Annotated in this window: 54 protein-coding genes (1 of these 54 running past the window's edge); 44 read left to right on the forward strand and 10 right to left on the reverse strand. The window is 34.1% G+C overall.

The genetic code is table 11. From position 1 onward, the window contains the following. Positions 1-196 precede the first annotated feature (196 nt). The 5 genes from ACIQ0M_RS03700 (at position 197) to ACIQ0M_RS03720 (ending at position 4,578) form a co-directional block, all read left to right on the forward strand. Positions 197-835 (forward strand): hypothetical protein, encoded by a 639-nt coding sequence (locus ACIQ0M_RS03700; RefSeq protein WP_396149848.1) that lies wholly within the window; start codon positions 197-199, stop codon positions 833-835. A 134-nt stretch (positions 836-969) separates the two neighbouring features. Continuing rightward, entirely contained in the window at positions 970-2,175 is a 1,206-nt protein-coding gene (lysA, locus tag ACIQ0M_RS03705; protein WP_396149850.1) for a diaminopimelate decarboxylase, read from the forward strand. Positions 2,176-2,381: 206 nt separating this feature from the next. Next, the gene (locus ACIQ0M_RS03710; protein ID WP_396149852.1) at positions 2,382-3,800 is read left to right on the forward strand and encodes an alkaline phosphatase; all 1,419 of its coding nucleotides are present in this window, start codon (positions 2,382-2,384) and stop codon (positions 3,798-3,800) included. Between the two features lie 144 nt (positions 3,801-3,944). Then, positions 3,945-4,094, forward strand: coding sequence for a hypothetical protein (locus ACIQ0M_RS03715; protein ID WP_396149854.1), 150 nt, complete (start codon positions 3,945-3,947; stop codon positions 4,092-4,094). Then, entirely contained in the window at positions 4,066-4,578 is a 513-nt protein-coding gene (locus tag ACIQ0M_RS03720) for a DUF6169 family protein (protein WP_396149856.1), read from the forward strand. The genes ACIQ0M_RS03715 and ACIQ0M_RS03720 overlap by 29 nt, the downstream gene beginning before the upstream one ends. 33 nt (positions 4,579-4,611) lie before the next feature. Here the strand turns inward: ACIQ0M_RS03720 and ACIQ0M_RS03725 are convergent, their stop codons facing one another. Beyond that, positions 4,612-5,778 carry a proline dehydrogenase family protein gene (locus ACIQ0M_RS03725; protein ID WP_396149858.1) on the reverse strand — a complete coding sequence of 389 codons (1,167 nt, stop codon included), beginning with the start codon at positions 5,776-5,778 and terminating at the stop codon, positions 4,612-4,614. Between the two features lie 139 nt (positions 5,779-5,917). On the opposite strand from ACIQ0M_RS03725, the gene aroB reads away from it, so the two are divergent. From aroB to ACIQ0M_RS03745, 4 genes are all read left to right on the forward strand, one after another. Beyond that, entirely contained in the window at positions 5,918-6,985 is a 1,068-nt protein-coding gene (aroB, locus tag ACIQ0M_RS03730; protein WP_396149860.1) for a 3-dehydroquinate synthase, read from the forward strand. A gap of 294 nt (positions 6,986-7,279) precedes the next feature. Next, on the forward strand, positions 7,280-8,680 hold the full coding sequence (locus ACIQ0M_RS03735) for an arginine decarboxylase (RefSeq protein ID WP_396149862.1): 1,401 nt from the start codon (positions 7,280-7,282) through the stop codon (positions 8,678-8,680). 88 nt (positions 8,681-8,768) lie between these two features. Beyond that, positions 8,769-9,743, forward strand: a complete 975-nt coding sequence (locus tag ACIQ0M_RS03740) for a deoxyhypusine synthase family protein (protein WP_396149864.1) — start codon at positions 8,769-8,771, stop codon at positions 9,741-9,743. A gap of 11 nt (positions 9,744-9,754) precedes the next feature. Next, positions 9,755-10,201, forward strand: coding sequence for a DNA primase (locus ACIQ0M_RS03745; protein ID WP_396149866.1), 447 nt, complete (start codon positions 9,755-9,757; stop codon positions 10,199-10,201). A gap of 29 nt (positions 10,202-10,230) precedes the next feature. On the opposite strand, the gene ACIQ0M_RS03750 is transcribed toward ACIQ0M_RS03745, so the two are convergent. Beyond that, entirely contained in the window at positions 10,231-10,959 is a 729-nt protein-coding gene (locus ACIQ0M_RS03750; RefSeq protein ID WP_396149868.1) for a biotin--[acetyl-CoA-carboxylase] ligase, read from the reverse strand. Between the two features lie 94 nt (positions 10,960-11,053). Here ACIQ0M_RS03750 and rsfS point away from each other — a divergent pair, with 94 nt between their 5' ends. From rsfS to ACIQ0M_RS03785, 7 genes are all read left to right on the forward strand, one after another. Beyond that, complete coding sequence (rsfS, locus tag ACIQ0M_RS03755) at positions 11,054-11,425, forward strand: ribosome silencing factor (protein WP_129465114.1); 372 nt, start codon at positions 11,054-11,056, stop codon at positions 11,423-11,425. 26 nt (positions 11,426-11,451) lie between these two features. Beyond that, positions 11,452-13,407, forward strand: coding sequence for an ATP-dependent zinc metalloprotease FtsH (gene ftsH / locus ACIQ0M_RS03760; protein WP_396149870.1), 1,956 nt, complete (start codon positions 11,452-11,454; stop codon positions 13,405-13,407). Between the two features lie 116 nt (positions 13,408-13,523). Beyond that, positions 13,524-14,126, forward strand: a complete 603-nt coding sequence (locus ACIQ0M_RS03765; RefSeq protein WP_396149872.1) for a lactate utilization protein B/C — start codon at positions 13,524-13,526, stop codon at positions 14,124-14,126. A gap of 1 nt (position 14,127) precedes the next feature. Continuing rightward, positions 14,128-14,934 carry a phosphatidate cytidylyltransferase gene (locus tag ACIQ0M_RS03770; protein ID WP_396149874.1) on the forward strand — a complete coding sequence of 269 codons (807 nt, stop codon included), beginning with the start codon at positions 14,128-14,130 and terminating at the stop codon, positions 14,932-14,934. Further along, a complete protein-coding gene (locus ACIQ0M_RS03775) occupies positions 14,924-15,574 on the forward strand; it encodes a phosphatidylserine decarboxylase family protein (RefSeq protein ID WP_396149876.1) in 651 nt (216 codons plus the stop codon). Before ACIQ0M_RS03770 ends, ACIQ0M_RS03775 begins: the two co-directional genes overlap by 11 nt. Before the next feature lie 3 nt (positions 15,575-15,577). After that, positions 15,578-15,850, forward strand: a complete 273-nt coding sequence (locus tag ACIQ0M_RS03780; RefSeq protein WP_129465119.1) for an acyl-CoA-binding protein — start codon at positions 15,578-15,580, stop codon at positions 15,848-15,850. 1 nt (position 15,851) lies between these two features. Further along, positions 15,852-16,625: a superoxide dismutase gene (locus ACIQ0M_RS03785; RefSeq protein ID WP_396149878.1), complete on the forward strand. Its 774-nt coding sequence runs from the start codon at positions 15,852-15,854 to the stop codon at positions 16,623-16,625. 55 nt (positions 16,626-16,680) lie between these two features. Here ACIQ0M_RS03785 and ACIQ0M_RS03790 read toward each other — a convergent pair whose 3' ends face one another. Both ACIQ0M_RS03790 and ACIQ0M_RS03795 read right to left on the reverse strand, forming a co-directional pair. Further along, positions 16,681-17,235, reverse strand: coding sequence for a hypothetical protein (locus ACIQ0M_RS03790; RefSeq protein WP_396149880.1), 555 nt, complete (start codon positions 17,233-17,235; stop codon positions 16,681-16,683). Between the two features lie 235 nt (positions 17,236-17,470). After that, a complete protein-coding gene (locus tag ACIQ0M_RS03795) occupies positions 17,471-18,403 on the reverse strand; it encodes a peptidylprolyl isomerase (RefSeq protein ID WP_396149882.1) in 933 nt (310 codons plus the stop codon). 333 nt (positions 18,404-18,736) lie between these two features. On the opposite strand from ACIQ0M_RS03795, the gene trmD reads away from it, so the two are divergent. The 11 genes from trmD to ACIQ0M_RS03850 all read left to right on the forward strand — a co-directional run bounded on the left by trmD (position 18,737) and on the right by ACIQ0M_RS03850 (position 32,187). After that, complete coding sequence (gene trmD, locus ACIQ0M_RS03800) at positions 18,737-19,414, forward strand: tRNA (guanosine(37)-N1)-methyltransferase TrmD (RefSeq protein WP_396149884.1); 678 nt, start codon at positions 18,737-18,739, stop codon at positions 19,412-19,414. Between the two features lie 77 nt (positions 19,415-19,491). Continuing rightward, positions 19,492-20,280, forward strand: coding sequence for a HipA family kinase (locus ACIQ0M_RS03805; protein WP_396149886.1), 789 nt, complete (start codon positions 19,492-19,494; stop codon positions 20,278-20,280). After that, complete coding sequence (locus ACIQ0M_RS03810; protein WP_396149888.1) at positions 20,258-20,641, forward strand: DUF3037 domain-containing protein; 384 nt, start codon at positions 20,258-20,260, stop codon at positions 20,639-20,641. The genes ACIQ0M_RS03805 and ACIQ0M_RS03810 overlap by 23 nt, the downstream gene beginning before the upstream one ends. 41 nt (positions 20,642-20,682) lie before the next feature. Next, positions 20,683-21,696 (forward strand): Gfo/Idh/MocA family oxidoreductase, encoded by a 1,014-nt coding sequence (locus ACIQ0M_RS03815; protein ID WP_396149890.1) that lies wholly within the window; start codon positions 20,683-20,685, stop codon positions 21,694-21,696. 119 nt (positions 21,697-21,815) lie between these two features. Beyond that, positions 21,816-22,166 (forward strand): 50S ribosomal protein L19, encoded by a 351-nt coding sequence (gene rplS, locus ACIQ0M_RS03820; RefSeq protein WP_396149892.1) that lies wholly within the window; start codon positions 21,816-21,818, stop codon positions 22,164-22,166. A gap of 251 nt (positions 22,167-22,417) precedes the next feature. Further along, on the forward strand, positions 22,418-24,640 hold the full coding sequence (locus ACIQ0M_RS03825; protein ID WP_396149988.1) for an NADP-dependent isocitrate dehydrogenase: 2,223 nt from the start codon (positions 22,418-22,420) through the stop codon (positions 24,638-24,640). 190 nt (positions 24,641-24,830) lie between these two features. Continuing rightward, positions 24,831-25,331: an RNA polymerase sigma factor gene (locus ACIQ0M_RS03830; protein ID WP_129464615.1), complete on the forward strand. Its 501-nt coding sequence runs from the start codon at positions 24,831-24,833 to the stop codon at positions 25,329-25,331. 2 nt (positions 25,332-25,333) lie between these two features. Then, positions 25,334-28,078: a von Willebrand factor type A domain-containing protein gene (locus ACIQ0M_RS03835; RefSeq protein ID WP_396149894.1), complete on the forward strand. Its 2,745-nt coding sequence runs from the start codon at positions 25,334-25,336 to the stop codon at positions 28,076-28,078. Between the two features lie 125 nt (positions 28,079-28,203). Continuing rightward, positions 28,204-30,582, forward strand: a complete 2,379-nt coding sequence (locus tag ACIQ0M_RS03840) for a carboxypeptidase-like regulatory domain-containing protein (protein WP_396149896.1) — start codon at positions 28,204-28,206, stop codon at positions 30,580-30,582. A 4-nt stretch (positions 30,583-30,586) separates the two neighbouring features. After that, positions 30,587-31,405: a DUF4249 domain-containing protein gene (locus tag ACIQ0M_RS03845; protein WP_396149898.1), complete on the forward strand. Its 819-nt coding sequence runs from the start codon at positions 30,587-30,589 to the stop codon at positions 31,403-31,405. A 119-nt stretch (positions 31,406-31,524) separates the two neighbouring features. Then, entirely contained in the window at positions 31,525-32,187 is a 663-nt protein-coding gene (locus ACIQ0M_RS03850; RefSeq protein ID WP_396149900.1) for a thiamine diphosphokinase, read from the forward strand. A 53-nt stretch (positions 32,188-32,240) separates the two neighbouring features. Here ACIQ0M_RS03850 and ACIQ0M_RS03855 read toward each other — a convergent pair whose 3' ends face one another. After that, on the reverse strand, positions 32,241-33,686 hold the full coding sequence (locus ACIQ0M_RS03855) for a hypothetical protein (protein ID WP_396149902.1): 1,446 nt from the start codon (positions 33,684-33,686) through the stop codon (positions 32,241-32,243). A 198-nt stretch (positions 33,687-33,884) separates the two neighbouring features. Between ACIQ0M_RS03855 and rlmF the strand changes: the two genes are divergently transcribed. From rlmF to ACIQ0M_RS03910, 11 genes are all read left to right on the forward strand, one after another. Next, positions 33,885-34,838 (forward strand): 23S rRNA (adenine(1618)-N(6))-methyltransferase RlmF, encoded by a 954-nt coding sequence (gene rlmF, locus ACIQ0M_RS03860; protein WP_396149904.1) that lies wholly within the window; start codon positions 33,885-33,887, stop codon positions 34,836-34,838. 199 nt (positions 34,839-35,037) lie between these two features. After that, complete coding sequence (locus ACIQ0M_RS03865) at positions 35,038-35,676, forward strand: DUF3800 domain-containing protein (RefSeq protein ID WP_396149906.1); 639 nt, start codon at positions 35,038-35,040, stop codon at positions 35,674-35,676. Positions 35,677-35,848: 172 nt separating this feature from the next. After that, positions 35,849-37,837: an excinuclease ABC subunit UvrB gene (gene uvrB, locus ACIQ0M_RS03870; protein ID WP_396149908.1), complete on the forward strand. Its 1,989-nt coding sequence runs from the start codon at positions 35,849-35,851 to the stop codon at positions 37,835-37,837. 383 nt (positions 37,838-38,220) lie between these two features. Further along, positions 38,221-39,768, forward strand: coding sequence for an RNA-directed DNA polymerase (locus ACIQ0M_RS03875; RefSeq protein WP_396149910.1), 1,548 nt, complete (start codon positions 38,221-38,223; stop codon positions 39,766-39,768). Positions 39,769-40,137: 369 nt separating this feature from the next. After that, a complete protein-coding gene (locus tag ACIQ0M_RS03880; RefSeq protein ID WP_396149912.1) occupies positions 40,138-40,377 on the forward strand; it encodes a hypothetical protein in 240 nt (79 codons plus the stop codon). 145 nt (positions 40,378-40,522) lie between these two features. Continuing rightward, complete coding sequence (locus tag ACIQ0M_RS03885) at positions 40,523-40,780, forward strand: hypothetical protein (RefSeq protein ID WP_396149990.1); 258 nt, start codon at positions 40,523-40,525, stop codon at positions 40,778-40,780. A gap of 125 nt (positions 40,781-40,905) precedes the next feature. Further along, positions 40,906-41,379: a DUF1572 domain-containing protein gene (locus ACIQ0M_RS03890; RefSeq protein ID WP_396149914.1), complete on the forward strand. Its 474-nt coding sequence runs from the start codon at positions 40,906-40,908 to the stop codon at positions 41,377-41,379. Between the two features lie 182 nt (positions 41,380-41,561). Next, the gene (locus ACIQ0M_RS03895; RefSeq protein ID WP_396149916.1) at positions 41,562-44,456 is read left to right on the forward strand and encodes a response regulator; all 2,895 of its coding nucleotides are present in this window, start codon (positions 41,562-41,564) and stop codon (positions 44,454-44,456) included. 131 nt (positions 44,457-44,587) lie between these two features. Continuing rightward, entirely contained in the window at positions 44,588-44,746 is a 159-nt protein-coding gene (locus ACIQ0M_RS03900) for a hypothetical protein (RefSeq protein WP_396149918.1), read from the forward strand. 1 nt (position 44,747) lies between these two features. Further along, complete coding sequence (locus ACIQ0M_RS03905) at positions 44,748-47,081, forward strand: hypothetical protein (protein ID WP_396149920.1); 2,334 nt, start codon at positions 44,748-44,750, stop codon at positions 47,079-47,081. 35 nt (positions 47,082-47,116) lie between these two features. Further along, positions 47,117-47,614: a hypothetical protein gene (locus ACIQ0M_RS03910; protein WP_396149922.1), complete on the forward strand. Its 498-nt coding sequence runs from the start codon at positions 47,117-47,119 to the stop codon at positions 47,612-47,614. Positions 47,615-47,681: 67 nt separating this feature from the next. Here the strand turns inward: ACIQ0M_RS03910 and ACIQ0M_RS03915 are convergent, their stop codons facing one another. Further along, positions 47,682-48,116, reverse strand: a complete 435-nt coding sequence (locus tag ACIQ0M_RS03915; protein ID WP_396149924.1) for an Hsp20/alpha crystallin family protein — start codon at positions 48,114-48,116, stop codon at positions 47,682-47,684. A 222-nt stretch (positions 48,117-48,338) separates the two neighbouring features. Beyond that, a complete protein-coding gene (locus tag ACIQ0M_RS03920; RefSeq protein ID WP_396149926.1) occupies positions 48,339-49,607 on the reverse strand; it encodes a T9SS type A sorting domain-containing protein in 1,269 nt (422 codons plus the stop codon). Between the two features lie 436 nt (positions 49,608-50,043). Between ACIQ0M_RS03920 and ACIQ0M_RS03925 the strand changes: the two genes are divergently transcribed. The 4 genes from ACIQ0M_RS03925 to ACIQ0M_RS03940 all read left to right on the forward strand — a co-directional run bounded on the left by ACIQ0M_RS03925 (position 50,044) and on the right by ACIQ0M_RS03940 (position 53,712). Next, entirely contained in the window at positions 50,044-51,873 is a 1,830-nt protein-coding gene (locus ACIQ0M_RS03925) for an NACHT domain-containing protein (RefSeq protein WP_396149928.1), read from the forward strand. Between the two features lie 172 nt (positions 51,874-52,045). Next, positions 52,046-52,405 carry an iron chaperone gene (locus ACIQ0M_RS03930; RefSeq protein ID WP_396149930.1) on the forward strand — a complete coding sequence of 120 codons (360 nt, stop codon included), beginning with the start codon at positions 52,046-52,048 and terminating at the stop codon, positions 52,403-52,405. A gap of 545 nt (positions 52,406-52,950) precedes the next feature. After that, entirely contained in the window at positions 52,951-53,505 is a 555-nt protein-coding gene (locus tag ACIQ0M_RS03935; RefSeq protein ID WP_396149932.1) for a DUF2975 domain-containing protein, read from the forward strand. 3 nt (positions 53,506-53,508) lie between these two features. Further along, a complete protein-coding gene (locus ACIQ0M_RS03940) occupies positions 53,509-53,712 on the forward strand; it encodes a helix-turn-helix transcriptional regulator (protein WP_276978530.1) in 204 nt (67 codons plus the stop codon). 17 nt (positions 53,713-53,729) lie between these two features. Here ACIQ0M_RS03940 and ACIQ0M_RS03945 read toward each other — a convergent pair whose 3' ends face one another. Then, a complete protein-coding gene (locus ACIQ0M_RS03945) occupies positions 53,730-54,131 on the reverse strand; it encodes a TerB family tellurite resistance protein (protein WP_396149935.1) in 402 nt (133 codons plus the stop codon). A gap of 49 nt (positions 54,132-54,180) precedes the next feature. Here ACIQ0M_RS03945 and ACIQ0M_RS03950 point away from each other — a divergent pair, with 49 nt between their 5' ends. Together ACIQ0M_RS03950 and ACIQ0M_RS03955 are read left to right on the forward strand one after the other, a co-directional pair. Next, complete coding sequence (locus tag ACIQ0M_RS03950) at positions 54,181-54,972, forward strand: alpha/beta hydrolase (RefSeq protein WP_396149937.1); 792 nt, start codon at positions 54,181-54,183, stop codon at positions 54,970-54,972. Positions 54,973-55,128: 156 nt separating this feature from the next. Then, a complete protein-coding gene (locus tag ACIQ0M_RS03955) occupies positions 55,129-55,566 on the forward strand; it encodes a DUF1456 family protein (protein ID WP_396149938.1) in 438 nt (145 codons plus the stop codon). 3 nt (positions 55,567-55,569) lie between these two features. Here ACIQ0M_RS03955 and ACIQ0M_RS03960 read toward each other — a convergent pair whose 3' ends face one another. Next, entirely contained in the window at positions 55,570-56,085 is a 516-nt protein-coding gene (locus tag ACIQ0M_RS03960) for a DinB family protein (protein ID WP_396149940.1), read from the reverse strand. Positions 56,086-56,097: 12 nt separating this feature from the next. Next, positions 56,098-57,671, reverse strand: partial view of a phosphoenolpyruvate carboxylase gene (locus tag ACIQ0M_RS03965; RefSeq protein WP_396149941.1) — the 3' portion only. The gene runs 1,000 nt beyond the window's last position; only the last 1,574 of its 2,574 coding nucleotides appear in the window; its start codon lies off the right edge, out of view — the gene reads right to left on this strand; the stop codon is at positions 56,098-56,100.

A 57,671-nucleotide genomic window follows, 5' to 3' on the forward strand; every position in this document is an offset into this window, starting at 1 on the left:
CAAGGAGAAGGCAGAGGACTAATGCGGCAGTTAAGTCGTAAGCTTTGCACGAATCATAGTTCACCTCTGCTTTCCTTTGAATAAATTTAATACTTTTTTAGCAAACTCAAAGTAAAGGCACGAATCCTTCGTATGGCAATTTAAATCAAGATCAAAAAAATTATAATTTCAGACCAAAAAACAAATCCGCCAAAATATGAAACAAACATTTTTATATAAAACATTTGATTGGATTTTGGTAGTAGTATCTCTTTATTTTTCAATATTTTCTTTTGAAAATTTAATAAACGGATATGAATATTTCAGCACTTTTTTATTGAAAATCGTTTTTTTTATTATTTCGATAACCGCTTTAATTTCTTTGTTATTTAAACATTTAAATGGAGAACGCTTCTCTCGAATTTTTTTGATTGTCGTTCTAATAATTCCAGCGATTTTAGTTTTAAACCAATATCTTGTCGACTTAATTTTTTATAGTATTAATCGTTTAAATTTAATTCAAAATTACATTTTATTCCTAAAATTAATCGCTGGACTAGTTTTGCTTTATTTGGCAATTAAATTCTCTAAACAACAAAAAGCTGAGCAAATAAAAGATATCGGAATTTTAATTATTGGAATTAGTTTTTTTACAAATTTTTATGTACTAGTTAGAACTATCGAACCAAATTTTAATTCAGAATTAAGTAATTATCCGATTTATAAAACCATAATCAAATTAATAATTGGGATTTTGACTTTAATTATCGGGATTAGAATTAAGAATCAAAAAGTAAAATTTAACAGAGCACTTATAATAACTTTAATTTTATTATTTACTTTCGGGCTGATATAAATACTTTGCCACGGTCTGTTTAAAAACACTCCGATCACTTGTTACAAATATAACAATCTGTGATTTTTTGTTATTTCAATTCAAAAACTTTGAACCGAAAGGATTCTCCGCTTACCTTTGTTGAAAATTGAAGAATGAACGCAACAGATTTACTATACTTAGCAGACCAATTCGGGAGTCCGCTTTATGTTTACAATGCCGAAAAAATTGAATCACAATACAATCGTTTGGTTAACGCTTTTTCAAAAGTGGAGCGATTGCAGATTAATTATGCCGTCAAAGCATTATCCAATATTTCTGTTTTAAAATATTTTCACAAATTGGGTTCCGGTTTAGACACGGTTTCGCTTCAAGAAGTGCAATTGGGTTTAGCCGTCGGTTTTGAACCGAATCGTATCATTTTTACACCCAACGGTGTTTCCATCGATGAAATTGAAGAAGTGGCAACTTTAGGTGTGCAAATCAACATTGATAATCTTTCGATTCTAGAACAATTCGGAACCAAACACCCAACTGTTCCGGTTTGCATCCGAATTAATCCACACGTGATGGCAGGTGGAAACACGAACATTTCCGTGGGTCACATTGATAGCAAATTCGGAATTTCAATTCACCAACTACCGCATTTGTTGCGAATCATCGAAAACACCCACATGCACATCAACGGCATTCACATGCACACCGGTTCTGATATTTTGGATATTGAAGTGTTTTTGTATGCCGCCGAAATTCTATTTGAAACCGCCAAGCATTTCAAAACCTTAGATTTTATCGACTTTGGTAGCGGATTTAAAGTCCCATATAAAAAAGACGACATTGAAACCAATGTAGAAGAGTTAGGTAAAAAATTGTCGAAACGATTTAATCAATTTCAAGCGGAATATGGTCGTCCGTTAACCTTAGCCTTTGAACCGGGGAAATTTTTAGTAAGTGAATCGGGTTATTTCTTAGCCAAAGTAAATGTAGTAAAACAAACAACTTCCACCGTTTTTGCGGGCATCGACAGCGGATTCAATCATTTGATTCGTCCGATGTTATACGGTTCGTATCACCACATCGAAAACATTTCCAACCCAAAAGGAAAAGAACGTTTTTATTCCGTGGTGGGTTACATTTGCGAGACCGATACATTTGCCAACAACCGCAGAATTGCCGAAATCAAAGAAGGCGACATCTTGTGTTTCCGAAATGCCGGAGCGTATTGTTTTTCAATGGCATCTAACTACAATTCACGCTTTCGTCCGGCCGAAGTGCTTTGGTACGAAGGAAAAGGACATTTGATTCGGGAAAGAGAAACGTTTGAAGATATTCTTCGCAATCAGATTGAAGTTACATTTTAGCTATATGTTACACCTGACAGGTTTTTGCAACCTATCAGGTGTAAGAAAATACAAATCTATTTTTGCTTTAAATCATATCCTAACCAAACAACCACAACCCAAAAGAGTCGGAAATCATTTTCCGGCTTTTTTTATGACTGGGAATTAATGATTAATTAACGGTAAACTCAGTACAATTTTTTATATTTGAAAAAATTAAAATCGCAATGAACAGAAGAAAATTTTTTAGGAACGGAACATTATTTACGTTAGGAACAGCTGTTCTAAATCCCTTTGAAAGTGCTGCCACTGTTCTTGATCAGCCTACAGAATTCAAAGGAAAAAAAGCCAAAAACATTATTGTGTTAGTGAGTGACGGAATGAGTTCAGGCACACTAAACATGGCCGATATTCATCTTCAACGAAAAAACGGAAATGGTTCCAATTGGTTGAATTTATATAGAGAAAATAAAGTTACAAGAGCTTTGATGGATATGGCTTCGGCTTCTTCTGTTGTCACCGATTCTGCAGCTGCGAGTTCTTCTTGGGGAAGTGGTTTTCGCCTAAAAAACGGAGCATTAAACGTCGGAATAAATGGTGAAGAATATTTACCGATTTGGCAAAAGTTCAAGAAAGCAGGAAAAATGGCGGGCTGTGTCACCACTGTTCCGATTACCCATGCCACTCCGGCCGGTTTTTGTGTGAACAGCAAAAGCAGAAATAGTCAGGATGACATTGCTGAATCCTATTTAAACCTCCAATTTGATGTGATGATGGGTGGCGGACAAAAACATTTTGATGCCAATTCCCGAAAAGATAAAAAAGATTTGTATTCGGCTTTTCAAGCCAAAGGCTATCAGGTGGTTAAAACGAGAAGTGAAATGCTTTCCACCTCGCATGACAAACCCATTCTAGGCGTGTTTTTTGAGGATGGACTTCCCTACTCGATTGACCGCGAAAATATTAAAGATTTGGGCAATACGATTCCAACTTTAGCAGAAATGACACAAAAAGCCATTGACCGAATGAAAAGTCATAAAAACGGATTCGTGTTGCAAGTGGAAGCAGGAAAAGTAGATTGGGCAGCACACGCCAACGATATTGCCGGTTTGTTATATGATCAAGTGGCTTTTGATGAAGCGGTGAAAGTTGCCATAGATTTTGCAGAAAAAGACAAAGAAACGTTAGTTATCATTACCACCGACCATGGAAATGCGAATCCGGGATTAATTTATGGTAAGAACGTCAACGACCATTTTGACAGTGTTCAACAGCACAAACATACGAATGAGTGGATTTTAAATGGTTTTACACCGGAATCTACGATAGTTCAAATCAAAGAACGCATTGCCTTTGCGAATGGTTTTGATTTAACGGATGACGAAGCCAAAACAATTTTGAGTTATTATTCAAATCTGGAAAAAAAGGACGATGGATTGTATAATTATAAAAACCTTCCTTATAAAACCTTTGCCGAAATGCAAAAAAGCAGAACGTCCGTAGGATGGATTAGCATGGATCACTCGGCAGATTACACTGAGCTAGCCATGTTTGGACCCGGAAGCGACAAACTAAAACCTTTTATTAAAAACACCGATTTACATTATTTTATGTTGGAAGCAGCGGAAGTGGAGAATAAATTTTAGGGTTAAATACATTTTTAATTCACTGTTCTATGAATCTTGATTTTGGGATTTGTGGAGAAGATTTTGCAGTTACTAATTTGAAAAAAAAAATAACGTTTTCCAACTATTTAAAATTGAAAAAATAATTTATTATCTTTGCAAAGTATGAATAAGATTAAAATCAATAAGGACAAAGTAATTAAATCTGTAGCAAAAATGCTTTCAGACAAAGAAATTGTGCGTTCTTATATCAAAGGAAAAACTTCAAAAAATACTCTTTCCAAAAATGGCATTAAACTTGCTAAGCCATTATAATTATTCTTTCGACAATATCTCGAATACATACAACTTTACAACCAAAAACAATATTTTATATCGGGTTGCTTTTGTGATTGATGAAACTTTTAGTGCTATTTCAAATGAAGAAATACCTAATATTTTTCAACTAATCATCGACAAAGCTAGTGATGAAATTGAACCTTATGATGCAAAAGTTTCAAGAACTATTGAAGATATGGTTGAACGATTCTTCAAAAAAGTAGAAAATTCTATGATTTTTGTTTGTTCAGATGAAGATGATAAAGCAAAAACACGCTTCAAAGTTTTTGACAGATGGTATAAGAAATCTGATTATAAAGAGTTTATCGTAAAGATTGACAATATCGTTCAATACAACATTTCGCAAACAGAGAAACAAAAAATGTACACTTCATTTATGTTTCATCAAAATAACCCTCTTCGTCAAAAATTGGTAGAAATCTACAACCAAATTGAAAAAACACTCAACGAAGAAAAATAAAATTAATAGCTTTGGCTTAATATTCTTATTTCACTAATCCTTTCTCCTCTCCCGTTCCTTCTTAATCAACATCAACTCCCGACTCGTTTGTCCGGCCACGGAAGTGTTTTCCTCTGCACGTCGAATTAAGTAAGGCATCACATCACGAACCGGTCCGAAAGGCAAGTATTTGGCCACGTTGTAACCATTAGCAGCTAAATTATAACTGATGTTGTCACTCATGCCGTATAATTGCCCGAACCAGATTCTGTTATCATTGGTAGCCAACCCTTTTTGAGCCATCAATTCCATTAATTTATAGGAACTCAATTCGTTGTGCGTTCCGGCAAAAATGGCCATTTTGTCAATATTTTCAACCATATAGGCCACAGCAGCATCATAATTTTCGTCGGTCGCTAGCTTGGTTTCGCAAATGGGTGATTTATATCCTTTTTCTTCAGCACGTTTGTTTTCTTTTTCCATGTAGGCTCCTCGAACGAGTTTCATCCCAATGTAAAAACCTTCCGATTTGGCTTGCTCGTGCAATTTTTTCAAATAATCCAATCGATCCCAACGGTACATTTGCAAAGTGTTGAATACTATGGCTTTTTCTTTATTGTATTTTTTCATCATTTGTGCAACCAATTCATCGGCGGCATCTTGCATCCAACTTTCTTCCCCATCAATCAAGAGAGCAACGTCTTTTTCATGGGCAAATTTGCAAACAGTTTCAAAGCGAGCTACTACTCTATCCCACTCAGCATGTTCTTCAAAATTTAAAGGATTTTTTTTGCCTATTTTTTTATATAAATCAAATCGTCCAAAACCCGTAGGTTTGAAAACTGCAAACGGAATGGCCTTTTTTTCTTTCGCAAACTCAATGATTTTGAGTGTTTTCTTCATGGCGGCATCAAATTCAATCTCGTCTTCTTTGCCTTCCACGGAATAATCCAACACGGAACAAACGCCTTTGGTAAACATTTTTTCCATTACCGGCATGCAATCATCTTCACTTACACCGCCACAAAAATGGTCAAATACAGAAGCTCTAATTAAACCTTCTACCGGTAAATGGGCTTTCAGAGCAAAATTAGTTACCGCCGTTCCAATCCGAACAAGTGGCTCGCTATCAATCATTTTAAATAAAAAATAGGCTCTATCTAATTCAGTATCACTTTTTAACGAAAAAGCAATTTGTGTGTTATCAAAGATTTTTTCCATGTTTTGTTGAAAATAATGTAGCAAAGATACGGAGTGTTTGAGAATGTTATAATTTTTTTGACTTAATTTGTATCTAAATTTTTAAACCATAAAAAATTCAAATTGTTTTGGATTTAACTTACTTATAAAGACGTTTTTCATGCAATCAATTCAAGCCGGAGATTATTCGATTTATTTTAACGAGGATGCTTATGTTTTTCTCAATGCGTATTTGAAAGAACATCATTATTCTAAGTTATTTATTTTAGTCGATTCTAATACGAATGAAAATTGCCTTCCTCATTTTTTATCGCTTTTAGCGACAGAAAACGAAATTGAAATCATTGAAATTGAGTCAGGAGAAGCTTTTAAAACCATCGAAACGTGTGTGCAACTCTGGGAATCGCTCACCGAATTGGGTGGAGACAGAAAAAGCTTGCTCATCAATGTAGGCGGAGGAGTGATTACAGATATCGGCGGATTTGTGGCTTCTACATTCAAACGTGGGATTGATTTCATCAACGTTCCTACGACCTTATTGGGTATGGTAGATGCGTCGATTGGTGGTAAAAACGGCGTTGATTTAGGCAATTTAAAAAACCAAATCGGGGTAATTAATTCTCCAAAAGCAGTGTTAGTTGATACCATTTTTTTAGAAACTTTACCCCAAAACGAAATGCGTTCCGGTTTAGCAGAAATGTTGAAACACGGCCTCATTTATGATAAAGATTATTGGTATAAATTCAGCGATTTAGGTAGTTTATCCTCGGATGATTTGGATGAATTAATTTACCGTTCCATCGAGATAAAAAATGCTATAGTGAGTCAAGACCCGACGGAAAACGGTATTCGTAAAGCCTTGAATTTCGGACATACATTAGGACATGCCATTGAAAGTTATTTTTTAGAAAATCCTTTCAAAACGACTCTTTTGCACGGCGAAGCCATTGCTGTAGGCATGATTTTGGAAAGTTATCTTTCGCAACAAAAAGAATTAATTACAAAGGAGGAATACCTGGAAATAAAAACCGTTATCCAATCCATCTTTAGCACGACTAATTTTGATGAAAATGACATGGAACCAATCCTAAATTTATTGATACACGACAAGAAAAATGAGTTTGGAAAAGTTCAATTTGCACTTTTAGACGGAATTGGTAAAATTAAAATTAACCAACACGCCGAAAACAACTGGATAATTGATGCATTTGACGATTATAAAAGATAACATTTTTTTTATCATTGTACTTGCATTTAGCTTAGATTATTTTTTACATTTGCCTCAATGAAAAACAATCAAAACAAAAAGACTTTACTTGCTAAGAATAGTAGTACTCATTGGATTTTTCAACGTTTTATGAAAAAATCAGTGAACAAGAAAAGTACCTTGGGTTTTGATATTTCAGAATGCTCGACGATGTTTCACGAAAAACTGCAAATTATTTTTGCTAATATTCGGGTTTGAAAATTTAGATTAATTGATATTTCTATTTAACCTTTAATCTAAATTACTGAAAACTAAATGAATACAAAATATTTCGACTTAATCAATCAAACGTTCTACTTCCCTCAAGAAGAGTTTACCCTAAACAAAGATAATCTTCAATTTCACCAAATCGATTTGATGAAAATTGTTGAACAATATGGTACGCCATTGAAATTTACGTATCTACCGCAAATTTCCAATAACATCAACCGTGCAAAAGGCTGGTTTAGAAAGGCGATGGAAAAGAACAAATACGATGCAAAATACTATTACTGCTATTGTACAAAAAGTTCGCATTTTAGTTTTATTATGAATGAAGCGTTCAAAAACAACATTCATATTGAAACTTCCTCGGCTTTTGATATTAATATTGTTGAAAATTTGATGGCGGAAGGCAAAATCAATAAAAACACCTATGTGGTTTGTAATGGCTTTAAACGCGAACAATACGTTGATAACATTGCAAGGTTAATCAACAATGGTCATAACAAAACCATTCCTGTGATTGATAATTTTGAGGAATTGGATTTGTTGCAAGAAAAAATTGATGGTAAATTCAAAATTGGAATCAGAATTGCCGCTGAAGAAGAACCGAAATTTGAGTTTTATACTTCACGATTAGGAATTGGTTATAAAAATATACTTCCGTTTTACAGAAAACAAATTGAAGAAAATAAAAAAGTAGAGTTGAAAATGCTTCACTTTTTTATTAATACCGGTATTCGCGACACAGCTTATTATTGGAATGAGTTGTTGAAATGTATGAAAGTATATGTTTCCTTGAAAAAAGAATGTCCAACTTTAGACAGTTTGAATATTGGAGGTGGTTTTCCCATCAAAAATTCCCTAGCGTTTGAATACGATTACCAATATATGATTGATGAAATTATCAATCAAATAAAAATATCGTGTGAAGAAGCGGAAGTTGATGTGCCTAATATTTTTACCGAATTCGGTTCGTTTACCGTTGGCGAAAGTGGTGGTGCGATATATCAGGTTTTATATCAAAAACAACAAAATGATCGTGAAAAGTGGAATATGATTGACTCATCTTTCATTACCACTCTTCCTGATACTTGGGCCATTAACAAACGGTTTGTCATGTTGGCCATCAATCGTTGGAACGATACGTATGAGCGGGTTCTATTGGGCGGTTTAACCTGTGACAGTGATGATTATTACAATTCTGAACAAAACATGAATGCGGTTTATTTACCAAAATATAACAAAGAGAAACCCTTATATATTGGTTTTTTCAATACCGGAGCATACCAAGAAACCATAGGAGGTTTTGGTGGTTTGCATCACTGTTTGATTCCACAACCAAAACACATTTTGATTGACCGTGATGAAAACGGTATTTTAGCCACAGAGGTGTTTTCTGAACAACAAAGTGCAGACCAAGTTCTCTCTATTTTGGGTTATGATAAAAAATAACATTTTTTGGTAAAAAAGAATTTTTCTTTTCAGAAAAAAAGATTTTCTTTGAACCTTCATACTACGAATACAATTTAAGAATTATAAAATGAGTAAAGGACCTATCAGTCAATTTATTGAAAAAAATTATCTTCATTTCAATGCCGCTGCTTTAGTAGATGCTGCCAAAGGATATGAACAACATTTGCTTGAAAACGGAAAAATGATGATTACCTTGGCCGGTGCAATGAGCACAGCTGAATTGGGAAAATCATTAGCCGAAATGATCCGTCAAGACAAAGTGCATATCATTTCATGTACCGGTGCAAACTTGGAAGAAGACATTATGAATTTGGTCGCTCATAATTCATACAAAAGAGTTCCTAATTATCGTGATTTGAGTCCGCAAGAAGAATGGGATTTACTTGAAAATCATTACAATAGAGTAACTGACACGTGTATTCCGGAAGAAGAAGCTTTCCGCAGATTACAATCGCATTTATATGACATTTGGCATAATGCTGATTCAAAAGGAGAACGTTATTTTCCGCATGAATTTATGTACCAAATGATTAATTCCGGTGTTTTAAAACAATATTACGAAATAGACCCAAAAGATTCCTGGATGGTTGCTGCGGCAGAGAAAAACTTACCGATTGTTGTTCCCGGTTGGGAAGACAGTACGATGGGTAATATTTTTGCTTCCTATTGCATTAAAGGCACTTTTAAACCCACCACGATGAAAAGTGGAATTGAATATATGATGTGGTTGGCTGATTGGTATCCAAAAAATTCAACCGGAAAAGGAGTTGGATTCTTCCAAATTGGTGGAGGAATTGCAGGAGATTTCCCGATTTGTGTAGTGCCGATGTTATACCAAGACATGGAAATGCACGATATTCCGTTTTGGAGTTATTTTTGCCAAATTTCTGATTCAACCACTAGTTATGGTTCTTATTCAGGAGCGGTGCCGAACGAGAAAATCACGTGGGGAAAATTAGACATCACCACGCCCAAATTTATTATTGAATCCGATGCAACCATTGTTGCCCCATTGATATTTGCTTACTTACTTGATTTATAACAGATTTTTTTATGAGAAGAATTATTGTTGACTATGCTAAATTAACGAATGACATTCTATCGATGTTGGTAGAGAAGTTTCCAGACGGCTATGAGGATACTGACATTATCCGTTTTAGAAATGCTCAAAACGAATTGATCGAAGCGGTAGAAGTTCGTACAGAAGACACCATTTATTTGGTGAAAGTCAGTAAAAAATTAGCCACCCGTATTGAAAACTTCGAAGAGGATGAAGATTTAGATGTAGAAGTGGAAACAATCGCTCCGGTAAAAGGACTCGATTTAGACGATGACATTGATGAAGTGGATGTGGACGAAGAAGACGATGACGCACCTTCTGATGATGATATTGAAATTGATCCTTTAAAAGATTCCGGTGGTTCAGACGATGATGACGATGACGATGATTATGACGACGAACCCTCAGACGAAGAAGATGACGAAGATGAAGAATATTAAATTTAAGAGCCTACACAGGCTCTTTTTTTTTAATACAACATTTTGACTTCTTTAATGCCAAATTGAACTACTGCATCATTCTCTAGTAAAATGTTCAATAAACCTTGTTGAGAAACCTGTTGAATAATTCCCATGAACTTCACCCCATTCTTATCTTCAAAAGCCATGGGAACACCTATTTTAAACAACTTTTGGTGATACAAATTCCAAATTGATTCCGAATCAAAATTCATTTTCAAAACAAACTGTTTGATGGATTGACAAAGTTCTTGTAATAATTCCTCTATAGGATAATCTTGACCCGTTTTCAGCTTTAAGGAAGAGGCATTTGGAAGATTTTCAAAATTTATCTGATTAATATTCAGTCCGATTCCAACAACTGAAAATACTTCTCCATTCGATTTAAAACTGTTTTCAATCAAAATGCCTCCGATTTTATGATTACCTGACATAATGTCGTTTGGCCATTTAATGCGAACTGTCGGTATTTTATATTGTTCTAAAACAGAAATAATCGCTAATGAAATCACAATGTTCAAGGTGTAGAGTTGCTTTACATCAACAATCAAATCTTTTATTAAAATACTAAATGTCAGGTTTTTACCAGTCTCTGAAATCCAAACCGAACCCATTTGCCCTTTGCCTTTAAGTTGACTTTCAGCAACAACTATTGTGAAATTAGTAACCACTTGTTTGGCTACTAACTCCTTTAAATAGTCATTCGTCGAATTTATGGCACTCAGTTTGATGATATGCATAGAGAATAATTATATAAGAATCGTTCTAAAGTTGTGTTAAGCTTCAAAAATAAACACAATTTTTGATAACTTTGCGAAAATATTAAATTAGTAAATGGCGAATAAGAAAGTTAGTAAAGATGAGTTGTTAGTAAATATCATCAAAGGAATTGAGGAAGTTAAAGGAAATGACATCGACATTTTAGATTTACGAGATATCGAAAATACAGTTTGTGATTATTTTATCATTTGCAACGGTAACTCCAATACACAAGTTAACGCCATCGTTAACTCGGTTCAAAAAACAGTTTCAAAAGAATTAAAAGACAAACCTTGGCATGTGGAAGGTACAGACAATGCCGAATGGGTTCTGATGGATTATGTGGACATTGTTGTTCATGTTTTTCAAAAGCACGTGCGTGAATTTTACAACATCGAAGGATTGTGGGGCGATGCCAAAATAACCACCATTCCAAACAAAATATAAAAAATTGCTAAAGAAGAAAATTTATAATGTCAAAAGAAAATAATTCTACACCCAATCCGAATAAATTTAAATTTAATCCTTGGCTCATTTATTTTATTGTGGCCGGAATTTTTATTTTTATAAGCATCATTTCCGGTGGAAGTTCATTCCAAGAACCGGGAAAATTGACTATTTCTAAGTTCAATGAATACCTCGAAAATGGTGAGATTGAAAAAGTTTTGGTTTATAACAAAGGTGAAAATTTAAGTGAAGCCGAAATTTATATTACCAAAGAAGCCCTGAAAGACAAAAAACACAAAGGCGTTGTGAATGACGTTTTAGGTCGAGAAAACAAAGGTGCTCATTATCTTTTACCTAATATTGGTGATGTAAAATTATTCCAAGACAAACTCGAATTAGCCAAAAAAGAAAACAAATTAGCGGATTATAATTATTTAGTAAAAAGTAATTGGACCGGTATTTTAATCAATTTTCTGCCTATCATTTTAATCATTGTGATTTGGATTATCATCATGCGAAGAATGTCCGGTGGTGGTGCCGGCGGTGGCGGCGGACAAATCTTTAACATTGGCAAATCAAGAGCAAAATTGTTTGACGAAAAAACCGATGTAAAAGTTACTTTTAAAGATGTAGCCGGATTAGAAGGTGCAAAAGAAGAAGTACAAGAGATTGTTGAATTTCTTAAAAACCCAGAAAAATATACCAACTTAGGTGGAAAAATCCCTAAGGGTGCTCTGCTTGTTGGACCTCCGGGAACCGGAAAAACATTGTTAGCCAAAGCGGTTGCCGGTGAAGCAAAAGTGCCTTTCTTCTCGTTATCGGGTTCCGATTTCGTAGAAATGTTTGTGGGTGTGGGTGCATCAAGAGTTCGGGATTTATTCAAGCAAGCTAAAGACAAATCACCGGCGATTATTTTTATTGATGAAATTGATGCTGTAGGTCGTGCGAGAGGAAAAAACAATATGTCGGGTTCTAACGATGAAAGGGAAAATACGCTTAATCAATTACTAACCGAAATGGATGGTTTTGGAACTAATACCAACGTAATTGTTCTAGCAGCCACAAACCGTGCCGATGTGTTAGATAAAGCACTGATGAGAGCAGGTCGTTTTGACCGTCAGATTTATGTTGACTTACCGGATATTCGTGAGCGAAAAGAAATTTTTGAGGTACATTTAGCTCCTTTGAAAAAAGTAGAAGGTTTAGATACTGATTTCTTAGCTAAACAAACACCGGGATTTTCAGGTGCAGACATTGCCAATGTATGTAACGAGGCCGCATTAATTGCAGCCCGAAATAATAAAACGGCTGTTGACAAACAAGACTTTTTAGATGCTGTAGATAGAATTGTAGGCGGTTTAGAAAAGAAAAATAAAATTGTTACACCTGCAGAAAAGAGAGCCATTGCTACGCATGAAGCAGGACACGCAACTGTAAGCTGGATGTTGGAACATGCCGCTCCTTTAGTAAAGGTAACAATCGTTCCAAGAGGACAAAGTTTGGGAGCAGCTTGGTATTTACCCGAAGAACGATTGATTGTTCGACCGGACCAAATGCTTGATGAAATGTGTGCCACTATGGGAGGAAGAGCTGCAGAAAAAGTGATTTTTGATACCATTTCTACCGGAGCGTTGAGCGATTTAGAAAAAGTGACCAAACAAGCTCGTGCAATGGTTACGATTTATGGTTTGAATGATAAATTAGGAAACATCACTTATTATGATTCATCCGGACAAAGTGAATACAGCTTCTCAAAACCTTATTCAGAAGAAACGGCGGTAACCATTGATCAAGAAATTTCTGGGTTAATTGAAAGTCAATACCAAAGAGCAATCAAGTTATTGGAAGAAAATAAGGACAAATTAATTCAATTGGCCGATATTTTAATCGAAAAAGAGGTTATTTTTAAAGACGATTTAGAGGCCATTTTCGGAAAAAGACCATTTGGAGAAGAAAGTCATGTTTCCGTTGGAGTTGAATAATTCATCTTATTTTATCAAAAAAACATAAAAAACTCAATTCAATATCATTTTTGAATTGAGTTTTTTTTTATCTTTGAGCGATTTCAATAACAAATTACAGAATTGTTCTAAAAAGTATGAGTCTTTTTAAAAAATTATTTGGTACAGGAAACGATTCTTCTAATGAAAATAAGGAGAAAGAAGCCAGTCCGTTTAATCCTGAAACCAAAATCCCTGTTGATGAAATGTTTACTTTCAATTTTAAGAAAAATGGAGGTAAGTTTTTATATTGTGAAAATTTAGAAGAAGTTAACGAGCAGTTTTTAAATATTTTAGAAGAAAACGATTGGTTTGAATGTGAAGCCGTGTGTTATGAACCAAAACTTTTTCATTTTTTAGATGAAAATAGATTGGTTTATAAAAACACAACCAGTCCAAAATTTCTATTAGCCAGTTGTGAAAATTTAATTGCTGATGAAGGTTCAGTGCTTTTAACATCCAATCAAATTAAGCAAAATAAGCCACACGAATTACCTGCCAATATCGTTGTTTTTGCAACCACCAGCCAAATTTTGGAGAGCAAAAGTGACGGATTAAGAGAAATCAAAAAACGCTACGACAAAGATTATCCAACTAATATTACTACAATCAAATATTTTGAAAAAGCAAAAGAAGAAGATTTTCTTCATTACGGAAGTGCAGCTAAAAACTTGTACCTCTTGCTTTTAGAAGATCTATAAGATGAATGAAACGCTTATAAGAGCTTTATCGGGTGCAGTTTACATTCTATTATTATTGAGCTGCATACTTTATTCAAACATTACTTTCTACATTTTGTTTGGTCTCTTTTTGGCTCTCGCTGTACTTGAATTCTGTAAATTAATCAAGCTGAATTATGTTATCCCTTTAATCATTGCCATAGTTAGCTACATCATTTTTTACAATACGCCTTTTAACCAATTTTATGATGGAAGTATTACTTTAGTTAGTATTTTAGTATCTATTCAATTGGCTCTTTTTCTGTTTTCAAAGAAAGACAAGGCATTTAAAAAATATGAAAAATGGCTGTATTTAATTGGCTATATTATTCTACCGTTTATCATTTTAACTAAAATACCAATTGGCGTTGATGGTTATAACCCAAGAATTTTAATCGGGATTTTTATTTTAATTTGGACGAATGACACGTTTGCCTATGTGGTAGGAAAGTCAATCGGAAAGCATAAACTTTTTGAACGAATTTCACCCAAAAAAACAATCGAAGGTTTTTTAGGAGGTCTAACTTTCAGTGTTTTAGGCAGTATTCTGATAGCTAAATTTTTCATCGGAACTTCCAATATCGGAATTTGGATTGGAATAGCCATATTAGTTAGTATATTTGCAACATTAGGTGATTTAATTCAGTCAAAATTCAAACGCTTAGCCGGAGTGAAAGACAGTGGGAAAATCATGCCGGGACATGGCGGAATTTTAGATCGTTTGGACAGTATCATCTATGTGGCACCATTCATTTTTTTGTTTTATCAAATTTTAAATTATGTTTCATAAAGAAGGAGCGAAAATCATTTTAATGGCTACTGTTATCGTTGCTGCCATGATTTTATTAGCCGATCATTTTATATCATTAACTTGGTTGCGAATGACCATTCAAATTATCGGTTTGATTTTTTTGATTTTAATTTTACAATTTTTCAGAAATCCAAAAAGATATACCCAAAACGATGACAACCATGTGATTGCTCCCGTAGATGGGAAAGTGGTTGTGATTGAAGAAGTTTTTGAACCCGAATATTTTAATGATAAACGACTTCAGGTTTCCATTTTTATGTCACCCATTAATGTGCACGTGACCCGTTATGCCGTGAATGGAAAAATTAATTTCAGCAAATATCATCCCGGAAAATATTTAGTTGCTTGGCACCCGAAAGCAAGTACCGAAAACGAAAGAACTACCGTAGTTATTGAAAACCGAATTTTTGGTGAAATTCTCTACCGCCAAATCGCAGGTGCGTTGGCCCGAAGAATTGTAAACTATGCCAAAGAAGGTACCATGGTGAAGCAAGGAACGGATGCCGGCTTTATTAAATTTGGTTCGAGAGTGGATTTATTCTTACCTTTAGGTACTAAAATCAATGTTAGTTTAAACCAAACCGTAAAAGGAGGAGAAACTGTTGTAGCCGAAAAATAACCAATGGCTGAAAAAGATTTAGATACACGTTTTCAAGAGGCTTTTGAAAAAGCTTCCAATATGACAGAGTTACTTCCTCAGGATGTCATGTTGCGTATTTATGCTTATTACAAACAGGCAACTCATGGCACAGTGGGTTATAAACAACTAAGTAATAACGACTTGAGAAATGCATTCAAAACAAACGCCTGGATGCAAATCAGTCATATTTCACCCGATGAAGCGAAAGAGCTTTATATTGAAACAATTAATTCATTACTAAATAAAAAAAAATAACATGAAAAAATTAATCTTATCTGCATTTTTAGTTTCAACTTTAATCAGTTGCAACAACAACAAAAAATTAGAAGAGGTAGTTGAAGTTCCTTTACCGGAAAAAGAAGAGGTTGTGACGGAAATGGGCAACCCTGCTGATGTAAAAGTAGATGAGGGTGGAGCTTTTGAAATGATAGCTTTGCCTTATGCATACAATGCTTTAGAACCGCATATTGATGCTAAAACAATGGAAATTCACTTTTCAAAACACCATTTAGGATACGCCAACAATTTGAATAAAGCAATTGCAGGTACCGAAATGGCAAATATGTCGATTGAAGATATTTTGAAAAAATTAGATCCTGAAAACAAAGCAGTTCGTAACAATGGTGGTGGCTATTATAACCACAATTTCTTTTGGGAAATAATAGGAGCCAACAAAGGTGGTGAACCAACCGGAGCTGTAGCTGATGCCATCACAAAAGATTTTGGCAGTTTTGCCGATTTTAAAACCCAATTTACAGAAGCTGCTACCAAACAATTTGGTTCAGGTTGGGCTTGGTTAATTGTAGATAAAACAGGAAAGTTAGTCATTACAACAACAGCCAATCAAGACAATCCGTTAATGACTAAATTAGGGAATTCAGGTACCCCGATTTTAGCGGTTGATGTTTGGGAACACGCTTACTATTTAAAACACCAAAACAAAAGAAAAGACTATGTTGAAGGTTTTTTCAACGTAATTAACTGGGATAAAATAACCGAAAAATATACTGCCGCAACCGCCGTGAAATAATATTTTTTTAATTAAAATTTCAAAGGTTCGATGAGTTTGATACATCGAACCTTTTTTATTTATCCTTTTTCCTCTCTAAAAGAACTTCTACCGGACGGTTGGTTCGAGGCCCGAATTGTTGAGCTTGACGTTCATTTTCAGAAGAACATAAAATATACATGTTAAACGGGTAAAGTTGGATAACTTGTGTTTCAAAATGACCTCCATTTTCCTCCCCATCGATATCTTCTATTTTAACACTGAAATTATCTGCTAAAAAAGTATTAACTATTGAAAGGAGGTAATTGTCTTTTGCAAATGGAAAAAACCATTTGCCCTCAGGATCATTTTCACTTACTTTTTCGCCAGATTTATTGAGTTTATAATTGGGTGTAAATAACAAGGGTTTATTATTATTTACCCAACTCCAACGATTGTTTTTATTAATAACTTCATTACCGGAACTGTCTATTATTGTGATGCGTAAATTCTTAATGTTTTCTTTTTTACCTTTTTCATGTACATCAATCACTAAATAGGAAGTAAAATCATAACCACAGTGTTGTGCATTAAAAATCTGTCCTTTTACAGAAAAGTTAACAAAGAGTATAAATAAAAATAAGATTCGCATGGTCATTTGATGATGTTGTAAAGATACGAAAGCAAAAGTTATTCCAAAAAAAGAAGCACTCTTTTCAGAATGCTTTTTTTATTTTTTAATAGAACACGGATTTTGTGGATTTAATGGATTTCCGCTGATTTTAATAGCTTAGCTATAAAAGATTAGAATGGATTCGTTAAGTGAACATTTTCTTTAAGGAAAAAGTCACCAACTTAGAACCCGCAACTCGTAACCCGCAACCTCCCTACTTCACCTCCATCAACTCCACGTCAAAAATCAACGTAGCATCGGGTGGAATTACGCCACCGGCTCCACGAGAACCATAACCTAAATAAGATGGAATGACAAAACGAGCTTTGTCGCCCACTTGTAATAATTGAATTCCTTCGTCCCAGCCTTCGATTACGTGACCTTTTCCGAGTGGGAAATCGATTGGTTGTTTTCTTTTGTAGGACGAATCGAAGACTACTCCGTTTTCTAAAGAACCGGAATAATGAACCGAAACGGTTTTCCCTTTTTCAGCTTGTTTTCCGCTTCCTTTTTGGATGATTTTATAACGTAGACCGCTTTCTGTTTTTTCAAAACCGGCTGCTAATTTTTCTAGTGCTTCTTCTGCTTTTTGTTTTTCCTCTGCTATTCTTTTTTCACGTGAACCTTCAAATGTTCTGAATGCTTCGATGGCATTCCATTTTTGAGCTTCCTCGCCTACTCTAACTATTTCTAGGGTTTCTAGCACATCGCCTTGAGCAATTGCATCCACCACATCTTGTCCTTCTACTACATTTCCAAAAACCGAATGTTTCTTATCTAACCACGGTGTTGCCACGTGTGTGATGAAAAATTGCGAACCGTTTGAACCCGGTCCGGCATTGGCCATAGACAAAACGCCAGGTCCGTCATGACGTAAATCCGGATGAAACTCGTCGTCAAATTGATAACCCGGTCCGCCGGTTCCTTGTCCTTGTGGACAACCACCTTGAATCATAAAATCGGAAATAACTCTGTGGAATTTAAGTCCGTCATAATACGGTTTTCCCATTGGTTTGGCGTCGTTTTCTAATTGTCCTTCGGCTAAGCCAACAAAATTTCCAACTGTTCCAGGTGTTTTATCGTGTGTTAATTTTACTAAAATGGTACCTTTTGTGGTATTGAATTTAGCGTATATTCCGTTTTCCATCGTTTGATTTATTTTAATTGAGGTGCAAATTTAAGATATTATTGTTGATTAACCTTATTTTTATGAAAGCTGATTGTTGAAAATGAATTTCCTTTGAAAGCAGAATCCCCTAGCCCGGATTACTTCACTTAACTTTTATTTTAAGCGGAGTTCAGTGAACTTCGTTTGCAACGGAAAGCTTTTTTTGAAAAAACAAATTAGTTTTGTTGACTTGGCAAAGCGACCTTAGGAGCTCTTGCCGAGGCTTACAAAACTTTTGTTTTGAAAAAAAACTTGTAGAGAAAAGCCGGAATAGCTTCTGAAAAATAAGTATTTTTGCCAAAAATTAGTTGTATGCGAATTGATATTATCACGGTTTTGCCTGAGCTTTTACGAAGTCCTTTTGAGGCATCGATTTTGAAACGTGCCATTGATAAGGGTTTGGTGGAAGTACACGTGCATAATTTGCGTGATTATACGACCAACAAGCAGAAAAGTGTGGACGATTATCAGTTTGGTGGTGGTGCCGGAATGGTGATGTCGATTCAGCCGATTGACGATTGTATTGCGAAATTGAAGAGTGAACGCGACTATGACGAGGTGATTTATATGTCGCCCGATGGGGAAACGCTGAATCAGAAAATGGCGAACTCGATGTCGATGCTGCACAATATTATAATTCTTTGCGGACATTATAAAGGAGTTGACCAACGGGTTCGCGATCATTTTATTACGAAAGAAATCTCGATTGGTGATTATGTGCTTTCGGGTGGCGAATTGGGTGCGGCGGTGTTGAGTGATGCGATTATTCGTTTAATTCCGGGTGTTTTGAGTAATGAAACGTCGGCTTTGACGGATAGTTTTCAGGATAATTTGTTGTCGGGACCGATTTATACTCGTCCGGCAGAATACAAAGGTTGGAAAGTACCTGCTGTGTTGTTGAGCGGAAATTTTGCAGAAATTGATAAATGGCGTGAGAATCAAGCGTATGAACATACGAAAAATAGACGACCGGATTTGTTGGAGGAATAAGTTAACTGTTCTCGGTTGTCTGTTATCCGTTGAGGCGGTTTTGTTTTCACTATCTTTGTTATTGAAATTCCAATTTTATGCACACAAATTTACGAACGGTAAATGTTACTCGCTACATCACGCCTTTGCGAGAAGGTGGTTCTTTGCCTGCATTGGCCGAAGCCGATGATGATTTTAAGTATGTTTTAAAATTTCGTGGTGCCGGTCACGGTGTGAAAGCGTTAATTGCCGAATTTTTGGGTGGTCAAATTGCTAGATTTTTAGGTTTGCCTGTTCCTGAATTGGTTTTTGCCCATCTCGATGAAGCTTTTGGAAGAACCGAAGGCGATGAGGAAATTCAGGATTTATTGCAAGGCAGTCAAGGTCTAAATTTAGGTTTACATTTTCTTTCGGGAGCTTTGACTTATGATGCAGCTGTGAATGATTGTGATGCTCTTTTGGCATCCAAAATTGTTTGGTTAGACGCATATATTACGAATGTCGACCGTACTTTTAAGAACACCAACTTATTAATTTGGAAAAAAGAACTTTGGTTAATTGACCACGGTGCGGCTTTTTATTTTCATCATTCATGGGATAATTGGAAAGCCAATGCGTTGACTCCGTTTTCCTTGATTAAAGACCACGTTTTGTTACCGAAAGCCACTCGTTTAGAGGAAGTAAACACCGATTTTACTTCAAAATTAAACGATACTGTTTTACGTGAAATCGTCAATCAAATTCCGGAAGAATGGTTACTTTGGGAAGATCAAGCAATAACGCCAACTGAAATAAAAGAAGTTTATTTTCAATTTTTGTCCATTCGATTGGCCAATGCATCCTTATTTTTAAAACAAGCACAAGATGTCCGCTCCACACTTATATGAGTACGCCGTAATTCGCGTTGTACCAAGGGTGGAACGTGAAGAATTCATTAATATTGGTTTGATGGTTTTTTGTAAACATCAAAAATATTTGCGGATTCAATATGAAATTTCGGATGAAAAAATTCGTTTTTTGGATGCTGAATTCGATTTATCTCAATTAAAAATAAATTTAGAAGCGTTTTCAAAAATCTGCTCTGGCAAAAAAGACGGTGGGCCAATTGCTGCTTTTGATATGGCAGAGCGATTCAGATGGTTAACCGCCGTGAAGAGTTCGAGCATTCAAACATCAAGACCTCATACAGGTTTGAGTGTTGATTTAGATGGTACTTTTGAACGATTGTATTTGGAGTTGGTGTTGTGATTGAATATGAGTTCTTCCTTTAAAAAATTAGAAAAAACAATATGACTCCAATCAAAACAGCCCTTCTAGCCTACGGACTTTCCGGTAAAATTTTTCACGCTCCTTTTTTGGCGACTAATGAAGGATTTGAATTGTATGCTGTTTTAGAAAGAAATACGCAAAAAGCAAAGAATGATTTTCCGGATGTAAAAAGTTATGTTTCGTTAGAAGAACTTTTGGTTGATGATACGATTGAATTGGTAGTTGTGAATACGCCAAACAACACGCATTTTGAATTGGCTAAACAATGTTTGCAAGCAAAAAAACATGTTTTGTTAGAAAAACCGGCAACAGCTACTCCAGAGGAATTTTTGGAATTAATGGAATTAGCCAAATCGGTAAAAAAACACCTTTTAATTTATCAAAATCGACGTTGGAGCAGTGATATTTGTGCTGCGAAAGAAATTATAAAATTAGGTAAATTAGGCGATATTGTTGAAGTTCATTTACGATTTGATCGTTTTCGTCCCGCTATTAGTGCGAAAGGATTTAAAGAAAATGAATTGCCCGGAAGCGGAATTTTGTATGATTTAGGTTCGCATTTAATTGACCAAGCGATTTCAATTTTTGGTAAACCGAAAAAGCATTATGTCCAAAAAGGAATGTATCGCAATGGCACTTTGGTGGATGATTACGCGTTTGTGCATCTTTTGTTTGAGAATCAGGTGAATGCTTTTATAACTGTGAGTATGCATGTATTGGATATTCAACCCGGCATTGTGATTCACGGCACAAAAGGAAGTTTCATCAAAGATTTTTGCGACGAACAAGAAAATCAATTGATGGCAGGAATGGCTCCCAATCATCCTGATTTCGGATTGGAATTGGAAAACAAAGAAGGGAAATTGACTTATGTTGATGAAAATAACAATGTAATTACTGAACTAGTTCCATCTCAAAAAGGCAATTTTAATGGTTTATTTGATGAAGTGTATGAATGTATTCGGAATGAAAAACCGTTTTCTGTTAGGAATGAGGAGATTTTGGAGCAGATAACCTTACTCAACACAAAATAAAAATCAACCAATTTAATTGTAATTTCAAAATAAATTGTAAATTTGCACCCACATTTGGACCAACCTCTGACGATAATCGTGTATGTTGCTCTGATAATCACTATTTTAACTTAATTGTTATGGCAGATTTAATGAAATTCGTTCAAGACGAATTTGTTACAAAAAAAGACTTTCCGGAATTCGGAGCAGGTGATACTATCACTGTTTATTATGAAATTAAAGAGGGTGAAAAAACAAGAACACAGTTCTTCAAAGGAGTAGTAATCCAAAGAAGAGGAACTGGAGCAACTGAAACATTCACTATCCGTAAAATGTCTGGAGCTGTTGGTGTGGAAAGAATTTTCCCGGTTAACATGCCCGCTTTACAGAAAATTGAATTGAACCAAAGAGGTAAAGTGAGAAGAGCTCGTATTTTCTACTTCAGAGACCTTACCGGTAAAAAAGCAAAAATCAAAGAAAGAAGAAGATAATCAACTTTCTACTCATAAAAAGTCCCGTTTTGAAATTCAGAACGGGATTTTTTATTCTCATCAATTTTAACAACTCACTCAATTTTTAATTCGTTTTTTATCAAATTCTTAATTTTTAAAGTTCAGATTATCATATCCATAATTCAATCGTTTTCGTTGGAAGAATCTGCCTAAATTCCGCTTCGTTTTTCTTATCTTTGTATTCCTGATTTTTCAGGAATCGTTACAAACAAACACAAACAACTAATACCATCATGTCAAAATCCAAAATTATTTATACAATTACGGATGAAGCTCCCATGCTTGCTACTCATTCGTTTTTACCTATTGTAAAAGCTTTTACTTCTCCTGCAGCTATATCCGTTGAAACCCGTGACATTTCATTAGCCGGACGAATTATTGCTAATTTTTCTGAGTATTTAAAAGAAGATCAACGAATCAACAACGATTTAGCCGAATTAGGTCAGCTAGCCACAACTCCGGAAGCCAATATCATTAAACTCCCAAATATTTCCGCATCTGTTCCACAGTTAAAAGAAGCGATTGCTGAACTACAAAAATTAGGCTACGCTATTCCTGATTTTGTTGAAAATCCACAAACCGAAGAAGAGAAAACCATCAAAGCTAAATTTGCTAAAGTATTAGGTTCGGCTGTGAATCCGGTTCTACGTGAAGGAAATTCCGATCGTCGTGCTCCGAAAGCTGTTAAAAATTATGCTCGTAAACATCCGCACAGTATGGGTGCTTGGAGTGCCGATTCAAAAACGCACGTTGCTCATATGACCGGTGGCGATTTTTATGGAAGTGAGCAATCGGTTTCAATACCGGAAGCAACTACTTTCAAAATAGTTTTTGAAGCAAAAGATGGTACATCAAAAGTTTTAAAAGACACTACGCCTTTAAAAGCAGGCGAAATTATTGATAGTTCGGTAATGAATTTGAATAGTTTAAAAAAATTCATTGCCAATGAAATTGAAGATGCAAAAGCGAAAAATGTTTTGTTTTCTGTCCATTTAAAAGCAACCATGATGAAGGTTTCCGACCCTATTATTTTTGGAGCTATTGTAGATGTTTTCTTTGCCGATGTATTTGAAAAATATGCCGAATTGTTCAACGAATTAGGCGTAAATACTAAAAACGGTTTGGGTGATGTGTATGCTAAAATTTCCGGTCATCCCAAACAAGCAGAGGTTGAAATTGCATTAACGGAAGTAATGGCAAAAGGCCCGGCAATCGCAATGGTGAATTCGGATAAAGGAATTACTAATCTTCATGTTCCATCTGATGTGATTGTAGATGCTTCGATGCCGGCGATGATTCGAACTTCCGGTCAAATGTGGAATGCTGGAGGAAAACCTCAAGATACGAAAGCGATTATTCCGGATAGATGTTATGCCGGAATTTATACTGCTACGATTAACTTTTGTAAAAAACACGGAGCATTCGACCCAAAAACAATGGGAAGCGTTCCCAACGTTGGTTTGATGGCACAAGCTGCGGAAGAATATGGTTCACACGATAAAACATTCCAAATAGATGACTTTGGTACAGTTAAAGTAATTAATGGTGAAGGTGCTGTGTTGATGCAACAAGCAGTGGAAAAAGGCGATATTTTCAGAATGTGTCAAGTAAAAGATGCTCCTATTCAAGATTGGGTAAAATTAGCCGTAAACCGTGCGAGATTATCCAACACACCAGCTGTTTTTTGGTTGGATGAAAACCGTGCTCACGATAGACAAATTATTGAAAGAGTCAATTTATATTTAAAAAATCACGATACAAGCGGATTAGATATCCGAATTTTAAATCCGGTTGAGGCGACTACTTTCACGTTAGAAAGAATTATCAAAGGATTAGACACGATTTCTGTAACCGGAAACGTGTTACGTGATTACTTAACTGATTTATTTCCGATTTTGGAAGTTGGAACTTCGGCTAAAATGTTATCAATTGTTCCGTTAATGAATGGCGGCGGATTGTTTGAAACCGGTGCCGGTGGTTCTGCTCCAAAACACGTAGAACAATTTATTGAAGAAGGCTATTTGCGTTGGGATTCATTAGGCGAATTTTTAGCTCTTGGCGTTTCGTTAGAACATTTAGGTCAGTCGTTGAATAATGCAAAAGCGTTGGTTCTATCAGAAACGTTAGATTTAGCGACAGAAAAATTCTTAGAAACCGATAAATCGCCTGCTAGAAAAGTAGGTCAGATTGACAACAGAGGTTCACATTTTTACTTGGCTTTCTATTGGGCTCAGGCGTTGGCAGAACAAAATAAAGATGAAGAATTAAAAAACCTCTTCACTCCTATTGCCAAAGAATTAACTGAAAATGAAGCCAAAATCAATGAAGAATTAATTGGTTCGCAAGGCAAAAAACAAGAAATAGGTGGTTATTACAAACCTGATTTTAAATTGTTAGAAAAAGCGATGCGTCCGAGTTCGACATTAAACGCTGTCTTAGCGAAGTTGAGTTAGAAAATATATTTTCTCATTACAAAAAAGACAATCCTAACCGATTGTCTTTTTTTATTCCCTACTAAACCCTAAATTTATAAAATCGAAAAAAAGTTTTAGGTTCTTCCCAACCTTTTGCCAACTATTGTGCTCTTTATAAGAAAGCAAACCAATTGTGATGGAAAAAAATATCATTCAAGCCTGCAGAAAAATGCACCGAGACGCCCAGCGGAAGGTGTATGAGCACATGGGACCCAAATTGTATCACCTATGCAAACGGTATCTCAAAAAGGAGGAAGAAATAGAAGAAGCTTTGGCCGATGCATTCTACACTATTTTCACCAAAATTGATCAATTAAAAGAAGACCATGCGTTTGAAGCTTGGGCTAGAAAAATCACAGTCAATCAGTGTTTACTCACGTTGCGGAAAAATGTGAATTTTAATTTGTATTTAGATGATGTCAAATTAGCGTCGCAACCTACAACGGACGAAATTACTGATTTGGAGGAGGAAGATTTACTGAATCTGCTTCAACTGATTCCCGATGGCTGCAAAACTATTTTTAATCTGTTTGTCATCGAAGGGTATTCACACAAGGAAATTGCATTGCAATTAGGCATCTCAGAAGGTACTTCAAAATCACAATTGAACGCTTCCAAAACCAAATTGAAAGAGTTAGTGAACAATTTTTATTATCAAAAGGCAAAATAGTTATGAAAAATCAAGATAAATTATACGATAAAATGAAACAAGCGGCAAACAATGCCGAAGCAAATTCATTTCCCGGAATGGAAAAAGTCTGGGCACGAGTAGAAGAAAAATTAGACAAAAAAGAAGACAAAAAAGTAATCGCTCTTTGGAAAAAAATAGCCGTTGCTGCCTCTCTCCTATTGTTTGTTTTCATTGGATATCAGTTTTTAAAATCAGATAAAGAAATTATTACAATTGAAAATCCGATTGTGATTGAAAATAAGGATACAATTCAAAATGTTGCTCCTTTACAAATTGAAAAAACAGAAGAAGAAGTGGTTGTTTCTACTGATGTTGAAACGGAGAAGAATTCAAATGCTGAACCAATTTCAAAAGAATCAATCCTAAAAAATTCTATTAAAAAAGAACAACAAGTGGTTTCTGTTTTTAACGACAGTTTGATGAAATTAAATGATTTAATTGCTTTAGATGAAGAAAAAAGTAAATTGATTTCCAAAGAAATTCCAACGGTAAAAATTTCAAGCGAAGAATTAAATAAACTCACAGGAGAACGATTGATTACGGGAGTTGTAGTAGACAATTCAAATCTACCTTTACCAGCTGTTAGTGTAATTATTAAAGGAACTTCAAAAGGAACACAAACAGACTTCGATGGTAAATTCTCTATCAAAGCCAAAAAAGGCGAAACATTGGAGTTCAGTTTTGTGGGGATGGAAAAACAAACCGTTAAGATTGAAAATTCATCTAATTACAACATAGCTTTAGTTGATAATAGTCAATCGCTTGAAGAAGTTGTTGTTGTAGCTTATGGTACTCAAAAAAAACAATCTGTAACCAATTCAGTTACATCTGTAAGTTCTAACGAAATTAAAAAAGATAGAAAAAGAAATAAAGAGAAAGGTTCAAATACGGTTTCTGTTGAAACAGCAAAAACGAATCAAAATACTAAAATTGCTAAATTAGACCAGATTTTGCAAGGCCAAACAACTGGTCTTACAATTTCAACTGGTTCTGGCCAGCCAGGTACAACTGCAACAGTAAGAATAAGAGGAACATCTTCAATTACTAATTCAAAACATCCTCTTTACATTTTAGATGGTAAGCCCATTTCTGCAGATGATTTTGCATCGATAAATCCTAATGATATTGAAAGCTTATCCGTTTTAAAAGATGCTTCAGCAGCAACTTTATATGGTAGTCGCGGCAACAAAGGCGTAATCGTCATTACATCCAAAAGCGGAAAAGTTGAAAAATTGTCCAAAAGACAACTCAAAAAGAAACTAAAAGAATTAGAAGAAGCTCAAAAACAAGCACCCATTCATTGGCCGGTTAATGATCCAACGCAAGATGAATCGTATGAATCCTTTGAAGAAAACGCCTTTGAGAGTCCGAGTACAGCACCGCTTTCTACGTTTTCGATTGATGTGGATAATGCATCGTATACCAACATTCGTCGATTTATCAACAACGGGCAAATCGTTCCGAAAGATGCAGTTCGGGTGGAAGAAATGGTGAACTTTTTCAAATATAAGTATGCTGAACCAACCAATGAACATCCGTTTTCCATTCACACCGAATACAGCGATTGTGCCTGGAATAACAATCATAAAGTGTTGAAAGTTGGTTTGCAAGGCAAAAATATTCCAACAGATAATTTACCGGCTTCCAACTTAGTTTTTCTGGTTGATGTTTCCGGTTCGATGAACGATCAAAATAAGTTGCCATTGCTCAAACAATCGATGAAAATTTTGGTGGAACAACTCCGTAAAAAAGATAAAGTTTCCATTGTGGTTTATGCCGGAGCAGCCGGATTGGTTTTGCCACCCACTTCAGGCGACGATAAAAAGACCATCATCGATGCATTAGAAAATTTGCAAGCCGGCGGAAGCACAGCTGGTGGTGCAGGAATTGAATTAGCCTATAAAATTGCTCAGGAAAATTTTGTCAAAAACGGAAATAACAGAGTGATTTTAGCTACTGATGGCGATTTTAACGTAGGTGCATCATCTGATACTGATATGCAAACGTTAATTGAAGAAAAAAGAAAAAGTGGTGTTTTCCTCACTTGTTTGGGCTACGGAATGGGCAATTACAAAGACAACAAAATGGAAACCATTGCCAACAAAGGAAACGGAAATTATGCTTACATTGACAACTTTCAAGAAGCCAATCGCTTTTTAGGAAAAGAGTTCAAAGGCTCAATGTTTGCCATTGCGAAAGATGTAAAAATTCAAATTGAATTTAATCCGCAACACGTTCAGGCTTATCGATTGATTGGTTATGAAAACCGAAAATTGAAAGACGAAGATTTTGTGAATGATGCCATTGATGCCGGTGAATTAGGAAGTGGTCACACCGTTACAGCTTTGTATGAAATTATTCCGACCAATGTGAAAAGCGACTATTTTAAAGAACCGATTGACTTGAAATATTCTAAAACAGAAAATTCTTCAACCGTTTTTGGGAATGAATTGGCGACTATCAAATTCCGATATAAAAAACCGGATGGTGAAAAAAGTATCGAAATGGTTCAAGTGATTGAAAACAAATCAATGCACATTGAAAATTCATCCGATGATTTTAAATTTTCATCCGCCGTAGCTTGGTTTGGATTGAAATTGAGAGATTCAAAATTGGTTCAAAACAAAGACAGTGAAGCTATCAAGACCTTAGCAAAAAAAGGACTTTCCAACGATGACGATGGTTATAAAGCAGAATTTATCCGATTAGTTGAAACCGTAAAATAAAAAATTGGTTATACTGAAAACCTGACAATTAGCCCAAATTGTCAGGTTTTTTATTAACCGTACTTTAACAACTGATGTATAAAATTTCTGAAAAAAAATCATCAATTTTGTTAAAAAAATTACTCATGTCGTTAAACAAAATTTTATTGACAACTTTGATGACTTTTGGGCTATTATTTTCATCAACAGCCCAAGAGAAATACACAATCAGCGGAACCATTTCCGACCAAAACAGTAACGAAACACTTTATGGTGTGAATATCATTTCTACCGAAACAAAAACAGGTGCAACTACCAATGAATATGGCTTTTATTCGATTTCTTTGCCCAAAGGAACTTATTTAATTCAAATTAGTTATGTTGGTTTTCAAACCATTGAGGAAACAATTGTTTTAGACAAAAATATCCGAAAAAACTTTTCCTTATTCGAATCGAGTCAGCAATTAAGCGAAGTCGTTTTAACCGAACGAAAAGCCAAAGCAGAAATTCGCAAACCAGAAATGAGTGTGAACAAACTTTCTATCCAAGAAATCAAAGAAATGCCGGTTTTATTGGGAGAAGTGGATATTATAAAATCGTTACTCACTTTACCAGGTGTCACCAGTGCCGGTGAAGGTCAGTCCGGATTCAACGTTCGTGGTGGTGGTGCCGATCAAAATCTGATTTTGTTAGACGAAGCAACCATATACAACTCTTCCCATTTATTTGGATTATTCTCCGTTTTTAACCCAGATGCCATTAAAGATTTAAAATTGTATAAAGGCGGAATTCCTGCTCGTTATGGCGGAAGATTATCGTCTGTTTTGGATATATATCAAAAAGAAGGTAACAGCAAAGAATATCATGTTAATGGTGGAATCGGCATCATTTCCAGTCGATTAATGGCGGAAGGTCCGATTGTAAAAGACCGTGGCTCATTTTTGGTTGCAGGAAGAGGTTCGTATGCTCACTTATTTCTAAAACTAACTGACAATGACAATTCGGCCTATTTTTATGATTTGAATACAAAATTGAGCTACAAAATAAATGAAAACAACAACGTGTATTTTTCAGGTTATTTTGGTCGTGATGTATTTAGTTTGAATAATGCTTTTTTGAATACGTATGGAAATGCGGTGTTGAATTTACGTTGGAATCATTTGTTTTCGGATAAATTATTCAGCAATATGTCATTCATTTATTCTGATTATTACTATGGTTTGGAACTGGATTTTGTTGGATTTGAATGGAATAGCGGAATCAAAAATTATAACTTCAAATACGATTTCAAACATTATTTAAGTGATAAATTGAAATTAACCTATGGTTTGAATACGATTTATTATGATTTTAACCCCGGTAAAATTGAACCTAGCCGTCCTGATTCAGGTATCAACGAAGATCAATTGGATAAAAAATATGCATTAGAATCGGCAGTTTATGTGGATGCAGAACATCAATTATCTGAAAAAATAACTGTTTCCTATGGTTTTCGATTCAGTAACTTTTTACGTTTAGGTAATCAGACATTGAATGTGTATGAAAACAATCAAGCTGTGAATTTTAATGCCGATTTTCAAGTCTATGAAAGTGCCACTCCGATTGGAACCGTTTCCTATGGAAAAAATGAAACGATTGCCAGTTTCAACAATATCGAACCACGTTTTTCTGTTTCGTATGCGTTGAATGACAATCAATCCATCAAAGCAAGTTATAATCGAATGAGTCAGTATTTGCATTTGATTTCAAACACACAATCTCCTACTCCACTGGATGTTTGGGCTCCAAGCGATAACTTTTTGAAACCGCAACTATTAGATCAATATGCGATTGGTTACTTTCAAAATTTTAAAAATGATGAATATTCCATTGAAGTAGAAACTTATTATAAAAACATCAAAGACCGCGTAGATTATATTGACGGAGCCAATTTAATTGCAAATGAAGCGATTGAACGAGTAGTTTTAAACGGACGAGGAAGAGCGTACGGTTTAGAAGTTTTATTTAGAAAAAATGCCGGTCGATTCAACGGATGGTTGTCTTACACTTTAGCCAGAACAGAACAGCAAGTGGTAGGAAGAACGCCGGAAGAAACCGGTATAAACAATGGAAACTGGTACAAAACAGGTTTCGATAAACTGAATGATATTTCGATTGTTGGAAATTACAAATTAAATGAAAAATGGCGTTTTGGGGCTAATTTTTCCTTACAAACCGGTCAGCCTGTCACCTATCCAAACGGTCAGTATGAATATTTAGGAATCACCGTTCCAAGTTTTGATAACCGTAACGAAGACCGTTTACCAACCTATCATCGTTTGGACGTATCAGCCACTTTGACACCTTCTAAAAACAAAGGCAGAAAGTGGCAAGCCGAATGGGTATTCGGATTTTATAATCTCTATAACCGACAAAATGCGGCTTCTATTACTTTTCGACAAAACGATGAAACGGCTAGAAATGAGGCGGTTCGTTTATCCATTTTCGGAATTGTTCCGAGTGTAACGTATAATTTTAAATTCTAAAAAAATGAAACATTTTAAATATAGTTTATTCATGCTGCTTGCGTTTTTAACCTTTGGATGTGAGGAAGTTGTAGATGTTGATTTGAATACAGCTCCACCTCGTTTGGTTATTGAAGCTTCCATTAATTGGTTGAGAGATACTCCCGGAAATATCCAAGCTGTAAAATTATCAACCACTACCAATTATTTTTCGGAGGAAATTCCGCCTGTCACGGATGCGTTGGTTACCATTACCAATAGTGAAGGGACAACATTTACATTTACTCAAATTGAAGAGCCTGGATTGTATATCTGTACAGACTTTGTTCCGGTTCTAAATGAAAACTACACATTGACCGTGGTTTATGACGGTGAAACGTATACGTCAACCGAACGATTATTAGTTACTCCGGCAGTTACACGCGTTGAACAACGCAATGATGGTGGTGTCTTGGGTGATGAAGTAGAAGTAAAATTCTTTTTTGATGATATTCCAAATGAAACAAATTTTTACTTTTTAGGAATTTTTGATCCTTACAAAGTTATACCGGAATATGGTGTTTTAGAAGACCGCTTTTTTGAAAACAATGAAATGTTTGGTTTGTATTTTAGTGAAGATTTAAAAACCGGCGATACGTTGACATTCACGATGAACGGTGTTTCACAAAATTATTTCAATTACCTTAATATTCTTTTATCACAAGCCGGAAATAATGCGGGTCCGTTTAGCACACCTACTTCTACGGTTCGAGGTAATATTATCAATCAAACCAATTTTGATAATTTTGCATTGGGTTATTTTAGGTTGAGTCAGACGGAAGTGAATGAGTATATTATTGAGTGATTTTTTTAAAAAAATTTCCTCCTGAAAGCACTGAAAAAAACTGAAAAGATTCTATAATTTTTATACCTGACAGGTTTTAAAAACCTGTCAGGTATAATTCAAAAACCATAGAAAAAACCATGTCATCACACCACATTGTAAAAGACGATCAAGAACCCGCACTTATTATTGCCAATGGTGCTTCTTGTAGCGAAGAATTGCTAGGTCAATTATTAGAATGGTCGCCTATTGTTATTGTCTTAGATTCAGCGGTTAGTCGTGTGATGGAGTTAGGTATCAAAATTGATATTTTATTAGGAGATTTTGACCGCGATTTTGATGCCGATTATTATAAAGAAAAACAATATCCGCTTGAAATTATTCATACACCCGACCAAAATAAAACCGACTTAGAAAAAGCTTTTGATTATTTGGTTGAACGGAATATTCTCGCTGTCAACGTGGTTTGGGCAACCGGAAAAAGAGCCGATCATACGATTACCAATATCACATCCATAGTAAAGTTCAGGGATAAACTAAAAATAGTTCTATTTGATGACCATTCCAAAATATTTCTACTTCCCAAAAAATATGAAAAATGGTATCCCAAAAACACTGTCATTTCTTTGATTCCGATTGGAGCGGTTCATGGCATTCATTCTCAAAATTTATTTTATCCCTTAGAAAATGATTCACTTAGAATTGGTTACAGAACCGGAAGCAGTAATCATGTAGCAGAAGATGGAATCGTTCGTATTGATCACGAGGAAGGCGATTTAATTCTAATGGAATGTTGGGATTAAAAAAAATGCCCGTCCTAGAACGAGCATTTTACTTATAATTTTATGATTTTTTATTACTTGCATTCGTTAAATTCCTTTACAATCGTAATCAAATTGTCTTGAATTTTCAAATCAAAAGCTCCACTTGTAATTTCATCTGACAAATGTTTACAAGAACTTAAGTACTCGGCTAATTCTTTTGAAAGGTTTTTATTATTTCGCTTGTCAATCATTTGACCAACCGTTTGACTTTTTAACTTTATAACAAAAACCTCATCCTCTACCGGGTCAATGTAAACAGAATTTCCGTTTTCTGTAAACACTTCTTTGTAAAAATAAGCATTGTTAAAGCCCAAAGACATGGCATTTGATAATTTTTTGGCCGCATCACCTTTCACTTTCATTCCTTTATAACCGGTTTCTGTACCGTCACTATTTTTTACAAAAAATGTAACATTATCTTTGGCAGAAAGTGTAATAATACGTTCTTTACCTTTTTCGTTTAAATATTTTATGGTCACATTTTTACCATAATTATCAATCGCATCCACTACTTCAGTATTTCCGGTTTGATGAACATCTAATTTTTCAAATTGAGCTGTTAAGGTTCCTTCATATTTAACCCCTTTTTCATCAACCGCATAGCCTGGAACATTGTAAACATTTACACTTCTTTCTTTGGCTAATTTTATTTTTTCATTCAATAAATCTTGCTTGTATTGTTTCGCCTGACGGCCTAATGTAATATCACGATAAACCAACTCACCCATTAATTCCACAAAAAAACTGGTATTATCAGGCCCACTGTATCTTTTTTCTGCGGAATAAGTAAATTTACTATCGTTAAACAAGGTTACTTCTACATCATTATTCACATTTCCTGTGATTTTTGCGGAAGCCACTTTTATATTATCTAAGTCAAATACATCGGCAAAATTGTTATTTCCAAATGCAGTGTAGGGACTTCCGATTACTTTTCCAACAATATTAGTTCCGGCTGTTCCACCAAACATTACCGTTCCGTCTGTTTTTACAAAAGGACGGTATTTTGCAATCTTAGCTTCTTTTTCTTTTTTAGAAGCAATCACATCAATTTTTGCTTGTAAAGATTTATCGCCAATGCTTTCGCGTTCAACAGCAAAAAATGCATCGATTTTTGCTTGGTTAAAGCCGTTAGCATCAAATAATTCATATTTAGCCGACAATAAATGCATGATAATTCGCGATGAATTAAACGATGTAATTAAGACCTCATAAGGAATTTCTGTCTTCTTCGTTCCGTCTGCATTGGTAATCACCAACCATTGATTGATAATGGTCTGACCTTCCATTAAGGATTTGTATTCGGCTGTAAACTGTTTGGTATTGTTTAAATCAAAAAATACGCATTGGTCACGTACTTTATCATTAAAAATAGCAACCTCTTTTTCGTCAATTAAAATTCTGTCTTTCTTCGTCTTTATTTTTTGTGCAAATGAAAAAAACGGAACGAGTAGAAATAAGTAAAAAATGGTTTTCATAGTATATTTTTTTAAAGTGCAAATATACAATTTCTTGTTCTATACCAATTAAAAATCAATCATTTTCACTTTGCTTTCAGTTAGTTATAGGCAAAAAGGAAAGATGCTGTTTTTAGCCTATCAAAATCATTGCAAAATGAATTTATATCATTTTAAAAAAGTAAATTTGTTTTAATTGAATTTCAGAAATCATTTCCATTGAAAAATAATCCAAACAAAGAAAAATCAACGCTACATCCGCGAAATAAACACCGTTCTCGCTATGATTTTGACGTTTTATTCATCAAAACCCCTGAATTAAAATCGTTTGTTTTTAAAAACGAACACGGAATTGAAACCATCGATTTCAGCAATCCTTTGGCAGTAAAAATGTTGAATAAAACTTTGCTTAAAACCTATTATGGTATTTTGGATTGGGATTTACCCGAAGATTATCTTTGTCCACCCATTCCCGGAAGAGCAGATTACATTCATCATATAGCGGATTTATTGGCAGAAGTCAATCAGAATAGCATTCCAACCGGAAATAACATTATGGGTTTAGATATTGGTGTGGGTGCCAATTGCATCTACCCCATTTTAGGAAATGCCGAATATGATTGGAGTTTTGTGGCAACCGATATCGATGCAACTGCACTTGAAAATTGTGTCACGATTATTGAAAAAAATCCACATTTAAGCGATGTAATTAGTTTACAACAACAAGTTAATGCCCGCTTTATTTTTAAAGATATTATTCAGCCCGAAGATAAATTTGCGTTTACCATTTGTAATCCGCCTTTTCATGATTCAAAAGAAGAGGCTGCCAAAAGTGCTGCTCGAAAAGTATCTAATTTAACGCAACAAAAAGCAGTTAATCCGACACTAAATTTCGGCGGACAAAACAACGAACTTTGGTGTGAAGGTGGTGAACTGGCTTTTATCACCCAAATGATTTTTGAAAGTGTCAAATATCCAAAACAATGTTTTTGGTTTACTACGTTAGTTTCTAAAAAAGATCATCTTAAAAGTATTTACAAAACCCTCAACAAAGTGGAAGCTGCGACCATCAAAACCATTGAAATGAACCAAGGTCAAAAAATTAGCCGTTTGGTTGCGTGGACGTTTTTAAGTGAAAAACAACAGAAAGACTGGAAGTTTACTATTGAATAAATGATAAAAAAAAACAATCTAATTTGTTAATTTTTAACAAAATACTTGACTTTTATAAATTGTTTCGTAAATTTGTACTCGATGAGTAATTCCTAATAATCGTGGCGGTGAAACATCTACCATAAATGTATTCTAAATACATCGTAGTTAGGGTTCATCTTTTTTAAAAGAAATTCAAAGGGCTTTTGCCCTTTTTTTTATGAAAGTATTTATAGATGAGAGTGGCGATTTAGGATGGACACTTGACAAACCAAATAGAAACGGTGGGTCAAGCAGATTTATAACCCTAACCGGCATATTAATTTCTGATGAAGAAGAAAAATACATCAATCGATTTATATCAGATATTTACAGAAAATACAACCTGACTCCAAACATAGAGAAAAAAGGAGCGAACTTCACACCTGAACATGCTAGTTATATCACAAGTCAACTAAATAAACTATTTACAAAAAGCAACTCATTTAAGATCATAACAATTACTGTCAACAAATCTAAAGTCTTTGATTCTCTAAGAAAAGATAAAAATATTTTCTACAATTACGTACTTGGGCTATTACTTGAAAGTGAAATTATTCAACATAATCAAATTTCTATATTTCTTGATAAAAGAACAATAAAAGTCAGTCATGGAGAAAGCTTTCCTGATTATATAAAAACAAAAATTTGGGGACAAGGCTTAGATATTGAAATTTCATGTAACTTTATTGAAAGTACAAAAAACAAAATGATTTGGATCGCAGATTGGTATGCAAATTTTGTTTGGAGAAATCATGAAGATAATGAAACTAGTTCCTACAATCAATTATCCGAATTTCCAAAAATATCGATTTTTTGAAAAGAAGTTGTTTTTCTAATTATTCCAATTTAAATAAAATCAATCAAGCGTTTGGACTTTTAATTCCAAATAAAACAAAACCTTTTTTTTGTAACTTTGTAAAAAGCATTAAATTAAATTCTCTCTTTAAAATCTCAGCAACTCAGAACCTCAGCCTCTCAGCCCCTCTCAAATGAAATTCCAAGTCATATCCGAATACCAACCCACAGGCGACCAACCGCAAGCCATTGAAAAATTAGCAAATGGTATCTTGAACGGCGAAAAATACCAAACCCTTCTGGGCGTTACCGGTTCCGGAAAGACATTTACCGTAGCAAACGTCATTGAAAAAGTGGAAAAACCAACGTTAGTGTTGGCTCACAACAAAACCCTTGCCGCTCAATTATACTCCGAATTCAAGCAATTTTTCCCGAATAATTCCGTGCAGTATTTTGTGTCGTATTATGATTATTATCAACCCGAAGCGTATATTCCGGTAACGGGAACCTATATTGAAAAAGATTTATCCATTAATGATGAATTGGAAAAACTGCGTCTTAGCACCACTTCTGCCCTACTTTCCGGTCGCAGAGATGTGTTGGTCGTTGCTTCTGTTTCGTGTTTGTATGGTATTGGAAACCCAGTCGAATTTCAAAAAAATGTCATTTCCATTGACCGTGGACAAATCATTTCTAGAACCAAATTATTACATCGTTTAGTGCAAAGTTTGTATTCCAGAACGGAAGCAGAATTTACTCCCGGAACGTTCCGCATCAAAGGCGATACGGTGGAAATTTTCCCAAGTTATGCCGATGAACCGTTTCGCATTCATTTCTTTGGCGATGAAATAGAAGAAATTGAAGCCTTTGATGTCAAAACCACAAAAGTAATTGAACGCTATTCCAAACTGAATATTTATCCCGCGAATATGTTTGTGACTTCGCCTGATGTCTTGCAAAATGCCATTTGGGAAATTCAACAAGACTTGGTCAAACAAGTGGATTATTTCAAAGAAATCGGTAAACATTTAGAAGCCAAGCGTTTGGAAGAACGAACGAATTTCGATTTAGAAATGATTCGCGAGTTGGGCTATTGTTCCGGCATCGAAAACTATTCTCGTTATTTAGATGGTCGTCAACCCGGCACACGACCGTTCTGTTTGTTGGATTATTTTCCGGATGATTTTTTAATGGTGGTCGATGAAAGTCACGTGACCATTTCGCAAGTGCATGCCATGTACGGTGGTGACCGAAGCCGAAAAGAAAACCTCGTTGAATTCGGATTCCGACTTCCGGCGGCGATGGACAACCGTCCGTTAAAGTTTGAAGAATTTGAAGCCTTGCAAAACCAAGTGGTTTATGTTTCCGCCACTCCGGCCGATTACGAATTACAAAAAAGCGAAGGTATTTATGTTGAACAAGTTATTCGCCCTACAGGATTATTAGACCCAATTATCGAAGTCCGACCCAGTTTAAACCAAATCGACGATTTAATCGAAGAAATTCAAGTCCGTTGCGAAGCCGACGAACGCGTTTTAGTCACCACGTTAACCAAACGCATGGCGGAAGAATTGACCAAATACTTAACCAAAGTTTCCATCCGTTGTCGCTATATTCACTCCGATGTGGATACGTTGGAACGCGTAGAAATCATGCAAGATTTACGCAAAGGTTTATTTGATGTGTTGATTGGGGTAAACTTACTCCGAGAAGGATTGGATTTACCCGAAGTTTCGCTCGTTGCCATTCTCGATGCCGACAAAGAAGGTTTCCTTCGCAGTCATCGTTCGTTGACCCAAACGGTAGGTCGAGCCGCCCGAAACGTGAACGGAAAAGCCATTTTGTATGCCGATAAAATCACCAACAGCATGCAAAAAACGATGGACGAAACCACGTACCGTCGTGAAAAACAAATTGCCTACAACACGTTGCACGGATTATCGCCAAAAGCCCTGAACAAAAGTCTCGGCAATGCGTTGAGCAACAATTCCGTTTCAACACAATACTACGAAGACAAAATCCTAAAAGCTGCCGAACCCGAAAGTTTGTACCTCACCAAACCCGAAATAGAAAAGAAAATCCGCGACCTCCGAAAAATGATGGAAAAAGCCGCCAAAGAACTCAATTTTATCGATGCCGCCAAATTGCGTGATGAAATAAAAAGTTTGCAGGAGAAGATGTGATTTTTTTAGAAGCTATTCCCGCTTTACGCTACAAGCTTGTTTGCAAAAACCGTTTTTTCTAAGCCGCCCCAAGAGCTTCCGTTGGTCGCTTTGGTTCAGCAAGAAAAAATCAGCTTTTGCGGCACAAGGCTTTTCGCTGCAATCGGGGCTAAGAAATTGTGCTAGAAAAGTGATTATTTTGAAAATGTACTATTTTAAGAAATTTATTAGGAATTTATTGAGGTGTGGAAGTTTTTTGTATTTTAGTAGAATGATACAATTGAGCATATAACTATCAATTTGGTTAGATTTACTCAATAAAATATATAAAAACTGAGTATATATACAAGTTGGCGGTCATTTTAGGACGACACACCAAACAGACAAACCTAACATAAGAAATAGTGAGTTTACCGAAAGAACATACAGCAGAGACTAAACGACTTCTTAAAAAAGTTTCCAAAGACAAAATTGCAAAATGGCTTTTGGAAGAAGGTTATTATCCCGAACAGTATATCGTGCCACCAAGTTTTAAGGTTAAAAAATTTGACTTACAAGCGAACCCATACTTTGCTATTGACAATAGCGTTGCTGGACAACCAAAATTTGAACCTGAAAAAGACGAACTTCTAAACATTTCTTATCCAAAGACAGAACTAACTGACAGAACATTTGGAATTATTGCACCAAAAATTTACCACGACATTGTTTGGTATCTAATAAATGATTGGGATACGATTTTAAAAACATTATTTAGACCACAAAACAAAATTCATTCATATAGTTTCCCTATCCCAATAACCTCTAAAAGTGAAGGAGAATTGGGAAATTTAAGAGCAGGAAGAATGATATATGAGTTTTTGGAAATGGCAGAAAAAGATTTGGTAGCAGAAGCATATAACTACAAATACATTTTACAGACTGATATTAAAAACTTTTATCCTTCAATATATACTCATAGCATAGCTTGGGCAATTCACACAAAAGAACTAATCAGAAAAAAAGGAAACAGAAATAAATTCAACGATTATGTTGGATTATTATTAGACAAACTTTTTCAAAACTCAAATGACGGTTGTACAAATGGAATTGCAATCGGACCAGCAATTTCTGACCTAATTGCAGAAATAATTTTAAGTGCTGTTGACACCGAGTGTTCAAAACTAATTGACGCAAAAGGCATTGATTTTATAGGTGTTCGATTTAAAGACGACTATCGTTTTTTGTGTAATTCAAAACAAGACGCAAATTTCATAATAAAGACTTTGCAAAAACAAATGGCATTATTCAATCTGACATTAAATGAAAATAAATCGCAGGTTTCCGAACTTCCAGAAGGTTTATTTAGAGAATGGACAGCCGAATATCAACCATTTTCATTACGATACAAAAAGAAAATTAGTTACAAACGATTTGAAAATTCGTTTCGTGGAACTTTAAAAGTTGATAAAAAATATGAAGGAACAGGAGTTGTTGACCGCTTCTTATCTGAACTTTACTCTAAAAATTATAATCTAAAATTCAACTTTGAAGACAAAAATTTGCTTAAAGCAATCAGTCTATTATTAATGTTGAAGGAACGCAGAAATAAATCGTTTCCGCAAATACTTGGAATAATTGAACAAATAATTAATCAGAACGGAAGCAAAACAAAGACCGTTTCAAAAATTAGTTCTATAATTGAAAATTTACTAACCGAAAAACTAAAAAATATTGACGATAACCAATATGACTTATTATGGCTAATTTACTTGGTAAAATCACTCAACTTGTCAGCAATTACGTTTCCGAAAAAGATCAAATCTGAATTGATAAAAAGTTTGAAAACAAATAGTGTAGAATTTTTTAAACCAATTCCAGCTGACATAAAACTATTTGACACAATAAAGAAACCGACAAAGAATGGTTTGCTTTTGGAGCACTTGTCAATATTCAAAAATGAAGAAGAATAAAAACGAACCCTGCTCTCATTAGTCTTCTTTGGTAGCACACTGCTCTGCGAACGTCTGTGACTTCGTAGCTAAAAATTCCTATTTTTTAGAATCAAATCCAAAAAAAAGTGGAAAATTTGCGATTACATTCTAATTTTAAAGGTTAATATTTTATAATTAACGAATGAATCTTGCTCTCAAAACAGAATAAATTCCTTTATTTTTATCTCAAAAAAACTAATAAACTGTACAATTTCATTTCAAAAAGCAATATCAACTAGCTAAGAATTTAAAAAAAATTGCGTACTTACAATTCATCATCATTTACAGAATTCTTATTACAAAATTTTAAAGAAAAAAATATTTCTTATATTTGATAAAAAATAGAAAATGACTTTTACTGAAAAAAATATCATCGAAAATTATCTTGGCCTTTTCGAAAATTTAAATGCAATAAGTAAACTTGAACTCATAGAAAAGTTAACCAAGTCTTTAAAATCTGAAAGCAAAAGTAAAGAAAGAAATTTTTACAAGTCATTTGGTGCTTTTTCAACAGAAAAAAGTTCTGATGAAATTATTGCAGAACTAAAATCCAATAGAAAATTTAAAAGTAAAGAAATTAAACTCTAATGAGCTATTTACTTGATACAAATATTTGTGTTCATTTTCTTCGTGGAAAATTTGAAATTGACAAAATAATAAAAATAAAGGTTTACAAAATTGCTACATTTCTGAAATAACGGTATTAGAATTAAGATATGGGGCAGAAAATAGTATTGACAAAGCAAAATCGCACAAAGCCGTAGACAATTTTCTCAAAGGAATTGTTGTCATTCCAATATTCGGTTCCATAAAAAAATATGCTGAAGAGAAAGTTAGATTAAAAAAACTTGGAAAACCTCAAAATGATGAGTTTGATTTATTGATTGGAGCTACTGCCATTGAAAATAAATTGATTTTAGTAACTGAAAACACTAAAGACTTTGAGCGATTAGAGGGTATCTTCATTGAGAACTGGATTTCACGTAAATAATACATTTGTTAATAATAGCAAGTATTTCTTTGAATTTGAAAACCAAAAATTTTAAACCTTCCCTTTGCGTCTCCGCGTCTTTGCGAGAAAAAGAAAAAAATTGCGTGCCATTAACCACACAAACTATGAAAACCCCTCACCAACTCGCCACCCGCTTTCGAGAAGTCATCCTAAACGGCACTTGGATTGCCAATACCAATTTCAAAGCCCAATTGGAAAATTCACATTGGGAAATAGTAACTCAAAAAGTAGGCAACCTCAACACCATTGCCGTTTTGGCTCAACACATTCATTATTACATCAACGGCATCAATCAAGTGTTTGCCGGTGGAACGTTGGATATTAAAGACAAATACAGTTTCGATTTTCCGCCCATTACTTCACAAGCACAATGGGAAACCTTTTTACACCAATTTTGGGAAGATGCAGAAACCTTTGCCAAGCACGTCGAACAACTTTCAGACGAACAACTAAATGCCGATTTTACGAATCCGAATTATGGAAGTTACTATCGCAATATCGATGGCATGATTGAGCACAGTTATTACCATTTGGGGCAAATTTCGTTGATAAAAAAGATGCTTTTAACTGAAGAATAATTCTTTTTTAAAAAATCAATTATAAAATTTACCAATCAGTCAGCTAAAATAAAACGTTGTTAGTGAGCAATAAAGCAGAAAGCAACTGTTATTTTTGTAACATAAAAATGTTACATATTTACGATATTTAATGATTTTTATTAAGTAAAATTGTATAGATTTACTTAATAATTCATCATTTTATGAAAAAAGCCTATCTACTTCTACTTTTAATTTGCAGTTTTTCTTATGGACAATATGAAAGAGAAATTGATTCTTTAAATACAATTATTAGTAAAACCAAAGATGTTCAAATCAAAGTTGATAGCTACAGAGAATTAACCCAAATATATATTACAACCGATTTAGCAAAAGCTCAAAGCAAGATAAATGAGCTTAAAAATCTCAATAAAAATAATTCATGTGAAAAGTGTGAAGCAATGTCTGATTTCTTACAAGCACGATATTATTCAATGTCAATTGAAAGTTCAGATAAAATAATAAAGTGCTACAAAAAAAGTATAGACCGATCTTTTAAAAATAAGGACTATGATTTTTACTCAATCGTCATGATGCACCTAATAAATCATTACGTGAATAAAAATAAAATGGACGAAGCGGAAGTGGAATTAAAAAAGTATTTAGCCCTTACCAAAAAAATCAACTTTACCGATTATTACAATAGTATTTATTATCTGTATGGAAAGCTTTATAAAAGAAAAGGATATAACAATTTGGCTCTGAAAAATTTAATACTTGCAGACAAATATTTCAAGTATAAATTTAAAGATGATATTTCTGTGAGAATTGGAGATTTATTAGAGATTGCCTCGTTTTATACTGATTTAAAAAATAAAGAAAAAGCAAACCTCTACATCAAAAAAGCACTTAAATTATTTGAAAAAACAAATCATCCAATAACCGTAGTGAATACAAACTTCAAATTGGGTGAAATAGAATACAAGAATAAAAACTATTCCAAGTCATTGAATTATCTAACACAGATTTTAAATCCAAAAGATACTGCTAAAACTGTACCCTATAAATACGACATCGCTTTATTAATGGGACAAAATTATCAAGAAACTAATGATTTAAACAAAGCAAGTCTTTATACTGAAATGGCTGTAAGAGAATTTACTAAATTACAAGATTCTCTATATTTGATTATCGCATTAACAAATAATTCAAAAATAAATATCAAGAAGAAAAATTTTCCTTCAGCCAAAAAAGACATTGATTATGCAAAAAGATTATTGCAGAAACAAGAGATAACTTTAGATTATTTAGAGGTTTACAACACCGAAATTGAATACTTAAAAAAAACTAAAAACTTTGAAGCGGCCCTGGAATCAATAAATCAAAAAGATTTTTATCTCAAAAAATACAATGAAAAAACAAATTTAGCTAATCTAAATGAGCAAGATATCATCTACCAAACCGAAAAAAAAGAACAACAAATTGAACTACTTTCGACACAAAATGAACTAGCACAAAAACAAAAATACATTTACATTGCTTTATTAGGATTATTGGTTTTGATTGGAGGAAGTTTATTCTACGGTTACCGCAACAAAATCAAAACAGCTCAAAAACTAAATGAATTAAACGAATTAAAATCACGGTTTTTTGCGAATATTTCGCATGAATTTAGAACACCGCTAACGTTGATAAAAAGTCCGGTGCAAAGTTTGCAAGCAGATATTTCTGATGAAAATCAAAAAAGTAAATTGGATTTGATTGATAAAAATTCCAATCGAATGTTGGAATTGGTGGATCAACTTTTAGAACTTTCAAAATTGGATAGCGGAAAATTAAAACTCATTTTAAAAGAGGGAAATATTGGTTTGTTTTTACATTCGATAGTTGAATCTTTTACTTTTCAAGCCAAAGAAAATAAACTGTTGTTTACTTCCACTATTGAAAAAAATAAAGAAAATCACCATTTTGACAAAGATGTAATTGAAAAAATTGTAACTAACTTGCTTTCAAATGCCATCAAATACACTTCGGAGAATGAGAAAATTGACTTTAGTTCAACTATTGTTGACAATCAGCTACGATTAGTTGTATCAAATTCCGGTTCTACTATAAAAAAGGAAGAAGTTTCCAAACTATTTGAACGCTTTTATCAGAAAAATGAAACCCAACAAGGCGTTGGTATCGGGTTGGCATTGGTGAAAGAATTGGTCGATTTATATAAAGGAACCATTGCAACTACACTTGAAAATGGCCAATTATCATTTATGGTGAATGTACCGTTAACTGAAGCCCATGAAAATGCAGTATCAATGCCTATTAAAGAAACAACTCCCAAATCTGAGAATATTATCATTGATACCGAATTACCTGTTTTGTTGATTGTGGATGATAATGCTGAAATCCGTTCCATAATAAAAGACATTTTCAAAGAAAACTATCAAATTTTGGAAGCCGAAGATGGAGTACAAGCCTTAAAAATAGCCAATAAAGAAATACCGGATTGCATTATTTCTGATGTCATGATGCCCAAAATGGATGGTTTTGAATTTACTAAACAAATTAAAACCAACGAATTAACATCTTTCATTCCGGTTATTTTATTAACCGCTAAAACTTCGGATGAAGCCCATTTAGAAGGTTTAAAAAGCACAGCCGATGCTTTTCTGACTAAACCGTTTAACAACGAAATAGTAAAAGAGACTGTAAACCAATTGACTGCTGAACGCAAAAAACTACACACTCGTTACAGTCAGGAATTGGTTTTACGTCCGGTGGATATTGTCATCAATTCTGTTGATGAAAAATTTATAGAAAAATTACAGCTTATCTTAAGCAAAGAGTTAGCCAATGCAGACTTTAGTGCTGATGACTTTGCCAATTCAATTGGCATGAGCAGAATGCAGTTACATCGTAAATTAAAATCCCTTTTAGGTGTTTCTGCTACTGAATTTTTACGAAACGAACGCTTAAAAGCCAGCACCGAATTACTAAAAAAAGGCAAAGCAAACATATCAGAAATTGCTTATTCTGTAGGATTTAATGATGTGTCTTATTTTTCAAAATGTTTCAAAGAAATGTATCATTGCACGCCAACTGAATACATGGAAAAAAGCTAAAAAAAACTGCTCAATCCCTAATTTTATTGAGATGTAACACCATGTTACATATATCATAATCCCTGTTACAATAGTCATAGGGATTTTTTTTTGCTTCCAATACTTTTACATCGCCACAAAATGATAATGAGATGCCAAAAAAAGAAGCCGTTAAGTATGACGCTACAATTGATCAGTTTTTTGACAAAAAAATAATCATCAATGTGAACCATTTGGAAAATGGAAATTATGAATTGAATATTATCAATAAAAATAAGCTCATTATAAAAACAAGATTTAAAAAGAAATAGTATGAAAAAAATTCTAACCATATTACTATTACTGCCTTTCCTATCAATTGGTCAAGTTGGAGTGAACACCACAACGCCCGGTGCAGCTCTGGATGTAGAATCTTCAAATAATGGTGTTTTAATACCAAGAGTACAATTGACCTCTACTTTAGATGTTTCAACAGTTGTTAATCCTCAAGGCGGTGCTTTACAAACATCAACACTGGTATATAATATAGCACCGGCTGGAGTTGTACCAAACAATGTAGTAGCAGGTTTTTATTATTGGAATGGTTCACAGTGGACTGCTATTGCAGGAAATGCTCCTTCCGACCATGATTGGTATGAAGTGGGAACAACAACAGCACCTAATGCAATCACTGATGATATTTTTCATACCGGAAATGTTGCCATTGGCAAAAACACAGCCGATTATCCTTTGGAAGTCAATACCACCAATTTTCAGTTTGGTTTTAATAATATTTTTAATAATCCTACGGCAACAAACGTACAAAAAGCAACTATCAATAATACCATTACAGACAATACGAATGATTCCAAATATGGTGTAATTAATAACGTAACAAATAATAGTACAACATCTGGAGCGGTTGGTGTTCGCAATAATATTAATGGAGATGGAAATGTTTTTTATGGTAATTCAAACTATTTAAGTATAGGAACAAATAGTAATGGTGCTGATATCATAGGAGTTCGAAATAATATTGATTATAATTCGAATAATTCTAATGTAAAAGGAATGTATAATATTTTTAACGGTACATATGGTAACCTAAACTTATTTAACGGGTTAGAAAATGACTTTCGTGTATCAGCCTTACGAAAAACCGGGGTTAATAATATTTTTAATGCAAATACGGATGGATTTAATGTGGGAATGTATAATTCATTATCGTGTAACTTACCTTTAAATGATCAATATGGCGTGTGGAATAATGTAGTTACCGGTGCAGCAACAAATGGAGATAATTATGGATTGTATAATTACTTTTCAGGTAGTGGTAATAGTAGGAAATTTGGCATTTATACTAGAATTGACAGTAATGGTGATGGACAACATTTTGGAACATTCCAGGAAATAAATGGCTCTGCCGCTGGAACAGGAACAAAATATGGAACGCGAACTACTATTAACAGTAATGCCGGAGGTGTACATTATGGTATTCATTCAACAGTATTAAAACCTGGTGCTACGAATTTTGCAGGATATTTTTTAGGTAATGTTGGCATCGGAACCACTGTCTCAAACATTTATACTTTTCCACCATCACGCGGTACTAATGGTCAAATCATGCAAACAGATGGAGCTGGAAATTTATCATGGACAAATCCACTCAGTTTAGGTACAGGTTGGTCTTTATTTGGTAATTCAGCCATTATAACTCCTGCAAATCCTGCAATCTACGGAACATCACCTATTGGAGGTACCGAAAATTATATTGGTACTACAAATGCACAAGCTTTTGTAGTAGGTACTAATAATATAGAACGTATGCGAGTACTATCATCAGGAAATGTTGGAATTGGTTTAGCAACTGCACCAGCCAAATTATCTGTTTTTGGTAGTTTTTTATCTCCAACAATTCCAAATGCTACAACAAATGCAATGTTGCGAATTGGAAATAATATTGAAGGTCTAGATATAGGAAAAGCAGGAGTAGCGGGTAATTATTCAGCTTGGTTACAATCCGGTTTTAACGGTTTTTCCGATCCTTTAAGTTTACAACCACTTGGTGGAAATGTAGGAATTGCCACTACAAACCCAACTCATTTATTACATGTGAATAGTCCATCACCCGGAGCCGTAAGAATTGTTGATGGAACCCAAGCGGAAGGAAGAGTATTAACATCTGATGCAACTGGTGTAGCTACTTGGAGAATTCCGGGTATAAATGCAGTATTAGGAAACATATCACCTACTGGGGTGAGTATTGCTTTTAACGAAGGAGATTATTTGCAAACAGGTACAACAATTACTTTGCCACCGGGTACTTATGCTGTTCAAGTTACAATGCTTTTGGCTCGAAATAGTTTGTTACCATCACCAAATGATTCTTCCTTTTGGGTCCGATCAACTTTTTCAGATTTAACTATCACTAATCCACCTATATCACCGGATATAGTCGGTTCAAATTTGATAAGTGGTAATTTTCCTGGAACAAATTTATATGCAATGCTAGCTGGAACAGTAATCATAAATAATTCTTCCGGTGCAAATAAAACTTATTATTACGTTGCAGGACGTTGTGTTTCGTTTAATACAACAGAGACATTGACTGGTTTTGCCAGTACTGCTTGGTTAGAAAATACAATTTTTGCAATTCGATTAAATTAAAAAATTATTTAATTATAACCTTTAAATCAAAAACAATGAAAACAAAAATTTTAAAATCAGTGTCCATTGTACTTTTTATGAGTACTAGCCTATTTTCTTGTAGTAGCGACAGTATTGTTACTAATGAAAATGAAACCAACAGCAGTAATTCAAGTCTTTTAAAACCGCCACCTCCTGGATTACCCGAATTTTATTACCGTTACAATGGTGTTCTGCCTTACACCAGTGTTCCCGAAGCATTTGTAGTCATTTCTAACAATGTAATCTACGCAATGGACGGTTCATTTAATGTGATAAAAATACCGCTAAGCTCAATTGAGGTTGGTACTTATTTTATTGGCGGTTCAAACATTTTTACTTATAATTTGCCTTCGAATCCCGATACTTGGTTTGCTTATGACGGTTATATAATAATTACTCAAAATAATGCTGCTGAAATTTCCGGAATTTTTAAAGTTGAAGGAGAAGGTAATGGATACAAAGGCATCACTTCAATAAATGGTTATTTTAATGATTTACCGATTGTTCCATAATTTAAACATTTTACCATAGTACAAAAAAAGCACCCCGAAAGGTGCTTTTTATCATTTTACTTTAAGATTACCCAATCTCAATCATTCGTTTTGGTTTAGGTAACGCTTCTTCGCGTTTGGGAAGTGTGATGTGCAACACCCCATTTTCATACGAAGCATTAATATCGGATTCATTTACAATTTCCGGAAGTGTAAACGCTCTTTTAAAGGAAGAATAACTGAATTCTTTGCGAGTATATTTTCCATCGCTGTCTTTTTCTTCTTTTTCGTGTTTAGATTCAGAGGAAATGGTCAACACGTTGTCATCCAATTCTATGTTAAAATCTTCTTTTCGTTTGCCTGGAGCGGCCAATTCTACCACAAAAGTGGTTTCGGTTTCTTTAATGTTTACAGGTGGAACGGTGTTGTTCATACGTTCCATACCTCCCATCCAATCCGGTTTGAAAAATTCATCAAATACAGCAGGAAATGGGAAACGGTTGGTTGTTTTTACAAGTGTCATAACTTTTTATTTTATAGGTTAAACATTTACTTTTGACTTGTAAAAGACAAAGTTTATACCATTTGAAAATAAAAGTCAAATTGACATTTTTTCAACACAAAAACAGTCAAAATTTCAGATTTAAATTCTGATTAACAAGGTTTTAACAGACATTTTTTCATGTAAATCGCTTTTTGAGAAACAAAATTGAATACATCAAAATTTGAATCTCTATCAACCTTTCTACAATTTTACAAACTTTCTATTCTCCACCAAATTTCCTGAAATAAGTTTCAAGAAATAAACACCCGCTTGCAAGTCTTGCACGTCGAGATTATTGCTTGGATTATAACTGCTTTTCACTGTTTTTCCATGTATATCAATCACTTCCAATGCATCAATAGCCAATGATGAAGTAATCATGAGCATACTTGATGCCGGATTAGGATAAAGCGTAATATTGGCTTCCAAACTTGATTGAGGTAAATTCAATGTTGAATCAGGACGTGTAGCTACTGCTCCTAGACAATTGTTGTAATTTGTCATCATATTGATAACCGAACCTTCTTCATTATTGATCGCCGTTGTGCTTGTAACAAGTCCGGTTTCAAGCGAAATCCCATACACATTTGAACCATTACTAAAATAATATGTTCCGGTTATTGGGTCAATGGTAGAACCGGCATTTACAGAATAAGCGGCGGTTGGCAACGGAACTTCAGAAATGTTTGTTACTTCACCGGTGGTAGGATTAATTTTTCCGAAACGCATTAAATAAATCGAGAAAGGAAAAGAAACCTGAGGATCTTGAACTTGGGTGTTTTCTACCACCAAACCGTAAACCGTTTTATCGGCACAATTATAGCTGAAATTCGTAAAATTAAACTCATTTGGATTACTAAAAACAATGTCCGGATTGCTGTAAACTGCACCGTTATATAAATCGATACCCATAAATTTTGAACCGGTCGAATAATAATAGACCATTTCTTCAGGGTCGATTGCTGTTCCAGCCAATTGATACCCTTCACCAACAGAAGTTTGAGAGAGCTGGGTTAAATCGCCATTTTCGCTATTCAATTCCGACAAATACATTCCAATTAATTGGTTGTTTTCAGTAAATGTACTGGCTAAACCATAGAGTTTGTTGTTTGAATTGTTATAACGAACGTTGGCAAAATAAGTAGTTCCTTCATAAAAACTGGTGATGGGTAATTCGTTGATGATGTTTCCGGTAAAAATATCAAACGACATCATAAAATTGGTAGAAACCAAATTAAACCGATTAGTAGTTTGGTTAAGCGAACCACCGGTAACACTAAAAATATTGGGACTGGTTTCCTCCCCCACATTTGTAACTATACCATCCGTGGGATTTAATTTGCCCATTCGGGTAGTTGATCCGGTTTGAGCATTATACTTCGAAACAACCGTGTACAATTCATCTGTGGATTGAGCATTAACTTGGAATGCGGTTGCCAAAATTCCGATTAATAGTAGTGTTTTTTTCATAGCTTAGAATTGTTTTAATGCGTTATTTGAAATTGCAAATAAGTGGATAACAATTAATTTTTACTAAAGTTAATTGATAAATTAACGCAACTGTTAAAATTACATATATTTAACTATTGTTGAAGTAGTTATGACAGCTGTAAAACTGTTTTTGTAGGCATTTTTATGGCTATACTTCTCAACTAAAACTTGAAACTTTTCTTAACCTCAAAGAATGCGAAGGATTTCGTAAAGGGCACATTTTAAACTCAATATATTATTTATGCTATTTAGGATAAAATTAGTGAGGTGTGGAAGTTTTTTGTATTTTAGTGAAAAAATATAAAACGCAACTAATTGCGGCAATCTACCCGATTTTGGGTGTGTGGTTGCTACTTTGTTGCGGATATAAACGAGTTAGCCACAATTTTATAAAAAACTATAAATCCAATTGAAAATGGAAGAAAAAATATTAGAAACAATTGTAACTTCATTTATTGGAGAGCTTGTCAAAGAAAGCAAAAATATATTCAATGACCTTGCAGATGAAGGTAGTCAATTGCTAAAAACTGGACTTAATAAGTATTTACTAAAACAGAAAGAGAAATATTCTCATTTAAAAACTTTACTAAAAGGAAATACACCAGTTTATCTTTACGATATCTATTATCCTTTGAAATTAACAAATCGAGAGGAAACAATTAATACAAATTTAATTTCAAATGTTTTTGAAAAAACTAATTATGTGACAATTATTGGTGATGCTGGAAGCGGAAAAAGTACTGTTGTAAAACATTTATTTTTAAATTCAATTTATACACAGTTTGCAATTCCAATATTAATAGAATTTAGATACTTAAATGAATATGAAAATGATTTAGAGAGTTATATTATTGATAAAGTACTTGAAAATAAAATTGCAGAAAATCCAAAAATATTGGATAGACTTTTAGAAAAAGGAAAGTTTGTTTTCTTTTTAGATGGATATGATGAATTAAATGCAGATATCAAAATTAAAATAATTGAAAATCTAAATTCATTCATTAATCAATTCCCAGAAAATAAATTTTTGCTCACTACAAGACCATTCTCTGATATTGAACACTTGCAAATTTTTCACAACTATAACGTTAAAAAATTATCGTTTGAGGAAGGTGAAATTGAAGGATTTATTCATAAACAACTATCAAATGAAAACGAACTAGCTAATAAAATATTTGACTCTATTAGTACGAACAAAAGTGAGTATATTCAAAGCTTTTTGTCTAATCCATTATTATTATCTCTTTACATTCTGACTTTCCAAAGTAACGCTGGAGTACCTTCAAAAAAATATATTTTTTACAGAAGGGTAATTCAAGCTCTTTTTTCAGAACACGATAGTAAAACTAAATTAGGTTTTGTTAGAGAACAATTAAGTGGATTAAAACAAGAAGAATTCGAAGATATTTTAAAGATATTTTGCTTTTTATCTTATTTTGAAAGTAAATTTAATTGGGATTTAGATTATATTCTTGATAAATTTAATAGAATAAAAAAAACTAAAAATATTGATTTCAACAATAATAAAGTAATTCGAGATTTAAAATCAGCTGTTGCTCTTTGGGTTGAAGATAACGGTGATTATTCCTTTGCACATAGATCATTGCAAGAATATTTTGCAGCATTATTTGTTAAAAATCTAAATCCTGTTGAAAATGAAAGAATTTATTCAAAAATAATTGACCGTTTCTCTAAAATATCAAGTTTAAATGAAGTAAGAAATTTTTTGTCTTTACTTGAGGAAATGGATACATTAAACTTTAGAAGACATTATTATTTACCTCTTCTTAAAGAATTAAGAGAAATCATTTCTACAGAAAATGATGAAGCGTTGTTTATATCATTTATACAATTTTTTGCACAAGGAGTGAAATTCTTACCTGAAAATAATAATAGACGCTTTTTGGATATTGATATCAATAATTCTAATATTTATAAAAGTATCTATATACATTTACCTTACACACAAAAATTATATTATATTTTAAGAGATGTCAATAATGAAAATAGACAGATTATGAGCGGTAATGATACTATAAAAATCAAAAGAGGAAACAAAGAAGAAGATATACAATATATTAATTTTAATAAAAATCTACCCGCAGAATATAAAAATATTTGTTATGAAAATGTTCTTGCATTAGGAAAAGAGTTTAGTGCATTTATTGATAATGAAATTGAAAAAACTGAAAATTTTATTGAAAAATCGATTGAAATAGATAAAGACTTTGTAGATTTAATATAAAAACTGTGCTAACAGCAGTTTGCAAAAATGGCGGCTTGTAGGCTTAATTTAAAGTTAGTTTTGTACTTGCAAAGTCAGTGTTTAACCGAAAGTTTCGGTTTCTTAAGTCCGCAACCTCGCCAAGCCCGAAACCGTTACCCTCCAATATTTTCAACACTAACTCCAAAATAAAATGAATACAAACATCAAATCTGTAGACGAATATATTGATTCTTTTCCAAAATCAATTCAGTTGACTTTGAGTACAATTCGCAAAGTAATTATTGAAAACGCACCAAACGCTGTGGAAAGTATTTCTTATGGAATGCCGGCTTATAAAACGAACGGAAAGCCATTGGTGTATTTCGCTGCGTTTAAAAAACATATTGGATTTTATGCCAAACCTTCCGGTCATGCTGAATTTAGTAAAGAGCTTGCAAAGTACAAACAAGGAAAAGGTTCGGTACAATTTCCATTGGATCAAGTTCCGTATGAATTGATAGCAAAGATGGTTGCCTTTCGAGTGAAAGAAAATGAAGAAAAGTTTAAATAATTGCTACAGACTTCTCTAAGACTTCTCTTCAAAATTGGTAACTTGCAAATATGTATCTGAATTAGTTGCTACTAATCCAATCCATTCAAAATATTTTAATAAAATAAGCAGAAGTAATCCGAATGAAATATATCAACTTTACTCTACTATTAGCTATTAGTTGTATAGTTATTTTTTTGAGTGGATTTTTTTGGATAGGTTCAAAAGAAAATGCCGAACAACTTCTAGAAAATCCTATACAATCTTTTGTATTAAGATTTATCGGTTTTGTTAGTATCGGAATAATAATGTTTTTATTGGTCGTTGTTGTGAATTTGTTGTTGATGAAATTCACAAAATACAATATTAATTTAAAAAAATTAATTTGGTTAAGCTTTATAATTATTATAATTAGCAGTTTAATTGGAACTTCTATATTCTTCGTTTTTATGTAAAATAGGTTAATAACAGGTTTTGAGTCCAATTAATTATTTTTTGAAAAAAACTATTTATTTATTGTTTATCAATAAATTTTTATTATTTTTGCTTCATTAAATTACTTTATTATGGAAATCAAAATTGGAACATCTCAAATTTTAAAGGCATTGTATATCCTTTCCTGGATCATTTTCATAGGATTATGCATTGATGCCGGTGGGTTTATCTTTAATACTCTTTATAGCTTGTTCATCAGCGACAAAAATGTGGGTCATTTTTGGAATTATTTAGACTTTTCAGCTCTTTATGCTTTCAGTACAAGTAGTTATATTACGCAAGTGGTGTTGATTTGTATTGTAGCGGTACTAAAAGCTATCTTATTTTATTGCATTGTAAAAATACTTTATGATAAAAAAGTAAATGTCGAGCAACCCTTCACCGAAAGCGTACAAAAATTTCTTATGAGTGTTGTCTATCTTTCCTTTGGTATTGGATTATTTTCCGCGTGGGGAGCAAGTCAAAGCGGAAAATTATCTCTAAACGGAGTTTCATTACCTACGTTAGAAATGATGAAATTAGACGGTGCCGGCGTTTGGTTCTTTATGGGTGCTACCTTATTAGTAATTGCCATTTTATTTAAACGTGGAATTGAAATGCAACACGAAAACGAATTAACCATCTAAGCTATGCCAATTATTATAAACCTTGACGTGATGATGGCCAAACGAAAAATGTCATTAAACGAACTATCCGAAAAAGTGGATTTGACCCTTTCCAATTTGTCTATTCTAAAAACAGGAAAAGCCAAAGCCATTCGGTTTAGTACCTTAGAAGCGATTTGTAAAGTATTAGACTGCCAGCCCGGTGATATTTTGGAATATAGAGAATGAGGCAATTATTCAATTTGCTAATTATGCTGTTCTTGAAAAATGCTTAACAGAACATCACCTTCCAACATTCGAGTGGGTGATTTTTCCATTTCCGCCAAAACCCTTTTGATGGAAAACGGATTGAGGCCTAATTTCAAGCCCAACTGATACATGAATTCATGCTCGCGGTCATGGTGATGATTGTCACAGTGCGAAAGCAAAGCCAGACGATAGAAATGCTCGATGCGTTTAAACTCCGATTTAAAAACTAAGAGTTCGTTGGGTAGCGAAAACAATTCTTCAAAATCGGTATCGCGAACGTTTAACTCTTCCGCCACCATTTTGATAAATTCATATTCGCGTTCATGCACTTTACCGTCTACTTTTGACAGTTCAATCATATCACCCAATAAACTTAATTTTTCTTTGTAAGTAATCATAAAACCATATTTTTGGCTAATTTAGTTTTTCCGTTTAATTTATCAAAAAATGAAGTTAATTTTCTCGTTACTTATACTTTTCGGTATACTTTTTTTCGTGAGTCAGAAGGTTTGGAGTCAAAAACGATATTCTACTTTTGAAATAGAAGCTCCACAACTGAAAACCAGTAAGAAAATCTGGGTGTATTTGCCAAAAGACTATGCTAAACAAACTCGGAATTATCCGGTAATTTACATGCATGACGCCCAAAATCTTTTCGATGCGAAAACTTCTTATGCCGGCGAATGGAAAGTGGATGAAACCTTAGACAGTTTGAAAATGAACGTAATTGTCATCGGCATCGAACACGGTAACGAAAAACGTCTGGAGGAACTAACACCTTTTAAACACGATAAACACGGCGGAGGAAATGCCGATGCGTATTTGGATTTTATTGTAACTACGTTAAAACCCCACGTTGACAAAACCTATCGAACCAAAACAAAAGCCAAACACACCACTATTTTTGGGAGTTCGTTAGGCGGATTGGTTTCGTATTATGCGGTTTTAATGTATCCGGAAATATTTGGAAAAGCAGGTGTCTTCTCCCCTTCTTTTTGGTACACGAATGACATTTATGCCTTAACTGAAAAGACAGAAAAAATAAACGCTAAACTCTATTTCCTTTGCGGAGACAGAGAAAGCGAAGACATGGTAAGCGATTTTACAAAAATGACTACTTTGGTTGAAAAACGAATCTGCAAAAAATCAAATTTGAAACAAATCATTATCCGTGGCGGAAAACATAATGAAAAGTTATGGCGGGAGAATTTTGGGAATGCGGTTCGGTGGATGTTTTAGTTGCGAGTTTGAAGGTTGCGGGTTGCGAGTTGCGGGTTGCGGGTTGCTGTAAAAAATAAATCATTTGTATATGTTTAACTTCTTATCTTTACAACATTATTTCGGCAGTATGTTAACTCGAAACCCGAAACCTTCAAACCCGAAACCAATATAAACATGAACAACAACGACATCTTCAAAAAACTCCGTGTAGCCCTTCAACTTCGTGATGATCAAATTGTAGAAATCATGGAATTGGTTAATTTTCGTATTTCGAAAGCGGAATTAGGAGCTTTTTTTAGAAATGCAGATCATCCGAATTATATGGAATGTGGTGATCAGGTTTTACGTAATTTTTTGAACGGATTGGTGATTCATTTAAGAGGAACTAAAGAAAATCCAAAAAACCCGATGGAGGTGATTAAAAGTCATAAACCAACTTCTACTTCCGCAGAAAAACCAAAAAGTAAAGCATTTGGTGATAAAAAAGCTTTGCAAAAATCAGCTCCTAGACCTGTCGGAAAACCAACAGGAAAGCCTGGATTTAAAAAGAAACCGGATGCAAAGCCTGAAATTGTTGAGAAAGTAAAGTTTAATAACGGTAAGAAAAAATAGTTTCTACAAATACCTTTCTGCTATAATCCGTTGATGATGCTTTTGATGTCCGGCAATAATAAAACCAATAGCTCGAACGGTGAAAGAATTGTTTGAGGCGATTCCTGTGTAAATCAATTCTTCATTACTAAACGATTTAAACAAATACAGCGTTGATAAACGCACTGCTATGTATTCTTGAAGTAAATCCGTTAGCATTCTTTTATTAGCAACTGTTGCATCAACATACTCATTTTCATCAAAACTATGGAGTGGCGTTTGGTCTTTTCGGGCAAAACGTAAGGAACGGTAGGCTAAAACACGTTCGGTATCAATTAAATGTTGCACAATGTCTTTGATGGTCCATTTTCCTTCCGCATAACGAAATTCATGCTTTTCGGATGGAATTTGAGTTAGAAAGTCTTCAAAATTGTGGATTGAATTTTCTAATTCTTCAATCAAATTTACATTGCCTAATGCGTTGATGTAAGGGGAATAATACGATGCGTATTCTGTTGGTTGTAAAGTGGATGAGTTCATTTTTTTATTTTTTTAAGCTGAATTTCTACTCGCATTAATATTTCCAAACAACGAACGAGTTACAATTTTTTCATAAACGGCAATTTGCTTTTCGTCCGGACTTTTTTGTTTTTTTAATTGGCTGATTTTCAATAAAGCATATTGCTGAATCGTCAATAATGGCAATACAATTTGTTCGCGAATTTCAATAGAAGCTTTTCCGTCAGGATAATTCTCCATCAATTCGGTGAAACCGGATATTTTGAGCAATAATCGTTTGGTTTCCAAGTATTCATCATAAATAATCTGCCAAAACTCGCCAAATTCTTCATCCTTTTGAATATAAGCCGTAAGCGGAAAAAATGATTTTGACAACGACATCATGCTATTTTCAATCAGCGTTTTGAAGAACAATGAATTTTGATACAACTGCGTTACTTTTTCCCACTGATTGGTTTCTTCAAATTGTTTCAAAGCGGTTCCTACTCCGAAGAATCCGGGCACATTTTGCTTCAGTTGACTCCATGATCCCACAAAAGGAATGGCTCGCAAATCATTGAAATTCAATTGATCTCCTTTATTTCGTTTAGACGGACGACTGCCGATATTCGTTTTGGCATAATAATTCAACGTGCTCATTTTTTCCAAATAAGGGATGAATTTCGGATGTTGCTTAAACTTCAAATATTTATCATAACTCAATTGTGACAATTCATCTAACACATTGTTGTCCGTTTCAGAAAGTACATCTTCACCTTTACTGAAAAGCTGATTGGTTGCACCTGCACTCAACAAATTCTCTAAATTATAACGACACGAATCCAATGTCCCAAAATTAGAACTGATGGTTTGTCCCTGAACTGTCACTTGAATCTGCTGATTTTCGATAGTTGACCCCATCGAAGCATAAAATTTATGTGTTTTTCCTCCACCTCTTGCCGGCGGACCACCTCTACCGTCAAAAAAGAGCACTTTTACGCCATATTTTCGAGAAATAGCTGTCAATGTTTGTTTTGCTTTATAAATGCTCCAATTCGCCATTAAATAGCCTCCATCTTTTGTACCGTCGGAAAAACCAAGCATAACTGTTTGGATATTATTTCTATTTTCAAGATGTTTTTTGTAAGCTGAATTGGTATACAACTGCTCCATAATTTTATCAGCCGCTTGCAAATCATCTACCGATTCAAAAAGCGGAATAATATCGACGGAAGGATTTTTCCATCCGCAAAGGCTAAACATAGCAAATGTTTCCATCACATTCAATGCACTTTCGTTGTTGCTGATAATGTAGCGGTTACAGCCCAATTCACCATTTTTTTCCTGAATGGTTTTCATGGCATGAATGGAACTTACAGTTGATTTTGTAATTTCACTTTCAAAATCTGCTTCGGTTAATGAACTAGTGACTTTAGATAAAATTTCAATTTTTTCCTTTTCGCTTAAGGCGTCATAATCCAAAGGAAATAATGACTTTTCTTTATTAACAATCTCCTGAAAAACCTCTTTGTGAATGCGGCTATTTTGACGAATATCCAACGTGGCGAAGTGGAAACCAAACAGATTGAGTTTATTTAATAATAAGTCGATTTCATCCAAATAAAGTG

This window comes from Flavobacterium sp. (assembly GCF_044339515.1).
Classification (GTDB): Bacteria; Bacteroidota; Bacteroidia; order Flavobacteriales; family Flavobacteriaceae; genus Flavobacterium.

What these genes read in the sequence shown, in the direction of transcription:
- ACIQ0M_RS03950 (WP_396149937.1), top strand. Translation starts at nt 54,181, where the DNA reads ATGAAGTTAATTTTCTCGTTACTTATACTTTTCGGTATACTTTTTTTC.
- ACIQ0M_RS03845 (WP_396149898.1), top strand. Translation starts at nt 30,587, where the DNA reads ATGAAACATTTTAAATATAGTTTATTCATGCTGCTTGCGTTTTTAACC.
- ACIQ0M_RS03945 (WP_396149935.1), bottom strand. Translation starts at nt 54,131, where the DNA reads ATGATTACTTACAAAGAAAAATTAAGTTTATTGGGTGATATGATTGAA.
- ACIQ0M_RS03720 (WP_396149856.1), top strand. Translation starts at nt 4,066, where the DNA reads ATGGCATTAAACTTGCTAAGCCATTATAATTATTCTTTCGACAATATC.
- uvrB (WP_396149908.1), top strand. Translation starts at nt 35,849, where the DNA reads ATGAAATTCCAAGTCATATCCGAATACCAACCCACAGGCGACCAACCG.
- ACIQ0M_RS03955 (WP_396149938.1), top strand. Translation starts at nt 55,129, where the DNA reads ATGAACAACAACGACATCTTCAAAAAACTCCGTGTAGCCCTTCAACTT.
- rsfS (WP_129465114.1), top strand. Translation starts at nt 11,054, where the DNA reads ATGGCGAATAAGAAAGTTAGTAAAGATGAGTTGTTAGTAAATATCATC.
- ACIQ0M_RS03775 (WP_396149876.1), top strand. Translation starts at nt 14,924, where the DNA reads ATGTTTCATAAAGAAGGAGCGAAAATCATTTTAATGGCTACTGTTATC.
- ACIQ0M_RS03930 (WP_396149930.1), top strand. Translation starts at nt 52,046, where the DNA reads ATGAATACAAACATCAAATCTGTAGACGAATATATTGATTCTTTTCCA.
- ACIQ0M_RS03835 (WP_396149894.1), top strand. Translation starts at nt 25,334, where the DNA reads ATGAAAAATCAAGATAAATTATACGATAAAATGAAACAAGCGGCAAAC.
- ACIQ0M_RS03850 (WP_396149900.1), top strand. Translation starts at nt 31,525, where the DNA reads ATGTCATCACACCACATTGTAAAAGACGATCAAGAACCCGCACTTATT.
- aroB (WP_396149860.1), top strand. Translation starts at nt 5,918, where the DNA reads ATGCAATCAATTCAAGCCGGAGATTATTCGATTTATTTTAACGAGGAT.
- ACIQ0M_RS03815 (WP_396149890.1), top strand. Translation starts at nt 20,683, where the DNA reads ATGACTCCAATCAAAACAGCCCTTCTAGCCTACGGACTTTCCGGTAAA.
- ACIQ0M_RS03740 (WP_396149864.1), top strand. Translation starts at nt 8,769, where the DNA reads ATGAGTAAAGGACCTATCAGTCAATTTATTGAAAAAAATTATCTTCAT.
- ACIQ0M_RS03770 (WP_396149874.1), top strand. Translation starts at nt 14,128, where the DNA reads ATGAATGAAACGCTTATAAGAGCTTTATCGGGTGCAGTTTACATTCTA.
- ACIQ0M_RS03915 (WP_396149924.1), bottom strand. Translation starts at nt 48,116, where the DNA reads ATGACACTTGTAAAAACAACCAACCGTTTCCCATTTCCTGCTGTATTT.
- ACIQ0M_RS03920 (WP_396149926.1), bottom strand. Translation starts at nt 49,607, where the DNA reads ATGAAAAAAACACTACTATTAATCGGAATTTTGGCAACCGCATTCCAA.
- ACIQ0M_RS03785 (WP_396149878.1), top strand. Translation starts at nt 15,852, where the DNA reads ATGAAAAAATTAATCTTATCTGCATTTTTAGTTTCAACTTTAATCAGT.
- ACIQ0M_RS03745 (WP_396149866.1), top strand. Translation starts at nt 9,755, where the DNA reads ATGAGAAGAATTATTGTTGACTATGCTAAATTAACGAATGACATTCTA.
- ACIQ0M_RS03855 (WP_396149902.1), bottom strand. Translation starts at nt 33,686, where the DNA reads ATGAAAACCATTTTTTACTTATTTCTACTCGTTCCGTTTTTTTCATTT.
- ACIQ0M_RS03840 (WP_396149896.1), top strand. Translation starts at nt 28,204, where the DNA reads ATGTCGTTAAACAAAATTTTATTGACAACTTTGATGACTTTTGGGCTA.
- ACIQ0M_RS03710 (WP_396149852.1), top strand. Translation starts at nt 2,382, where the DNA reads ATGAACAGAAGAAAATTTTTTAGGAACGGAACATTATTTACGTTAGGA.
- ACIQ0M_RS03750 (WP_396149868.1), bottom strand. Translation starts at nt 10,959, where the DNA reads ATGCATATCATCAAACTGAGTGCCATAAATTCGACGAATGACTATTTA.
- ACIQ0M_RS03890 (WP_396149914.1), top strand. Translation starts at nt 40,906, where the DNA reads ATGAAAACCCCTCACCAACTCGCCACCCGCTTTCGAGAAGTCATCCTA.
- ACIQ0M_RS03910 (WP_396149922.1), top strand. Translation starts at nt 47,117, where the DNA reads ATGAAAACAAAAATTTTAAAATCAGTGTCCATTGTACTTTTTATGAGT.
- rplS (WP_396149892.1), top strand. Translation starts at nt 21,816, where the DNA reads ATGGCAGATTTAATGAAATTCGTTCAAGACGAATTTGTTACAAAAAAA.
- ACIQ0M_RS03960 (WP_396149940.1), bottom strand. Translation starts at nt 56,085, where the DNA reads ATGAACTCATCCACTTTACAACCAACAGAATACGCATCGTATTATTCC.
- ACIQ0M_RS03795 (WP_396149882.1), bottom strand. Translation starts at nt 18,403, where the DNA reads ATGGAAAACGGAATATACGCTAAATTCAATACCACAAAAGGTACCATT.
- ACIQ0M_RS03865 (WP_396149906.1), top strand. Translation starts at nt 35,038, where the DNA reads ATGAAAGTATTTATAGATGAGAGTGGCGATTTAGGATGGACACTTGAC.
- ACIQ0M_RS03765 (WP_396149872.1), top strand. Translation starts at nt 13,524, where the DNA reads ATGAGTCTTTTTAAAAAATTATTTGGTACAGGAAACGATTCTTCTAAT.
- ACIQ0M_RS03895 (WP_396149916.1), top strand. Translation starts at nt 41,562, where the DNA reads ATGAAAAAAGCCTATCTACTTCTACTTTTAATTTGCAGTTTTTCTTAT.
- ACIQ0M_RS03715 (WP_396149854.1), top strand. Translation starts at nt 3,945, where the DNA reads ATGAATAAGATTAAAATCAATAAGGACAAAGTAATTAAATCTGTAGCA.
- ACIQ0M_RS03805 (WP_396149886.1), top strand. Translation starts at nt 19,492, where the DNA reads ATGCACACAAATTTACGAACGGTAAATGTTACTCGCTACATCACGCCT.
- lysA (WP_396149850.1), top strand. Translation starts at nt 970, where the DNA reads ATGAACGCAACAGATTTACTATACTTAGCAGACCAATTCGGGAGTCCG.
- ftsH (WP_396149870.1), top strand. Translation starts at nt 11,452, where the DNA reads ATGTCAAAAGAAAATAATTCTACACCCAATCCGAATAAATTTAAATTT.
- ACIQ0M_RS03830 (WP_129464615.1), top strand. Translation starts at nt 24,831, where the DNA reads ATGCACCGAGACGCCCAGCGGAAGGTGTATGAGCACATGGGACCCAAA.
- ACIQ0M_RS03810 (WP_396149888.1), top strand. Translation starts at nt 20,258, where the DNA reads ATGTCCGCTCCACACTTATATGAGTACGCCGTAATTCGCGTTGTACCA.
- ACIQ0M_RS03880 (WP_396149912.1), top strand. Translation starts at nt 40,138, where the DNA reads ATGACTTTTACTGAAAAAAATATCATCGAAAATTATCTTGGCCTTTTC.
- ACIQ0M_RS03790 (WP_396149880.1), bottom strand. Translation starts at nt 17,235, where the DNA reads ATGCGAATCTTATTTTTATTTATACTCTTTGTTAACTTTTCTGTAAAA.
- ACIQ0M_RS03940 (WP_276978530.1), top strand. Translation starts at nt 53,509, where the DNA reads ATGCCAATTATTATAAACCTTGACGTGATGATGGCCAAACGAAAAATG.
- ACIQ0M_RS03700 (WP_396149848.1), top strand. Translation starts at nt 197, where the DNA reads ATGAAACAAACATTTTTATATAAAACATTTGATTGGATTTTGGTAGTA.
- ACIQ0M_RS03735 (WP_396149862.1), top strand. Translation starts at nt 7,280, where the DNA reads ATGAATACAAAATATTTCGACTTAATCAATCAAACGTTCTACTTCCCT.
- ACIQ0M_RS03905 (WP_396149920.1), top strand. Translation starts at nt 44,748, where the DNA reads ATGAAAAAAATTCTAACCATATTACTATTACTGCCTTTCCTATCAATT.
- ACIQ0M_RS03935 (WP_396149932.1), top strand. Translation starts at nt 52,951, where the DNA reads ATGGAAATCAAAATTGGAACATCTCAAATTTTAAAGGCATTGTATATC.
- ACIQ0M_RS03725 (WP_396149858.1), bottom strand. Translation starts at nt 5,778, where the DNA reads ATGGAAAAAATCTTTGATAACACACAAATTGCTTTTTCGTTAAAAAGT.
- ACIQ0M_RS03925 (WP_396149928.1), top strand. Translation starts at nt 50,044, where the DNA reads ATGGAAGAAAAAATATTAGAAACAATTGTAACTTCATTTATTGGAGAG.
- ACIQ0M_RS03780 (WP_129465119.1), top strand. Translation starts at nt 15,578, where the DNA reads ATGGCTGAAAAAGATTTAGATACACGTTTTCAAGAGGCTTTTGAAAAA.
- ACIQ0M_RS03900 (WP_396149918.1), top strand. Translation starts at nt 44,588, where the DNA reads ATGCCAAAAAAAGAAGCCGTTAAGTATGACGCTACAATTGATCAGTTT.
- trmD (WP_396149884.1), top strand. Translation starts at nt 18,737, where the DNA reads ATGCGAATTGATATTATCACGGTTTTGCCTGAGCTTTTACGAAGTCCT.